The following is a 57,671-nucleotide window of genomic DNA, read 5'->3' on the forward strand; positions in this document are numbered from 1 at the left end:
ATTGTTGCAGAAAATACAACATTTGTTAACGACAGCGACTCATTTACATGTATTAGCCACTGTGTTGTTGTCAGAGAGAGGCTAGGAAACCGACTTTTGCGTCCATTTTCTTTACACCTGCTTTTTCCCCTAAAGTAGAAAACGTAGGTATATATATACATGGGCCAATGCCAAAGACACAAGGGTTATTGGAGCCCCCACTTTCAGAAATTCCAAATAACTGAAGCCTTTGCCCTCTTTGGCCGCGAGTCCGGCAACGATAACATTGGCGGAAGCGCCGATAATTGTGCCATTTCCTCCTAAACAAGCCCCTAAAGCAAGCGACCACCAAAGGATATTGATCGGCTCTGAATCAACGGCAAGTCCAAGCCCCTCAGCCATGTCTTTAATTAAGGGAATCATCGTAGCAACGAATGGAATATTATCGATGGTTGCTGATGCAAGACCTGAACCCCATAGAATCAATAATGAAGCGGTGGTGATGTTTCCTTCTGTCACATCTAGAGCTTTCATCGCTAGCGTTTTTATCAATCCAACCTCTTGTAATCCTCCGACTAAACTAAAAAGGCCAGCAAAGAAGAAAATCGTTACCCATTCAATGGAATCAAAAGCTTTTTCGACATCGTGTTCCTTAAGACCGAAAAGCATGAGCAAAATAGCACCGGTTATCGCGATAACGGCAGCATCAACATGAATAATAGCATGAAGCATAAATCCGATAATAGTCAGGGATAAAATAAATAAAGATTTTTTCATGAGCAGCTTATCCTTGATATAATCGCGCTCATTCAGCTCTAAGAGTTTAGATTGCAGAGCAGGATTAGGCCGCAGCTGTTTTCTATACATCATATACAACATGAAAAGGGCAACACCGAAAATAAGGATCGTAATAGGCGCTAGATTAACCAGGAAGGCATTAAAAGTTAAATGCGGATTAGCAGATCCAATCATGATGTTGGGAGGATCACCAATCAGTGTTGCAGTACCTCCTATATTGGACGCAATGATTTCAGACATCAAGAAAGGGACTGGATTAATTTCCAGTATCCGAGTAATCGCAATGGTGACAGGAACGACCAATAAGACGGTAGTCACGTTATCCAAAAGGGCTGAGCCAATAGCAGTTAAAACGGACAATACGAGTAAAATCCGCAGGGGATCTCCTTTAACGGCTTTCGCGGCGCGGATGGCAACGTACTGAAATACACCCGTTTGATTCGTTATTCCTACGAGAATCATCATGCCAATTAGAAGCGTGATGGTCTCCCATTCAATATACTGTTGAAACACTTTGTGCACATCTAAAATACCGGCAAATACCATGATCACAGCACCGAGTAAGGCGATGACCGCGCGATTGACTTTCTCAGAAATAATGAGCGTATAAGTCACGACAAAAATAAGTAAGGCAACCCAAGTTAGCATGTTTTCCTCCTAATATAGGGATCTTTGAGCTATGCTCAAAGTCTCTCCGCTTGTAAGCTTTAGCTTGACTGACTTTGTAATTAAAAATTATTGTGTCCATATTCGAGGAGAACCCAAAAAAACGCAAAAAGAAGCCTGCAGTGGCAGGCTCCTCCGGTGATCTCCATTTTCAATTATTTCTCATTATACGGACTGATTTCTGTTTTGTAAATACGAAGACTTGGACATATCCCCATTCCATAAGCATATACTTGTACAAAGTTTTGGCTAGTTAATAGGTACAAGTTCTTTTGCGTAGGGGGAAACCGATGAAGAAAAGAGTCAGATTTATCCTATTATGGAGCGCGATCATTAGTATACTAGGGGTGCCATTTGGACAAGTGGAGGCAGCGCCGCCTGGCATCCATACGAATGCTGTGGGTGCTTCCCTTATTGATGTGGAGTCAGGCCGTATCCTCTATAGTGAAAAAGGGGACACGCCTATGCGAATAGCCAGTTTGACCAAAATCATGACCGCAATCATTGCGATTGAACAAGGTAAATTGACGGATAAAGTCAAAGTTAGTAAAAATGCGTTCGGCAAAGAAGGTTCTTCCATTTATCTCAAACTTGGCGAAGAAATGCGGCTTCACGATATGCTGTTTGGTCTGATGATGCGCTCTGGAAATGATGCAGCCACCGCTATTGCTGAGCATATAGGAGGAAGTGTGGAAGGCTTCGTCTATTTGATGAATGAAAAGGCGAAGATGCTCGGTATGGAACATACGCATTTCACGAATCCATCGGGCCTCGATGAAGGAGATGGTCATCGCTCCAGTCCGAACGATATGGCTAAGCTGACAGCTTATGCGCTAAAAAATACGGTATTTCAAGACATTGTTTCCACGAAAATCAAGAAAGTACCGAATCCGAATGAAGCTTGGGATTATTCGTGGCTTAATAAAAATAAGATGCTGTCTCTCTTTGAAGGAGCTGACGGTGTGAAAACGGGCTATACGAAGCTTGCCAAGCGCTGTTTGGTCTCATCAGCAACTAGAGACGGCCAGCATCTCGCCGTTGTTACGCTCAATGATCCGGATGATTGGGGTGATCATGCTCGGTTACTTCAATATGGCTTTAAATATTATCCGTTACAAACGATTGTCAAAAAGGGCGATGCCGTGGAGGGCACTCCATGGGTCGTGGGGAGGACGTTCTCCTATCCATTAGCTGAAGGTGAAGCAGCCCAACTGACTCGGAAAGTTGCATTAGTCGATCCTGCTTCTATGGAATACCGGTTAGCAGAACGAGGGACGCTGCAATTTTCACTCAACCAGAAGTCCATTCAAACAGTACCCATCTATGATTCAACAAGTCCGTTACTGCAAACGACCAGTCAGTCTACTTTCTCTTTTAAAGAAGGTACTGCGTATCAAGAAACATGGCTTTCGCACTATGGATATATTTGCAGATTGTTAGTACAGAGCCTGTTCACAGTCTCGGAATCACAATGGGCGGATTAAACAAAACGTAATCTTACGATGCTAGTTTTGCTGAAGCAAAACTCTAAGTTATGCTTACGATGCCAGTTTTGCTAAAGCAAAACTCTTAGGAGGCCATTCGGTATGGTGAATTGGATTTGGCTGTTTTTCATTGTCGTTGGATTCGGCGTGGCGGCAATGAATGGGAATATTGAGACTGTCACACAGGCAGCTTTCGATGGTGCTAAGAGTGGTGTAACGGTCTGCTTTGGATTAATTAGTGTTCTGGTCTTTTGGATGGGAATGATGCGAATAGCCGAGGATGCTGGTCTTCTTAGCAAACTTGCGAGATTATTGCAGCCGGCGGTTCGTTTCTTATTCCCTAGTGTTCCTAAGAATCACCCGGCCATTGGCTACATTATGTCCAACATGAGTGCCAATATTCTTGGTCTCGGGAACGCGGCTACACCTATGGGAATTAAGGCGATGCAGGAGCTGCAAAAGTTGAATCCCGATAAAGACACAGCTAGCACCGCTATGTGTACGCTTTTAGCACTTAACACGTCAAGCATTACACTTATTCCGACGACGCTAATAGCTATTCGGATGAATTACAATTCTTTAAATCCTGCGGAAATCGTCGGCACCACGCTCATTGCTACTATCATTTCGACGGCCGCAGCTATCTTTGTGGATCGATGGTATCGAAGGTCACGCTCCCCCATCCCTCCTTTGAAAGGATGATTACGAATGTATGCCTTCGTTTCGCTCATTTCTTCATGGGCAATCCCAATCATGATCGTCTTCATTCCTTTATACGCGGCCTATCGAAAGGTTCCGGTTTATGAATCGTTTGTTGACGGAGCCAAAGAGGGCTTTGATACAGCTATCAAAATCATTCCCCATTTAGTCGGCATGATGGTAGCCATATCAGTCTTCCGTGCCTCCGGTGCGATGGATTTATTAATCGGCTGGATGCGTCCATTCTTTGAAAGCATCGGGGTTCCAACCGAAGTGCTGCCATTGGCGATTCTGCGTCCGATTACTGGAGCGGGTTCACTAGCTTTTACAACGGATCTTATCGAGCAGTTTGGCCCAGATTCCATGATTGGGCGGATTGCTTCGACGGTTCAAGGGAGTACAGATACGACTTTATATGTGATTACGGTATATTTCGGCGCTATCGGCATTCGGAAGGCAGGTTATGCGCTAAAAGTAGGACTTATTTCTGATTTGGTCGGCTTTGTAGCTTCCATCATCATTTGCTTTTTGGTATTCACTTAGAAGGATTGTTCTAATGCTTCTTGCGAACATCTAACAAGCTCAATATCTCTTCGCTCTTGAGATTTACATGGAACTCCGTTATCATTAGCTTGAGGTGAAAGCGGATCATGGAAAGACTGCAAAAAGTATTAGCCGAAGCGGGGATCGCATCCCGTCGGAAATGTGAGGAAATTATCCTAGCTGGACGTGTTCAAGTGAACGGTGAAGTCGTCACCACGCTTGGCGTGAAAGTAAACACAGAAGAAGATGAAGTTAGAGTTGATGGACGTGCTATTGGTCAACAAAAGAAGATCTACGTCATTTTGAATAAGCCCAAGGGCGTTATTACAAGTGCTACGGACCCAGAGGGACGTAAAGTAGTAACGGACTTCTTACCTGGGATTAGAGAACGCGTTTATCCGGTCGGACGATTGGATTATGATACGGAAGGGTTGCTCCTTCTGACAAATGATGGTGAATTTGCCCATTTACTCACGCATCCCAAACATCATGTTCCGAAAACCTATCAAGCCACTGTAAAAGGGGTACCGCACGGAACGTTATTAGACAAGCTAAAAACGGGTATACAGTTAGAGGATGGCATGACAGCTCCGGCTGAGGTTGAATATGCGGATGTGAATATGGAGAAGAATGAGTCCATCATTCAAATTACGATCTACGAGGGCAGGAATCGACAAGTCAGACGTATGTTCGAGGCCATCTCCTTTCCTGTGATCAAATTAAAGCGAATTAAATTCGGTCCAATCTTTTTAACTGGCTTGCCAAGAGCCAAGTATCGTCACTTGACGCCAAAAGAGGTTGAGGAGCTTAGGAACGAGGCTCTCAAGACACATAACGTTCAAAAAGGCCAATAAGAATTGGCCTTCTTTTCGTTATAATATAAGAATAAACCTATGTGAAAAAACTAACATTGTCAAAAAAAGCGAAGGTGATTATACGTGGGTCCAAATAAGAAATGGGTACAGATTGGGATTTTTGCGGTCGTGCTTATTATTGGCGTGTTTACTATTATTACCAATTTGTCGGCTTCTGACAGCAAGAAGTATCCGCAACAAGGCGACAAAGCGACGAATTTCTCATTAGTCGGATTAGATGGTAAAACGCATGAATTATCGGATTATAAAGGCAAACCGGTTTTGATTAATTTCTGGGGAACCTTTTGTCCGCCGTGCAAAGAAGAAATGCCTGCACTCCAAAAGCAATATGATAAATGGAGCAAAGAGGGCGTGGTTTTCTTAGAGGTCAACGTAGACAAGAATAAAGTAACGGTTCAAAGCTTCATGGATCAATATAAGTTGAATATGCCCGTGCTTCTGGATGCCAAAGAAGTCGTACGAAAGCAGTATGGCGTCATGGATTATCCGACAACCTTCTTTATTGGGACAGACGGCAAAGTGAGCATCAAAAAAATCGGCCAGATGAATGAGACTTTTATTGATGAATCGATCGCGAAGTTAGTTAACAAATCTTAAAATGAACGAATGCTTAAAGTTTCAGGAGGTCATCATGTTCTACAACACCAAATGCGATTGCGGGCATCAGAATCCCACAGGCACTACGCTTTGTGAATCTTGTGGTAATCCGCTGATTGACACGGAGGGCAGAGATATACTGGAAATGCGATACGACGGTATGGCCCGTCGCTCTCAGAAATCGAACCCTACTTTACTAGATAAAGTCTGGAATTTCTTTTCCTCGGTTAAAATAGCGGTATGGATCATTATTTGGACGGTCGTCGCATCTGCCGTAGGCACTATTTTCCCTCAAGAAAATACGTTCTTGGATATGGATCCAGCCCAGTATTATTCGCAAAACTATGGTACACTTGGGACCATTTATCACTTTCTGGGACTCTCCCATACGTTTAGTTCATGGTGGTTCATCACGCTGCTATTCATGATCGGAACATCCCTAGTCATTTGTAGTTTGGATCGGGTGCTGCCATTATATCGAGCGCTATCTAAACAGCAAATACGCAAGCACTTGAATTTTCTCTCGAGACAGAAAGTGACGCTTGTTGCTGATCTGTCGCCGGATACAGATGAGGAAGCTTGGACAAATAAGCTTGGTAATCTTTTGCGTAAAAAACATTACCGTGTACATACAGATGGAACTGCGCTTCTAGCTGAGAAATACCGTTTTAGCCGCTGGGGCCCTTATATCAATCATATTGGTCTCATTATTTTCCTGATCGGTGTGTTAATGAGAAGCATTCCAGGCTGGCATATGGATGAGTACATGGGTATTCTTGAAGGGGAAACCAAGCAAATCCCTCACACTTCCTATTTCATTAAAAATGAAAAGTTCACGTTAGAGCTGTACGACGAGAAAGATTTGCCAGAAAGTATTAAGGCTAAGGGACAAATTGTCCCGAAAACCTATGAAACTCAGGCAGTTTTGTATCATTGTTCTGCGAATTGTGACGATTCATCCAAAGAACCGGTACTTACCGAAGTACACAAAGAGAACATCATCGTGAATCATCCACTTGATTACAAAGGCCTTCAAGCTTATCAATTCGATTATAAGTCTACACCAATGCTCATCTCCGTGAAGCCCACACTTAGCAATCCCGCAACGGGTGAGTCTTATGGAAGCTTTGAATTGCCGATGAATAATCCTAAGGAAGAATATCAAGCAGGTCCTTACAAGCTGACGCTGAAAGGATATTTCCCCGAGTTTGGTCTTGAAAAGGGACAGCCCATCAGCAAGTCGAATGAGCCCAAAGCACCTGCATTTATATTTAGCATCACAGGTCCCGATCTGGCAGCAAATGGCGTACCATACCTATACTTCCCAAGACAAATAGATAAAGAAACGTTTTCCCAAGATACAATTAACGGCCCCATAAGCCAAAAACTGAAGCTAGCTGTCGGTTCCATGGAAGGTGTTCAATTTGCCAATTACACAACCTATCTGAACATTCGTGTAGACAAGGCTATGCCTTATATCTGGGTAGGATCTGCGATATTCATGATTGGTGTGATTATGGGCTTCTATTGGCAGCATCGCCGCATCTGGATTCGAATTGATAGCGGGAAGCTAACTCTTGGCGGGCATACGAATAAGAACTGGTTTGGACTTCGGAATGAAGTGGCAGCAGCACTTAAGAAGAACAATTTGGTAGTTTCACCGAAATCATTAGATATTGGAGGGGACCAGGGGTGAATGTGAACTCACTGAGCAGCACCTTTTTACTTATAGCTTTTTTCGTTTACCTCGTTGCATTTTTATTGTTTGTCCTCTCGATAACGGGTAGGAAATGGAGTAACCGGGACCCCGAACAACATACAAAGCGTTGGGGATTTGTTGCTTTCATAGCTTCATTAGTTGGATTTGCGTGTCACGTGACTTTCTTTTTTACCAGATGGGCGGAAGGTAATCATATCCCGACATCGAATATGTACGAATTCATGACCTTTCTAGGCATGATGATCATGTTTGCCTTCTTGATCGTGTATCTCATTTATCGCACACCTGTCCTTGGTGTATTCGCATTACCCATAGGCTTTATCATCATTGCTTATGCTTCTGTTTTCCCGAGTGAAGTACAACCCTTAATTCCGGCGTTGCAAAGTTACTGGCTTAAGATCCATGTAACAACCGCAGCTACGGGAGAAGCTTTCTTCGGAGTCGGCTTTGCCGGCGGACTGATGTATCTGCTTCGTGCTGTCGATTACAAAGGAACATCCAAAGCAGATAAGCGTGAGCAAAGAGGCGTGGAGCTTACGATCTTTTTTATTCTGATGTTAATCGCCTTCATTGCTTCCATCTTTACTTTTAATGGTTCTGGCTATAAAGCCGTTTTCTCCAAAGAAGTCATCACGATTAATCAAGGCCAACAAGAAACGAGCATACAAAAAGAAACTTATGTATTACCTCCAATTGTGAAGCCATATGATACGAAGCTCGAAGAAATGAAGCCTTTCTTGGGCATGTCGGAACCTTTATTCACAGCTCCATCTTGGATGGAAGGTGCAAGTGCAGGGCGTAAGTTGAATACGGTCATTTGGTCGATTCTTGGAGGACTTCTGCTCTATGGACTCGTACGTGTTGTTGCACGTAAGCCAATAGGAGCAGCGATTGGACCCATCGTCAAAGGAATGGACCCGGAGGATCTGGATGAAATCAGCTATCGTGCCATTGCGATCGGCTATCCGATTTTCACATTAGGCGCATTGATTTTTGCGATGATTTGGGCTCAAGAAGCATGGGGCCGTTTCTGGGGTTGGGATCCCAAAGAAGTTTGGGCCTTAATTACTTGGTTGTTCTATGCGGTATTCTTACATCTACGTCTTTCCAAGGGCTGGCAAGGTAAGAAATCAGCTTGGTTGACAGTTATTGGATTTATTGTTGTTATGTTTACATTAGTGGGTGTGAACCTTGTCATTGCAGGTCTTCACTCCTATGCAGGTGTATAAATCATTCGAACTTAATTAGATAAGGATGTGAAGCTCCATGGAAATGAAAGCTAGCATACTCGTTGTTGATGATGAGGAACGTATACGTCGATTACTCAGAATGTATTTGGAAAAAGAGGGCTATATCATTGAAGAAGCAGAAGACGGTGAGACCGCGCTGCGGATGGCCACAGAAACGGACTATGACTTAGTGCTGCTCGATGTGATGCTGCCAGGTATTGATGGGATTGAAGTTTGCGCAAGGCTTCGTCAAGTGAAGTCCACGCCTGTCATTATGCTGACAGCCAAAGGCGAAGAGACGAACCGAGTGAGTGGATTTGAAGTCGGTGCAGATGACTATGTCGTCAAACCTTTTTCACCGCGCGAAGTCATCTACCGAGTTAAAGCGATTCTGCGTCGTTCTTCGGCGACAGCATACTTGTCCAAGGATGCGAGTTCGAGTAACAATATTGTATTTCCTAACCTCATTATCGAACATGATGCGCATCGCGTAACCGCAGGAGGACAGGAAGTAGCTTTGACTCCGAAAGAATATGAGCTGCTGCACTATTTGGCCGTATCTCCGGATAAAGTGTTCTCTCGTGAGGAACTGCTTAAGGATGTTTGGAATTATGAATTTTTTGGAGACCTGCGTACCGTAGATACTCATGTAAAAAGACTCCGTGAAAAATTAAACAAAGTTTCCCCAGATGCTGCAGCAATGATCACGACCGTATGGGGAGTAGGCTATAAGCTAGAGGTGCCCAAATAACGTGTTTATTTTCAGAAGTGTCGTAGGTAAGCTCTGGTTAACGATTATTGGCCTAGTTGGGGTTGTACTGCTCATACTAGGTTTTTTTCTTGTCAATTACATGGAAAATTATTTCGCTCAAGCGAATGATCAGACGAAAAACTTGAAGAATGTGGCGGTTAAATTCTCGGAAGAAGCTTCGCAGCACATGTATGATGATCAGTTTTATCAATTGAGTAATGAACTGTTAAGCTTCCAAGATGCTAGAATGCTGGTGATCTTCACCGATATGAAGGAAAGGGTTATTCCTTCTATTCAAGGGAGCGAGTTAGCAAATTTCCACGTAACTGATTTTTATAAGGAAGCGGAGCTTCGTGAAGTATTCGCAGGTCAGACGAAATCGGACCAATTCAATAAATCCGGTACAGGGCGATTTAAGGCAGGGGCTGAGTACCTCGTTGTTGCCGTACCTTTAAGAAATCTTCAGGGCACCATCGTTGGTGCAACGCTGCTGTATCAATCTCTACAATCGTTAGAAGCGACTCAGTCCTATATGTTGAGATTGTTTATCTATGTATCCATTGTCGGCTTTCTTATGACGACTTTCTTCGCTTTCTTCTTGTTCTCTCGAATTACAAGACCGCTTCAGCAGTTGAAGAAAGCAGCTGATTTCATCACAATGGGGGAATATGGCACCCGTGTTCCTATCCAATCCAAGGATGAAATTGGCGAGCTTGCCAAAACATTTAATCATATGGGGGAGAAGATGCAGGAAAGCATCCGAGCCCTTAGTCAGGAAAAAGAGCATTTATCAAGTATTCTGCGAAGCATGACCGATGCGGTCATCACACTCGATGCGAATGGATCTGTTATGCTGACCAATCCGCAAGGTGAGAAAATTGTGCAAGAGTGGAGCACGATTGAGTGGTCAGAGGATGATGAGGAGACGAGGCGCTTCCGCAAGCCGGATACAGCGCTCGGAGATTGGGGATTAATGAGCTACAGCAATCCATACTCGAGTCCGATCCCTGTGCCGCTGATTCCGCTATTTGAAGCAGTCGTGGACGAATCGTCGGAAGCGGCTACGAAGCTTCACGTTCAAAACGGCGTGTGGTCCGTCGCGATGACACCGTTATACACGAGCGATCAAGTGCGCGGCGCCGTGGCCGTGCTCCGTGATGTCACGGAGGAGGAGCGTCTCGATAAGCTGCGCAAGGATTTCGTTGCCAACGTGTCGCACGAGCTGCGCACGCCGATCTCGATGCTGCAGGGCTACAGCGAAGCCCTGCTGGATGACATCCCCTCCACGCCGGAAGAGCGCGTGGAGCTGGTGCAGGTCATTCACGACGAGTCGCTCCGCATGGGGCGCCTCGTCCGTGACCTGCTCGATCTGGCGCGGATGGAAGCCGGCCATCTCGAGCTGGTCTTCAGGGAGGTCGAATTCGACTCCCTGGTGAGACGCATGCACCGCAAATTTGCGGTGCTGGCCAAAGAGCGCGGCATCACGCTAAGCGCTGCGCTGCCTGAGGAGCCCCTCATCCTTGGACGTGGGGATGAGGACAGGCTTGAGCAGGTGTTAACGAACCTGCTCGATAATGCTTTTCGGCATACGGCCTCTGGGGCACATATTGCCATTAAGGCAGAGACCGCCGTCTACAAGGATCGCCCGGCGATCCGCATTGAGGTCTCCGACGAGGGGCAGGGGATTCCTGCCGACGACCTGCCGTTCATATTTGAACGCTTCTACAAGGCGGATAAAGCCCGAACGCGCGGTTCATCGGGTGGTACAGGGCTTGGACTTGCCATCGTGAAAAATATCGTAGATGCCCATCACGGCAGTGTGACCGTTCAAAGTACATTAGGACAGGGAACTACCTTTACTTTGCTTTTACCATGTGAGCCTTAATAAGCTATAAATAACGAAATTCGACATAAGAAGAGGCGTTTGCTGAGAAAACTCACAGCAAACGCCTTTTAATTTGTAGAATATTCAGACAAAATCTTGTTGTTCGTGAAACACTTTGTTACCTAATCGCTATTAGGTTATACAGTAAGTGCACGAACATTCACGATTTCGGCTTGTGTTGTAAGATCAGCCAGTACTTCAGCAGGAGCTGATTTATCAATAGTTAGGACCATGATTGCTGATCCGCCAATGACTTTACGGCCTACTTGCATCGTTGCGATGTTCACATTGTTGCTTCCTAGAAGCGTACCGACACGGCCAATAATACCTGGTTTGTCGTTATGGGAAATCAACAACAGGTTACCTTCTGCTGCGAAATCAACCGGATATTGATCGATACGAACGATACGTTCTCCGTAGCCAGCAAGTAATGTACCTGCAAGTGTTTTCTCTTCTTGCTTCGTTTTTACAGTAACTGTAACAAGATTTGTAAAGCTGTTGGATGTGTTGGATGTTTGAACAACGATATTCACATCACGTGATTTAGCCAAGTGCATGGCATTCACGATATTAATAGATTCTAGTTGGTTCTCGAACACACCTTTTACGATGTAACGTGTTAATTGACTTGTATCTACATCAATCAAATCACCCGCATAGTTTACAACGATTTCATAAACAGCGCCTTGTGCGATTTGACCAAGAATGGAGCCGATTTTTTCACCGAGTCCAAAGTAAGGTTGAAGTTTATTTAATACATTAGCTGGTACTGGCGGTAAGTTAACTGCATTTTTGAATGGTTCGTTACGCAGGATATGAAGGACTTCTTCAGAAACGTCAATGGCCACGTTTTCTTGCGCTTCAATTGTAGAAGCACCAAGATGAGGGGTCACAATGATTTTAGGGTTGTTCAAGAATGGGTGATCCTTTTGTGGTGGCTCTACTTCGAATACGTCGAAAGCAGCTCCGGCTACAATTCCTTGATCAATCGCTTCAACCATCGCCATTTCATCAATAATACCGCCGCGTGCACAGTTGATAAGGCGCATACCTTTTTTCATAATTTCGAATTGCGGTTTGGAGATCAGGTGGCGTGTTTCTGGCGTTAGTGGCGTATGAACCGTGATAAAATCAGCTTTTGCAACAATTTCATTAACTGTTCCAAGCTTAACGCCAATTTTCTCAGCGCGTTCTTCCGTCAAGAATGGGTCATACCCGATGACTTCCATACCAAATACTTTGGCGCGTTTAGCGACTTCGCTGCCGATACGTCCCATCCCGAGAATACCGAGCGTTTTGTTGCGAAGCTCAACCCCGATAAATTTACGATCCCATTCGCCGCCAACTGTTTTCTTGTATGCTTGCGGGATCATACGTGCAGTTGACATCATCATGGCAAATGTAAGCTCACAAGTAGCAATCGTATTTCCATCCGGTGCGTTGATGACGATAATACCGCGTTTTGTTGCTGCCTCCAAATCAATATTATCTACACCAACACCTGCGCGGCCAATAACTTTAAGCTTCGTCCCGGCATTCATGATTTTCTCAGTAACTTTCGTTTGGCTGCGAACTAGCAGGGCATCATACTCGCCGATGATGGCAATGAGTTCATCTTCAGAAAGGCCAGATTGCTTCACTACTTCTACATCGGTTGCATCATAAAGCATTTGAATTCCCATGTCACTAATTGGATCGGATACTAGAACTTTGTACATAATTCGAACCCTCCTTAGAATATGAACATAAAAAAACTCCCAACCCCTCAGGTACAGACACGTATGTCTGTAGCCAAAGGGACGAGAGATTGCTTTCGTGGTACCACCCTAGTTCGCTGCCCATTCGCATGGGAAGCCTCAATTGGTCTTGCGACCTGGAACTGTAACGTGTTCCTATCCCGATTGCATCTACTTCATTCAATGCAATAACTCTGGAGTGCTCCGCAAAATGTTCGCTACCGATTCGCACCTACCATCGGTTCTCTGAAAGCTACTTTACTTGCTTGGCTCCGTCAACGCTGTGCTGTGATATAGAATTTTCATAAGATTAACATGCGTTTGAAATCGTGTCAATACATGTCGAATCAATTTCACATGAAAGTCATAATTGAAATTTGAACGACTGATTTTCCAAAGCTTTTCATTTATTTTAAAGCAAGGACGCTTAGAAAGCAATGCTATTTCGCTTGTATTTTAGCCTGATTTTCGCTATTGTACTCGTTAAACAGCAAATAAGGAAGGAAGTGCCGTCATCGACATAACGAGTATTCGTCCAAATAAATTCCTTGAAGCATTGGAGCAGCAAGAACTGAAAGATAGTATGATTATCGACGTAAGGGAACTTCATGAATGGGAGTTTTATCATCTGGAAGAAGCAAAGCTTATCCCGATGCAGCAAATCCCACATCGGATGGGTGAACTGCCAGATGATCGGGATATTTATCTCGTATGTGCACATGGTGTGCGCAGCTATCGCGTTGCTGAGTATTTGCTTGCGAACGGTTTTGATCGTGTCATTAATGTTGATGGAGGGATGGCAGCTGTCGCCATGCTTCGCGGTTTCCAATATGATTAAAATCAAAAGCCGAGCGCATCTGCGCCCGGCTTTTGATTCAATTCACATCTGAGAAAAATGGAAGCTGTGGAAGCAGCTCGTTGGCATACAACTTTGATTTCCCTTTGACAAAGTCTCCTGGCCGAACGGCATTTGTGCTTAACAATAGATCCATCGTTTGATTGACATCATTCACATTCATTTTCTTAGCTTGACCTGAGGCAATGAATTCATCAATACGTATCGTCAAATCCTGTGGGTAAAAAGGGGCAAATGCTTTATACTTAAGTAATTTTGCTGTTATGTAAAGATTTTTGACGTTAATGTTCATTGCACGCCATTGGTCCAAATTGGCATTATTATTTGTATCGAAATTCTCAATATCGTGATCGATCGTTCCGTTCCAAGCAACGATGGAATCAAAATAATTTTTCTGAGCCGTCAAAGCTTGTGTTTTCGCTTCTAGGAAGTAGGCATCCTTCTGAATGACATCGAGTAATTGTGGGCTAGTAAGTCCGTTGGCCTTGCTCTGATAATTTTTTAATGTATCAGCAAAAAGTTTTAAGCTTTTGAGATAGCCTTGGTGAGACTGAACAAGCAGCGGTGATGAAGCAGGCATGCTCTTTTTTTGCAACTCCATATATTTCTCGTCAGCAAGCTTGTACAACTCTTTAAGAACCGCAGAGGCATCGACTGTAGAGTTGCCTAATTCGATTTGACTCATCAACTCAAACCATTTATTCTGAAATTCCCTAAAGGGCAAAAAGATGGTATGGTAATAAGATACGAGTACTTGTTGGTCGTAGGCTCCAAATTCCTGAACGACAGCCTTGTCCGCGTGCAATATTTCATCGTATTTTTGATCTGATTTCTCCTGGCCGACTCTTAATCCATAGAAAAAGGCGCCAAGTATACAAACAAGCATAAAGATAAACATGAGGGCGAATAAATAATCAGTGCGGGTTAGACGTTTATCCATAATTAAAGCTCCTTATTCTCTCTTTTTCTTTTAACTTAGTATAGGGGAAATAGCTATAAAAGGGAATATGTGAGGAAAAGAGGCAGCTTCATTGAAAAAATTCGATTTTAAGAACATTCGCTTCGGGAAAGTTGATGTGAATGAATTAAATGACCGAACATTATTGCTTAATCTTTACATAACTCAACTGCTTACGCTTATTATCGGTATTATCATCTTGTTTTTTCAGAGCAATCATAAAATTCTTTCCATGTTCACTTTTCAAGGGGGCTGGAAGATTCTCATATGGGGAAGTTTATTTGCTCTACTTGTCCTAGGGATCGATATTTTGATTTCTAGGTGGGTGCCTAAGGAAGTATCAGATGATGGTGGAATTAATCAAATGTTATTCGGGAATCGACCTGTATGGCATATCGCTTTGATTTCTCTCATCGTTGCGATCTGTGAAGAAGTGCTGTTTCGAGGAGCGATTCAGCATGCATGGGGTCCTTATTGGACCAGTATTTTGTTTGCGGCGATCCATATTCGGTATTTGCAGCATTGGTTAATGACAGGAATGGTTTTCAGTATAAGTTATGGTCTTGGATGGATTTATCTTCAAACTGGGAGCCTGTGGACTCCGATCATCGCTCATTTTATCATTGATCTTGTAATGGGCTGCATACTTCGATACAGCAAGGAGGAAGAACAGGGCACATGAGTGTGAGGGAAAGATCACCTTTAGGGTCTGATCGGAGGCCATTAGAGGTACAGGAAGATGATACGTACTTACCGCCGCGTAATGCTGTGCATCCCTCTGATCGAGGGAAATGGACGCGTATATTCTATCTTATTTTACTGTGGTTATTCATTATTCTTGTGGTTAGTTTAACGGTTTGGGGCATTAAATATTATTCTTGAAAACTAACATATAACAATCTACCTAAGTTGTGTAAAAGAAGCGGAGAAGCTATGATAGATTCATAGTTTCTTTTATTTTTTCCACAGTTTCTTTTTAACAGGAGGATGCAGCGATTATGTTGGCGAAACACACGGCAAGATGGATTTTTAATGTAAAATTAATTGCTATTGTATTTGTTTTATTTTCAAGTATCTTTTGGTCAGCGAAACCGTCATATGCTTTGTCTTATGGAACTTTGTCTTACCCGCAAGGCGATGTTGGACTCTTACGTCCAGACATTGGAGTAACGCTTGAGCTTAGTGAAGGAAAAACGCCGGAAAGCTATCATTTTTATTTAAACGATAAGGAACTCAATGTTAGTTACGATCCCGTTTCCGTTAAATTTGTATATCGTCCTACGGCTGATTTATTGCCTGGGAACTATAATGCTCGTTTAGTGCTGTCTTTTAATGGCTATCAGCCTATTACAATTAATTGGACATTTACTGTTATTAAAGGGGCGGTTTCGTTAACGTCTGAAACGAGCAAAGAGCAGGAGGATGGGCTTCAGGCGATCAATGACTATCGGGCTAAATTGGGGCTGTCGAAGGTCAAATTCAGCGATGCTCTGAATACAGCAGCCCAGAAGCATGCACAGTATTTATCTCGAAATAAAATCGATCCTATTCGGACGTCTGTTTCTTTGCATGACGAGGATCCATCGCTGCCTGGGTATATCGGCAAATCATTAAGAGATCGAGTACAATTTATCGGTTATTCGCGTTCAAGCAGTGAGGATGTAGCTTACAATCGTGTTAGCTTAGTTGAAGCTATAGATAGTCTATTTGATGCCCCTTATCATCGTTCGCCTTTCATGGTGCCAGGACTCGTGGAAATCGGTGTGTTTAAAGATGGCGATTATCATGTTATTGAATTTGGTTTCTCAGACGGGATTGCTCCAGAACTAGTTGTTTCACCAGGAAATAATGATGTGTATGTGCCAACCGTATTTGATGGCCATGAGACTCCGGATCCAATTCGTCTGCATACTGGGTTTGAATATCCGGTTGGCTATCCGATCATGGCTTCCTTGAACGGTCCAGGAGTGAAGAAGGTAAGTTTGGATGAGGCGGAGTTAAAAGATGAGAGCGGTAAGGCTGTCTCTCTACTGAAGAATGAGCCGGGTAAAGATGATCATCTGGATACCGAAGTGATCATTATGCCTTCGAAACCACTGGAATTGGATATGACCTATAAAGCCAAAATCAAATTGACTGCAACTATGGAAGATGGAAGTACAAGACCTTATTCGAAAGAATGGACATTCCGCACAGAACCTCGGATTGGTGTTGGTGTACTTAAACTTCATAAGGATGCTGTTGCTTACACGCTGCAAATGGCTAATTTCGGGTTAAACCGCAGTCATCTGGTTTCATTTGGTTTAAATGAGGACAAGTATCTACTTGATTTAATTCCTTACCCAATGAAGCAAAAGCCATATATTCAAGAGGGGACCTCGTACCTTTACATTAGAGACTTGGCCGCGGCACTAGGTGCAACTGTTGAATGGGACGACAACCAGAAAGCTGCTATTTACAAAAAGAAAGACAAGACGATTATCTTCTATACGAACCGAAATGCGTATAGTTTGAATGGTGTTGAGTATACAACAGAATCTGCTGCTAAGCTTATTCATGAAACAACGATGATTCCGGTACGGCTGCTTTCTGAAACGCTTGGAGCGAAAGTGACCTATGAGGAAAGTACAAGAACAGTGAATATTAGTTATTAAACAACAAGAGCCCTGCAGCACCGACACATGACGTGTGGGAATTGCAAGGCTCTTTTTCTCATTTCATTTCTAGCTCAATGGCGTTCGGATCTACGAAAGAATATCCTTTTTCCTCAAGTTGGGTAAGAAGTGTGTTTAAGGCTTTCACTGTCCAGGGCAGCTCGTGCATCAAAATATTACTACCGGGATGCAATTGCTTCATCACATTTTCGATCACTTTACCGGAATCATTATTTTTATTCGTCATATCCCAGTCTAAAGAGCCATTGGACCATGTCATATAGAGCATCTTATTGTCTTTCACTTTGGTTTTCAAATAATCATTGCCCGAACCATAAGGAGGCCGGAAAAATACGGGCGCTTGCCCTGTTAATTCTTTTACGATCTTTTGTACATCATCCACTTGCTGGTCAATCTTTTCATTGGTCATGCTTTTCATGTTATCGTGGTCCCAGGCATGATTACCAATCAGATTACCGCTGTCATGAATGAGTTTGACAAGTTCGGGCTTTTGTTTGATACGATATCCATTCAAGAAGAAAATTGCCTTGGCATTATGTTTTTTTAGGATGTCGATTAATGCCTGATTCATGGCTTGTTCTTTAGGACCGTCATCAAAGGTTAAAAGAACAATCTTTTTATTTCCATTGGGATCGTTTGGTACAATATCATAGTTTTTGTTCATATGATATTCTTTTTTGACGGCTTCTGGAGCTAATGGTGCCGCTGTTGGTGTTGGAGTTGGCAGGGGTGTTGCTGAAGGTACAGGACTCGGTGTAATTGTGGCGACAGCTGCCGGTGTAGAGCTAGTTGTTGCGACTGGACTTGTCTGGTTCGCACTGCAGGCTGCTAATAAGATCATGACACTCATCATTAGTACACTGGCTTTTTTGTTCATTATCCTTCGTTCTCCTCAAATCTTTATACTTATAGGTCTCTACCTATAGTACCACATTTCGCTCATAACATATCTCCTTTGTTTTCCTCTTGCTTTTACGTATGCCCTCTTAGAAAGTCGCACAACCTATGAAGGATTCATACTAATTGACATGGAGGGAGACCAAATGAAAATAGGTACATTTTTGCTCGGCGGTATTGCCGGTGCGACGGCGGTTATATATTTGAATCGTAAAAGTAAATCAATGTTGTTTTCAGCATTCAGCTCGTCCAGTGAATCGATGGGTAAAGTTGTTGATAAAGCAAAGGACTCGTTGGTGAACAAATCATTTGGAAATTCGGCAGCCAAAAGTTTCTCGACTTCAAACTCGAATGGCCTGAATCAAGTTGAAAAAATTGTGAAAGAAGATCCTCATTTGAAAGCAACTGTCAATGAAATCATGCGTGAAAATAAAGAAAGTTCATCGACAATCCAATGAACATAAGTTTAAGCACAGTCCGGCATACCCAAGGTGCCAGCTGTGCTTTTCTTTTTATACATAACTTGCGCGTGCAATTGCACGCAATTAATGTTAACATGATAGGTGAAAACGAAAGCGAGATGCATGTCCATTTCGTTCTCAAAGGTTCACCTTTTTGTATTTTTATCATATTCTGTTTTAATAAGATGACCATGCTTTCGATGCAAGCTTTCCAGTCGGAAAGCTCAAAGGAGGATCCTATCATGAAAATAGAACGCTTAAGTCAGGATAAGATACGGATTTTCCTAACATTCGATGACTTAACTGAACGCGGTATTCAAAAGGACGACATGTGGAGAGAAATTCCCAAAGTACACGAATTATTTAGTGAAATGATGGATCAAGCCTATTCAGAGCTCGGATTTGACCCTTCCGGCCCGCTTGCTGTTGAGGTATTTGCACTCCCGGCACAAGGAATGGTTGTAATTGTGACCAGAGGGAAGCTTGATTTGTATGCAAACTCAGATGCATATGATGATCATGAAGCTGAAGAAGTGTATGAAATGGAAGTAACGCTTGAACAAAGCGATTTAGTCTCCTATGCTTTCCGTGATTTTGAAGACCTGGTGCGTGTATCCAAAGTAATTAATCCCCTTCTCATGGAAGGCGGTACCCTTTATTCCTACAAAGGGAAATATATTTTACAACTCGAGCCTGTTGACCTCGAAGAAACGAAATACCAAGCGTTAATTGCAGTCTTATCTGAATTTGGTGAAGCCGCTTCCGTTACCCAAGCTGTGCTTGAAGAGTATGGGAAGACCATCATTGCAGATGATGCCGTTAAGGTGCTCTGCCGTCATTTCAAATAAGGCCATCTTCCTTACTTTTTGATGTAGAATGAAACAAGCATTTTCAAAAACAATTGTTTTTGTGGATGCTTGTTTTGTTAGTAGATAAGAAAGTATAAGTTTTATACTTTTGCTTCGCATCTGCCTTGACAAAAGCGCTCGTCCCTGAAGGACGACGAAGTCGTTAATCCTTGGTTAATTGTGATCATTTATCAACGTAGCGAAGAGATAATGGGGGAGACCTAGATGACTAGCATAGATCTCAAACGACTGGCGCCTACTCTGGCTGCTGTTGATTTGGACGGGTTATTGGCCTATTACCAAAAACAGCTCCGCGAGGAGGCTTATTTCTATTTACAAAAAAGAGGCATAACGGAAGAAACGGTTATACAGTACCGTATCGGCTTTGAAATTGGCAAAATAGGATTCTATGTTAATCAGAATCAGCTAGGTGATTACTTCGAACATAGAGTTATTGTTCCAATCCGGAACTACGACGGCGAAGTTGTCGATCTTATAGGACGCTCGATAGACAATAGAGAACCGAAATATAAACCCTTGTATGGTTTAGATCAGTATCTATTTAATTATTCAGCACTTGAAGATTCAGATGAAGTTGTTCTTTGCAACGGGATTTTCGATGTCCTAACCTTAACCCAGGCCAAAATGCCAGCTGTTTGTGTACCTGATAACGGTATTTTTAAAGAACAGCATTTGTCATTATTTACCGGTAAACGGGTTTATATTTGCCTGGGGAATGATGAGACCGGAAGAAGGGATTCTGTACGTATAGAAGCCCTATTAAGGGAACAGGGCAATGAGACGTATATTATAAATTTACCCGAAACAATTCGGGATATTAACGATTTATTCATTAGAGCTCAGAATCCGGTTGAGACTTTTCTTGCATTAGTGAATCAAACCGTTGAGGAAACAAGGCTAGTCCCTGTAGCTCCAGATATTAAAAATAGCACCGTTTATTTAGAAGAATATATGAAACGGTTCCGCGGTCAAGTCGCTAGTATCCGCACTGGCTTTGCTAAGCTGGACCATTTACTTTTCGGCGGCTTCGGGAATGGCTTGTTTTTACTAGCAGGTTCAGGCTCCATTGGCAAGAGCATGCTGCTTAAACAAATCGCTGATGAACTTGCTTTGGAGCAGAATCCGGTCATTTTTGTGTCATGGGATATGACAAATTTCGAACTATGGGCACGCAGCATAGCAAGGATTATTGGCATAGCTCCACAGAAAGTGCTCGGGGGCAAAGTTGATCCTGAACAGGTAGCGGAAGCTAACAAGCAATATGTGAAAATCAGCAAAATGCTTTGGATGCTTGAATGTACGATGGATACAACGCTCGATCAAGTAGCCGCTTCCATTGAACGGATTGCGGCTGTTGTTGGCAAAGAGCCTGTAATTTTCATTGATCATTTGCAGCGTATTCCTGCAGCTAAAGGGGTAACGCCGCTAACTTGGGAGCAGCAGCAGGCTGCGATCGCCTATACGCTTAAACAATGGTCCAGAGAATGGAATTGTCCGATTATCGCAGCTACGGCTTTAGAGCTTGGCCAAGAGAACGTGCCTGACAACGTGCAAGCTTCAGCAGATGTGGTCATGATTATGCAGCCTAGTGAAGCAGAAGAGGATCAACCGCAGTCCTTATCGCTTGTATTGAAGAAGAATCGTAATGGCACAATAGGGAATATCCCACTCATTTTCCACAATGATCGTGCTTTGTTCACCGAATAAGACATAGAAAAGTCATTTGAAAATGACTATAATGTTTATATTATGTATGGATCTTAGTGGTTCTATATGTTATTGATCGAAAAGGGGGAGCTGCATTTGCAAATTCTGCCGATTATTATGGCAGCCATAGCACCAGGTCTCTCGTTGCTAACGTACTTTTATTTGAAGGACCGGTATGAAACTGAACCGATTCATTTAGTTATTCGAATGTTTTTGTTCGGAGTTCTGCTTGTATACCCTACAATGGTACTGCAGAATGCGTTGATTGAAGAGTTTGGAAAGGGTACGTTTTTCTCGGCCTTTTTTCTATCTGGTGGCATTGAAGAGTTTATGAAATGGTTTATCCTCTATCATTTGATTTTTAGGCATGAAGCCTTTGATGAACCTTATGATGGAATTGTGTATGCGGTGGCCGTTAGCTTAGGTTATGCGACTTTGGAAAATATCATTTATGCTTTCCTTAATGCCTCATCTTTCTCTGCTCTGATGATTCGCGCTCTACTGCCTGTTTCAGCGCATGCTTTGTTCGGTGTCATGATGGGTTACTACTTGGGTAAAGCTAAATTCATTCCGCATAAAGCGCGAAGGTATCTATGGATTTCCTTGCTGCTGCCTATTTTGTGGCATGGATTGTTTGATTATATTTTGCTTTTATTCAAAACGAACTGGATTTGGATCATGATTCCAGTCATGTCTTTTCTATGGATTCGCACAATTTGGCGGGTTGACCGTGCCAATGCTCATTCCCCACTTCGCATCGCGACAGCGGAAGAGAAGATTAAAGTGAGCTGAAATAGGTCATAATGGACAGTATAGATGGCGATTCCTGGCTGTAAGCCCGGAACTACCGGGAGGGTGTACATGTCCGCGACAAGAGTCAAAGTAAAGATCCGCTGCCGGTTATGCGGTGAAAAGTTTGTGCTGAAAGGCAAGAAAGAAAAAGGGAAAATTGAAACGGGATTCCGTCAATGCATTTGCAGCAATGAGCAAGACTTTGAAGTAGAGACCGAAGATTAGCAGGAGGCCATTCTTTTAAGAATCGGCCTCTTTTTGTTGTCAATCTTGTATAAACCTGTCTCCCCACGTAAAAACTAAGCGCAAGTTTGGGTACGAAAGGAGCAGTCGTGTGTATAAAAGATTAAGTATTGTCATGTTTCCATTCTTGTTGATTGCCTTGATTGGTGCTTCAGTGTGGGGATACTTGGAACACCAGGAGAAGAATACGATTTTGATCAAAGCAGAGAATCAGTATCAACGTGCGTTCCATGATCTTTCTTTCCATGTGGATAAGCTTCATACAGAGCTTGGTAATACGTTGGCAGTTAACGCAACCTCGGAGCCTTCTTACCGAAAGGGATTGGTGAATGTATGGCGGCTGACGAGCCAAGCGCAAAGTGATATTACGCAGCTCCCGCTAACCCTGCTGCCATTCAACAAAACGGAAGATTTCTTAGCTAATATGGCTAATTTCTCATACCGAATGTCCGTTCGCGACATGACAAAGCAGCCTCTAAATGAGCAAGAAATAAAAACATTGAATGCTCTTTACGATCATTCCTCGGAGATAACAAAGGAAATACGCGGTGTTCAGGATAAGGTATTGACCAAAAACTTGCGATGGATGGACGTCGAGGTCGCCCTTGCTTCTAAAAATGAACCACATGATAATGCGATCATTGATGGCTTTTCAACCGTTGACAAAAAAGTTGGAGCCTATGAAGAACTAAACTGGGGACCTGGGAATTTAAACATTTTTTCCAAAAATGATGTTAGGGTTTTGTCAGGGAATGACATGACGGCTGATCAAATTAAGCAAAAAGCCGCACAATTTCTGGGACTGAGTGATACAACCGCGATGAAAGTAGTTGAGAATGGTGGCAGTGCGCCAGAATTTCAAAGCTATAGTGTTGTGGTTCCAGGAGGAAGCGGCAGCGAAAATGATATTCAGATGGATTTCACAAAAAAGGGCGGTCATCTCATTTATTTTATGAAGCCGCGAACCGTAAAAGAATCCAAATTTGATCTTAGACATGCGCGAGATATTGCTAATGAGTTCTTAGATCAACATGAATATAAAGATATGAGCGCAGTGAGCTATGATCAATATCAAAATATCGCTAACATTATTTTTGCTAAGCGAGAAAAGGATGTTACGATTTATCCCCAGCAGGTTAGTGTTAAAGTAGCTTTGGATACGCTTGAAGTCATTGGCGTGCAGGCAACAGACTATATATATGGTCAAAAACAACGAACGGTTGGTCAGCCCAAAATGACTGCAGCCGAAGCACGTAAGCAGCTTAGCCCGAAAATGGAAGTGACTGGCGAGTCCTTGGCGATTATCAAAAATGAATTAGACGAAGAAGTGCTGTGCCATGAATTTATAGGAAAGATGAACAACAATATATATCGTGTTTATATGAATAGCGAGAATGGGATGGAAGAGAAAATTGAGACCATTCGCCCTGAACAGGCAGAAGCAGCAGCTGCCGCAAAGAAATAATCCTAGAGAAGAAGCGGGTTCAATCCTAGCTTCTTTTTTTTTGCTATCATAATTAATAGGTCATTGGTATAATTAAGGCATATTACGTCTCGGAGGTGCAGAAATTGCTTCCTAATGTCAACCAGATATTACATATGCATGTGAATAGCATCGACGATGAAGAGTCCAAAATTGAATACAAGTCGAGAATTGCTGACGTTACGGATAGTGTGATTGCTATTGAGGTCCCGCTAAATGAAAAGACAGGCCGACTCAAGAAGCTTTATCAAGGTGATGAATTAAACACCTTCTTTTTAGGTCAAGGCGGAGTGAAGCACTACTTCACTACTTCCGTTACTGGTTTCAGAGAAGACGTGATTCACTTAGTGGAACTTCGTAAACCAGAGCCTGAAGCCATTACGCAAGTTCAACGCAGAAGTTTTCTAAGGGTACTCGCGGAACTTGAAATTGCCGTTAAATTGTCAGATCAAATTCAATTCATTGGTGTGACAGACGATGTCGGCGGTGGCGGGATTTCATTTGTCTGTGAGGGTCATATTCCAATCGGAATGAATGCCATTATCTCATGTTGGGTTCTTGCTCCATTCAAGAATGGTAATATTGAGCATATTCCGTTTACTGGCGAGGTTGTCCGCGTTAAACAGCTCGAGTCTGGCAAACAATTGGCCATGATTAGATTTACGGATATAGCCGATCGTGAACGACAGAAACTTATTCGCTTTTGCTTCGAGAGACAAATGGATTTCCGTAAAAGATGATAATATAGGGATCTTTTGACGTAGTCAAAAGTCTCTCAGCATGTACGCATGAGATTTCACCTGCATGGGCATACTACCAAGCAATATGTCAATATGAGCAGGTGAGGCTTCTCATGTCAAGGGATCAGGACCATAAGTCATACGAGCAGCTGTTTATCCTCTTTTCTGCGAAAGTAGAAAAGGTGATTATTCGGACAACGCTCGTATTTTTCGTTGTACTTATTTGTGTTCAAGCGATGCTTCAAATTCCGTACATACGAAAGCATTTTACACGTGTTGAACCACTAGAGGGAAAGCCCTATATATGGCCTCAAAATGGGAAAGGAGAGCGCTCTTAGATACAACTAAACGTAATCTAATATGCGTCCAAGTTTTGCATATGCCTTTTTAATGTGCTATAATTTCAATTAATTAGCAGGCAGTGCCTGCTTTTTTGTTCGTAAGGTACTGTGAGGTATTGTTGGGAGGAACAGCAGCTTGGAAAAGTTCAATATTGCCATTGATGGTCCTGCTGGAGCCGGTAAAAGCACCATTGCGCGGCTAGTTGCTAGGGCACTTGGTTTCGTTTACGTGGATACAGGAGCCATGTATCGGGCAGTAACGTGGAAAGTACAACAAGAAGGGCTGTTACCTGATCAAGAACTAGAAGTGGCTGCCTTGGCGAATCGCATGCAGATTGAGCTCATTCCTCGCGAGGAGGGACAACAGGTTATCGTGGATGGCGTCGATGTGACCAAAGAAATCCGTACGACAGCCATAACGGATCATGTCTCCCAAATCGCTAGCTATGGAGCTATACGCCAGCTCCTGGTAACTCTTCAGAAGCAAATGGCCATAACCAAAGGCGTAGTCATGGATGGTCGCGACATTGGTACTCATGTTATGCCAGACGCGGAGCTCAAAGTATTTCTGACAGCTAGCGTTAAGGAAAGAGCAGAGCGCCGATTCAAAGAGATGCAAAACAGCGGGACTTGCACCCTTACGCTCTCTGAACTTGAACAGGACATTGCTCGACGCGATCAACTGGACCAGAACAGGGAGATTTCACCGCTTAAACGAGCTCATGATGCAGTTTTAATGGACAGTACTTCAATGACCATTGAGGAAGTTGTGGACGAAATCCTTGGGCTTTGCAAAGACAAAGTCGGAGGTGGCAAATAAGATGCTTTATCGCATCGGCAGGGCCTTATTTCGTTTTGTTTTTACTTTGTTTTTCCGTATGCGGGCTTTAGGAATGGAGAATGTTCCTACACATGGAGCGGTTGTGCTTTGCGGGAATCATACCAGTTTGTTGGATCCGCCTTTATTAGGCACTCCACTTAAGCGTATGGTTCATTTTATGGCGAAGGCCGAACTGTTTGATATCCCTGTGTTTGGTTCTATCATTTCTAGAGTAGGTGCTTTTCCTGTGAAACGCGGTGGCGTTAGCAGAGAATCGATCCGACTTGCGGTACAATTGCTTCGCGATGGTAACATGTTGGGTGTTTTCCCAGAAGGATCGCGGAACAACGCCGGAGGGATGGGCAAGAAGGGCGCAGCCAGTCTTGCACTTAAATCTGGAGCTGCCGTAGTTCCTGTGGCTATTATAGGCAATTATTCCTTATTCCGCCCCATGACAATTGTATATGGAAAACCGCTTGACCTAAGTGTTTATGCGGGTGCAAGCTCCGAAGATTTGGAGCAGGCAACGGAAGCTATTATGAAAGAAATTCGCCGATTACATACTGCTTATAGCAAAGGTTAACGAGGATGTATGGAATCGAAAGCTTGGAATTATACTATCTTTAAAGCGAATGGAAGTTATTGTTTTGTTTGAAACAGAGTAGAAGCTTACAATACTGCTTTGTGACTTATAAATTATTTATTGTTGTTTGTAATTAGAGGAGGGTAATCCCATGTCAGATGAAGTAAAAGTTGAAGATCAAACGCAAGAAGCACAAGAAACAGCCGTATCGCAAGCAGAAGCTGAGCACGCTCTTAACAACGTTGCTGTGCTGAAGAAAGGCGCTACCGTTAAAGGTAAAATTGTTAAGGTAGACGCAGATCAAGCCTTCGTGGATATCGGTTACAAATACGATGGTGTTATCCCAGTTCGTGAGCTTTCTTCCGATGCAGAAGCAACTTTGCTTGGACAAGAAGTTGAATTGAAAGTTGTTTCAATCAATGATGCGAAAGAAACATTGGTTCTTTCCAAACGTGTTGTTGACAACAGCAAAGTATGGGAGTCACTGCAAGGTCAGTTGGATAGCAAAGAAATCATTGAAGCTACTGTATCTGAAGTTGTAAAAGGTGGCCTTGTTGTGGATATCGGTATACGTGGATTCGTACCTGCTTCCATGGTTGAGCGTCAATTCGTTGAAGATTTCTCCTCTTACAAAGGCCGCACATTGCGTCTTCGCGTAAAAGAAATCGATCGCGAGAAAAACAAAGTGATCCTTTCTCAAAAAGACATTCTAGATGAAGAATTCGAAGCTAACAAAAAGAAAATCATCGAAGGCCTTCAAGTAGGTCAAGTACTGGAAGGTACTGTTCAACGCTTGACACAATTCGGAGCGTTTATTGATATCGGTGGTATCGACGGACTTGTACACATCTCCGAGCTAGCTTGGCACCATGTAGAACAAGCTTCTGATGTAGTCAAAGAAGGCGATAAAGTGAAGGTGCAAATCCTTAAGCTTGATCCTTCCAATGATAAAATCAGCTTAAGCATCAAAGCTACACAAGCAGGTCCATGGGCGAGTGTGGAGAATGATTTCAAAGCTGGTGATATCGTAACAGGTACAGTGAAACGTCTTGCAGCTTTCGGCGCTTTCGTTGAAGTGGCTCCTGGTGTTGAAGGTCTTGTGCATATTTCCCAGATTGCTCACCGTCACATCGGTACTCCGCATGAAGTATTGAAAGAAGGCCAAGAAGTTCAAGTGAAAATCTTGGAAATCAATACAGCTGAGAAGCGCGTTAGCTTAAGCATTAAAGATACAGAGGAAGCTCCTGAGGCTCCAGCTGGGGCAGCAGCTCCTTCTGCTGGTAAACCAGACAGAGAAAGACAACCAAGAGGCGATCGTGACCGCGGAAACAGTGCAAGTCACCAAAAAGAGATTGCTGGCAATGAGAACGTGTCCTTGAGCAATCAAGGTCTGTCCATGACACTTGGCGAGCGTTTTGGCGATAAACTTTCCAAATTCAAAAAGTAAATGATACGACGCTTAGGGGGACCATAAGAATGCGCATCTCACGCAAAATGGAGCATGTCCATTACGCGCTGGAGCTTGGCCAATCGCGGCAGCAAGGGCTGTCAGATATCAAGCTTGTGCATAACTGTCTACCTGAGACTTCGACGGATCATATAGCATTAACTACGGAAATCGGCGATCTCATTATGAGTTCGCCGATTTTAATTAATGCCATGACGGGCGGCGCTCAGGAGACGGAAAGCATTAATCGTGAATTGGCCATCTTGGCAAGGGAAAAGGGCATGGCTATGGCCGTTGGATCCCAGATGTCAGCAATTAAAAATAGCGAGGTTGCATCGAGCTATCAAGTTGTTCGCCGCGAAAATCCCAAAGGGATCGTATTCGCGAATTTGGGCAGCGAGGCGACCACTGAGCAAGCGGTCCGCGCTGTCGATATGATTGAAGCGAATGCGCTTCAAATTCATTTGAACGTCATGCAGGAGCTCATTATGCCGGAAGGGGATCGCAGCTTCGTGGGCATGCTCGGGCGCATTGAAGCCATAGTTCGGCATGTACAGGTACCCGTCATCGTGAAGGAAGTTGGCTTTGGAATCCTGAAGGATAACGCCAAACAATTGCAGAACATTGGCGTCCGCTTTTTGGATGTCGGCGGCTCTGGCGGCACGAATTTCGCCGCCATTGAGAATGCCAGACGTCCAGCGGCTTTGGAGTGGTTGAACGAATGGGGCACGCCAACCAGCATCGCCTTGTTAGAGGCACTCTCGGTTTATCCACGAGGCGGAGTTATTGCCTCTGGCGGCATTACGAACGCTTTGGAAGCAGCCAAAGCGTTGACACTTGGCGCATCAGCGGTTGGCATGGCAGGCGCATTCCTGAAGGTTTTGCGCAGTGAGGGTGTTGATGCGCTCCACCATTTTGCTGATGAGCTTCATCAAGGACTTACTCTTATTATGACTGCTCTAGGCGCTAATACGATTCAGGCATTAGAGAACTGCCCAGTTGTCATCATGGGCGAAACGGCAGAATGGTGTCGGACTAGAGGGGTTAATTTAACTTCATATGCAGAAAGAGCCAATCGGAGTAAATAATCGAAATATTGCCATACTATAGATCAGGCGGTGCTTCCCTCGTTAAGCTGGAGTGGAAGCCTGAAGATCCGTAGGCAGGTCGGTGGCATATGTCACCTGATCGCCTATGCATGGGTAGGGTGGTCCGATTATGAATGCCGGTTATTTGTCTCTCATTCTCCTTTGCATCACGCTGATCTTATTTGCCAGCGGATGGAAAGAACTGTACATCAGAAGTATATCGCACAAGGGCATGCTTCTTTTTTTTGTCTCCTGGATTGTCTTTTCCAGGTTTACCGTAACGATCCAGCATGTTCAAGTAGGGCTCGTTTATGTTTGGGTACTGCTCATTAGTCTAGGAATTCTTTATAGGACAAAAGGGTTCATACATAAGCTGCATTTAGTTTCCATCGGCCTTTTATTAGGTTCTCTTCATTTCTTGTTGCAGCAGCTGCTTGAGATGGACCCCATACTTATCGTTCGTAACTCGGATTGGGATACGGCTATATTGCTTGCTGTTATAGTTCTCGTATTACAGCGCAGTGCATGGGAGCAGATCGCGGCACTCTCGATTGGCTACTTACTAGGAGATATGTATCAGGCGGGAATTCATCCAGTAGATGGCTACCATCATGTCGGTAAGGCGACTTTTCAAGACCAATGGTGGTTATCTGTTTTTGCGGCAAGGACGATGACCATCATCCTTCAATCCGCTTATAACGGCTGCCGAAGTATCATTCGCAGCTGGATGGACCGAAGAGGGGGCTGGAAGAAGTAATGGATTGGTTCTATTCGCACCGTTATACGGTAGGTATCGTCGTGGGGGTTATTTTTGGCATTCTGGCACGTCTAAATATGCTGAGAACGGATTATAGGCAATATCCGACCTATCCTCATGGTAAGATTATACATATTTCCCTTGGTGTCATAGCAGCAGGACTTGGAGCCGTGGCAGTCCCTGCTTTGCTGGACAAAAATTATACGGCGGTCACTTTCTTATCACTAGCCGCCCAACAGTTTCGAGATGTGCGTAATATGGAAAGACAAAGTCTATCCAAGGTCGATGAATTAGAGTTAGTTCCAAGAGGAGCAGCATATATTGAAGGGATAGCGATGGTGTTTGAGGGAAGAAATTATCTGGTTATTTTCTCAGCATTTCTTGCTTCTTTATTCAGTATTTTGTTTGCTTGGTATTGGGGGATCGTTGCCGGGATTGTATCCATTTGGATAGCTAACTACTTTAAATCGGGTAACAATCTAGCGAAAATTGCAGACATTGAGCCTGCCGATATTCGGATGGATGGCCCGGATCTTTACGTCGGCTCGGTATATATAATGAACGTTGGACTCGCAGACAATCGTGACCTAATTCTTGAACACGGTCTTGGCTTCTTAATTAAACCCAAAAATCGCAATGCTCGCGTGACGTTAGCTCATTTAGGCCAACGACAAGCTATTCTTCATGATATTTCAACCTTATTCGGTGCTTACCGAGATGAAGGGGAGCCTTCTTTACGTCCAATGGCTAAGCTGGATTTGAATACTGGCACATTAGCCGTTCTGCTCCTTCTGCAGGAGAAAGATGCTGAGAAAACGTTTATTGCTCTTCATCGGGTACCCGTGTTGGAAAGTGCTGTTCGTATGCCGTCTGAAGCGGGGATAAACAAAAAGAAGGAGGCCTAGATCAGGATGTCGCAAATCCTAGCTATTGTAACCTTGACGAAGGAACGAATAGGTGGAGGGGCTCCAATCTTCGTTGTAGATAAGGAAGATGACCTCCAAAAGGTCTCTTTCTCTCTAGAAAAGATATTGGATGCTAATGCTCACGATCTGAAAAATGGCACGATGATTTTGGTCAAGCATACCTGAATCAGCTGGTGTGCCCGCATGATATCATGCGGAGTCTCAAATGAGATTAGCCAAGTCGTGTCTTTTTTGTTATGATGTAAGTTGCGTATTTTTCCATGGTTGATCATGGAATTCGAAGGAGTGAATGAGTAGTGGCTAGACCTGTACTTGCAATTGTTGGCCGACCCAATGTCGGCAAGTCCACCATTTTCAATCGGATCGTAGGCGATCGGCTTGCGATTGTGGAAGATAAACCGGGTGTTACACGTGATCGATTATACGGCGTAGGCGAATGGCTCAATACGTCATTCAGTGTCATTGATACAGGCGGTATTGAAATTGATGGTGAGGATGCCATCCTCAAATCTGTTCGTATTCAAGCTGAGCTTGCAATTGAAGAGGCGGATGTCATTGTTTTTATGGTGGATGCCAAAGCGGGAGTTACACCTTCGGATGAAGAAGTTGCCCAGTTGTTATTCCGCTCCAAAAAACCGATCGTACTTGCTGTTAACAAAGTAGATAACCTTGCGCGTCAAGATGATATTTATGAGTTCTATTCTTTAGGCTTCGGCGATCCAGTCGGAATTTCAGGCTCCCACGGTATCGGGATCGGTGATTTACTTGAAGTTGTTTGCAATTTGTTTCCTGATAAAAAAGACGATGAATACGGCGAAGAGGTCATTAAATTTGCTCTTATCGGTCGCCCGAATGTAGGGAAATCTTCGATGACGAATGCCATTCTTGGAGAAGAAAGGGTCATCGTAAGTGACGTGGCAGGAACGACGCGCGATGCTATCGATACGCCATTTGAACGGGATGGACAAAAGTTTGTTATTATCGATACGGCGGGAATGCGTAAACGGGGTAAAGTCTACGAGAATACGGAGAAATATAGCGTCATGCGTGCTATGAAGGCGATTGAGCGTGCTGATGTTGTACTCGTCGTTATCGATGGTCAAGAGGGCATTATCGATCAGGACAAGCATATTGCCGGTTATGCGCATGAAGCAGGAAAAGCGATCGTGATTGTCGTAAATAAATGGGACATCGTCGATAAAGATGATAAAACGATGCAGCATTTTACACAAACCATTCGTGATCACTTTTTGTTCTTAAGCTACGCTCCAATTGTATTTGTTTCAGCCAAAACAACTCAGCGCTTGCACAAGCTATTGCCTGTTATTGTTCAAGTTGCGGAGAATCATTCCCTGCGTGTACAAACACATCTTCTCAATGATGTTGTTTCGGATGCAGTAGCCTACAATCCGCCTCCTACGGATAAAGGTAAGCGCCTGCGTATTAACTATGTGACACAAGTCGCTGTTAAGCCTCCAGTCTTTGTGCTCTTCGTGAATGAGCCTGAGCTCATGCACTTTTCATATGAACGGTACTTGGATAACAAGATTCGTGCCGCTTTCGGTTTTGAAGGAACACCGATTCGTATCTTAAGCCGTAGGAAATCATCGGACAAAGAATAGGAGATGTTGTGCATTGCTTTCGATAATAACAATTGTAGCGGGTTATTTATTAGGCTCCATAAGCTTTAGTTATTTATTCGGAAAATGGTTCAAAGGCATTGATATCCGTAAGCATGGGAGTGGCAATGCGGGGGCGACAAATACGCTTCGTGTTCTGGGCAAGGGGCCTGCCATCTCAGTTCTCATGCTTGATGCCTTGAAGGGAGTTGCTGCCGTGTGGATTGGAACATGGGCAGCTCCTGGACCCGATGACATCTGGATACGTGTATTATGTGGACTCGCTGCCATCGTCGGGCATAATTGGCCGGTTTACTTCGGCTTCCGAGGTGGTAAAGGTATCGCAACCACAATCGGTGTAATGGCAACACTCTGCTTCATTCCAACGTTAATTGCTGGTTTAACAGCGATCGTCATCATTGCGGTCACCCGATTCGTATCGCTCGGTTCCCTTATTCTAACTGCACTCTTACCTTTCCTTATTTGGGGGATGGACCGACCTTTGCCTATTTTGTGGATTAGTATCTTGCTGTGTGCGTTTGCCTTTATGCGTCATCGTACGAATATCGTGAAGCTCATTCAAGGCAAAGAGAACAAGCTAGGTCAGAAAAGGGCGTAGCTATGCTAAAGCAAAACTAAGTAATGCTTACGAAGCCAGTTTTCTTACGAAAACTTAGTTAATGCTTACGAAGCCAGTTTTCTTACGAAAACTTAGTTAATGCTTACGATGCCAGTTTTGCTAAAGCAAAACTTTTAGGAGGGGTAACCTTGTCAAACAAAGTATCGGTCCTAGTAGCTGGAAGTTGGGGGACGGCACTTGCCTCGGTACTGGCGGATAATGGGAAACAAGTGCTTTTATGGTCTCGGAATGAGGACCAGGTTGTAGAAATCAATGAGAAGCACCGTAATAGCCGATTTCTCCAAGATGTGGAGCTATCTCCATTAATCGTTGCAACAAACTCGCTGCAAGAAGCGGTAGAGGAGGCGGATGCGATCATTATGGTCGTACCTTCATCCGGCATGCGCGAAGTAGCGTCAAGAATGCGCCCTTTTTTGAAAAAGGATGCATTAATCATTCATGCGACCAAAGGCTTTGAAATAGGGACGCTAAAGCGAATGACCGAAGTTCTTGCCGATGAGCTTCCTGACGTGGATTCCAAGCGGCTTGTCGTCCTTTCCGGTCCAAGTCATGCCGAGGAAGTTATTCGCAAATACCCGACCACTGTCGTTGTCGCGGCCCAAGACTTGGGAGCGGCTGAAGCTGCACAGGATTTGCTGATTAACTCTTACTTTCGAGTATATACGAATCCGGATGTTACAGGCGTAGAGGTCGGGGGAGCGCTAAAGAACATTATTGGTCTAGGCGCTGGTTTGACAGATGGTCTAGGCTTTGGTGATAACGCAAAGGCTGCTCTTGTAACGAGAGGACTGGCAGAGATTGCTCGCTTGGGTACCGCAATGGGAGCCAATCCGCTTACATTTGCCGGCTTAGCAGGGATTGGCGATCTGATCGCGACTTGTACGAGTGGGCATAGCAGGAATTGGCGTGCCGGCAATGAGTTAGCGAAGGGCATCCCCTTGGACGACGTGCTCAGAGAGATGGGAATGGTCGTAGAAGGCGTGAAAACAACGAAAGCTGCTTATGAGTTGTGCCGCAGATTTGACGTCACCATGCCGATTACGGCTGAGCTATACAATGTTCTCTTCGAAGGGAAATCGCCTCAGTTAGCAGCGCAAGATTTGATGGGACGCGTTAGAACCCATGAGATTGAAGAGGTAGCCAGCGGCTCAGCAACAAATGTGTTGAAGTAGCCTACACCACATCCTATCCGCATTCATACTATACCTTAGAAGATCCAGTCATCCATAGGTATAGGGAGGCGGCACATTTGTCGAATAAGGATATCTCGAAAGACGTATTAAATGTGGTGAAAAAGAAAACGGGTAAATCCGTTACATCAAAAGATATTGAGAAACTAGCCAGCGGTGTGAACCAATCTACCCTGCAAAGTGAAACTCAACTTCGCCAACTCATCAAACAAGTTTCTGGTTTAGTGAACGTGAAGGTATCTGAAGAGACCATCAATGATATCATTCAGGCGGTCAAAAGCAGTAAACTGGATACTAACAATATGCAGCAATTAATGAACATGATGATGGGTAAGAAATAAAAAGCATGAAGGGGAGATCGTTCCCCTTTATGCTTTTTTTCTCATCCTATGCTATACTTACTGGTGATCAATTTGAATGTTTCATACATAAGGAGTTAAGATTATGTCAAGTTTAGACAAAATGTGGGCATCATTCGTGGCGATCGGACTCATGGTTGTCGCGTCATTATTAATTTCTTACGCAAGAACTCGAACCACAGGAGCTCTTCGTGTTGTGTTATCCGTCATCGCTTTTTTCCTGTTTATTCCGATTTTACTTTACATGCTGCTATCTTTGTTTTAGCAATCTGGAGGCGAGATATCGATGTTAGAATTGAAAACGCGCAAAACGCAGAAAACGATAGAGTCGGTTACCGGATTAACGATTCTCGACCACGCGCTCAAAGAAGATTTGGATTGGGGATTTTCGTGTACACGGGGTACTTGTGCCAGATGCAGGTGTTATGTGGCTTCAGGCCGAGAACTGCTGTCATTGCCTTCAGATGAAGAAGAGAGCCGTTTGGAGCCAGAGGAGATCGAGCAGGGATACCGGTTAGCTTGCCAGTGCGTAGTGAAGCAATCCGGTGACATTTCCGTTACGCATAAACCTTATTTCTAAAATATCTGCCTGAAAGGTGTGGGCATCTTGGTCCTGCTGGAGCCGTTACTACCAACGATTACAACCATCCATACACAATTATTGCAAGTTCCAGACGTACGATGGCTCATCGGTGGAAGCTGCGGACTGCTTTTACAAAATGTAGAAATTGGAAGAAGTCCAAGAGATTTGGACATGTATGTAGATGACAACGATGTAAATGCTGTACATAATTCCTTATTAGATTATTCGGTGGATGCACCGATTTATAGTGAAACCCCCATCTATGCTTCAATCCTAAGTCATTATCTTATCGGTGGGAATGCTGTGGAAGTAGTTGGTGATTTCAGAGTTAATGCCCTGCATTCTTCTTACCAGGTGGAAGCTTCGTATCTTTGGGAAAATCATAGCCATTCTGTCACGATTGACGAACAGGAAGTTAAATTGATGCCGTTAGCTCATGAACTCCTCTTTAATTTACTTCGTAATCGTCCTGATCGCTACGAGGCTATTGCGAAAACCATGAAAGCTTATCCAGAGCTGCATATGCAGGCGCTAAGCGATTTAATGCAAAGAAACAGCTGGGGAAGCGAGTTTGAGCGGAAACTTGAGCGGTTGATAGATTCAAACAAATAGCAGGAAGATAGCCTATCAGAAGGTGGACACGATGAGTGCATCAGAAGTACATTTTTGGCCCGATGACAAAAAAATAAGCGTTCGACCGGGAATGACCTTGCTGGATGCAGGGCGCAAAGCTAAAGTTCACATACGTACCCGTTGTGATGGCAAGGCGGCTTGCCTTATGTGTAAGGTCAAGGTTAGTGATCCTAACGGCCTTGCACCTATGAATGTGAATGAGCGGCTAAAGCTAGGCACTCAGGCTGATGAGGGCTTTCGGCTTGCTTGTCAAGCCCGTGTAATTGGCTCTGTACAGGTAACGGTGCCAGAAGATCCTCTTAAGGCAGCCATACGTGCTCAACTAGCGAGGCAGGCTGAAGAAGACGATTTATTTTAGAAAAAAGGTAGGATGATTATGTCGTGAAAATAGCTCGAAACCTTTTACACGGTAGATGGTTAGTTATCACTCTTTGTTTAGTTCTGCTTCTCAGTGGTTGTGCTTATCCTAAGGAAATGCGTAAAGAGAATCAAATGAATCCGGCTGAGTTTATTACGGTTGTTCAGCAGGCTATTGATCTCTACCACGAGAAGAGCGGCGTTCTTCCGATTAAGAATAGTGAGATGACAACACCTCTTTATGAGAAATATGTGATCGATTTTGGCAAATTGAAAAAAACGAACTTGTTGAGTACGGTTCCGGCAAATGCGTTCGAAAGCGGCGGCATATTTATCTACGTGCTGGTCGATGTGGAAACAAAGCCATTGGTTAAGTTGATGGATATATCTGCTTATCAAAGTGTGGAAGACGTTCAGAAGAAAATCAATGACTATAAAGTGAAGCATGATGGTAACCTGCCCCCGGGCATTGCTATTAATGAAGCTTTTGACTATGTTGATTTTGATAAGCTTGGCATGAAATCTCCCGAGATCAAGTCCGTTTACAATCGCCAAAATTTCATATCTTATTTGGTGAACAAGCAAACAGGTGATGTAGCGATTGATTATGCAATGGACATTATGCAGCTGATCCAAAGCAATTCGTTAGGAAGCTCTTTGAAGTCTGATCAGGATTTGCGAGAGATTCTCGTGAATAAATCGTATTTCGTGCCTATACGCAGCTACCCGTATTTATGGCAAAATAATCAGCCTATGCCACAGAATAGACAATAGACGCTACCTCTTACAGAAATCTGTAAGAGGTTTTTTTATATTTTCAGAATAACCTCTACAAGTCAATCATATATTTTTTCAATGTGTGAGACTTTGATCTAGTATCAAGGTCCCCTAAATATGGTTCTATAAGGAAAGCCGTATGTGCTTCATAAAATATGAGCGGCAAAAAAAGATTATACGCATCTATCATATTTCTATCGAAAGTACATATATTTCTTACTAGTCCAAATGAATGTACGAGTAGTCAATTGTTACCGTCACAAAGTCAGTTGACGACCAAACTGTAGGAGGGATTCTCTTGGAGAAAGTGGATATCTTTAAGGACATTGCAGAACGAACGGGAGGGGACATTTACCTGGGGGTTGTCGGAGCGGTCCGGACAGGAAAATCAACCTTTATAAAGCGTTTTGTGGAATCTGTAGTGCTTCCTAACATTCAAAGTGAAGCGGATAGGATCCGGGCTACCGATGAACTCCCGCAGAGCGCTGCTGGCCGCACGATTATGACAACGGAGCCGAAATTCGTACCGAATACGGCGGTCCAGATTTCGGTGGCCGAAGGGTTGAATGTGAATGTTCGCCTTGTTGATTGTGTTGGTTACGCAGTCGATGGCGCCAAAGGCTATGAAGACGAGAACGGACCGCGGATGATTAATACACCTTGGTTCGATGAACCGATTCCATTCCAGGAAGCAGCTGAAATCGGAACACGCAAGGTCATTCAGGAGCATTCGACACTCGGTGTTGTTGTTACTACCGATGGTACGATTTCTGATATTCCGAGGTCTTCGTACGTGTTGGCAGAAGAAAGAGTCATTAATGAGCTGAAAGAAGTTGGCAAACCATTCATTGTCATCATTAACTCACAGAAACCGAATAGTGAGCCTGCGCTCGAGCTGCGCAGCGAGCTGCAAAGCCGCTATGACGTCCCTGTTGTGACAATGAGTGTTGCAAGCGCAGGCGAAGAGGAAATGGTCTCTGTGCTGCGCGAAGTGCTTTACGAGTTCCCTGTTCATGAAGTGAACGTGAACTTACCAAGCTGGGTGATGGTTCTGGACGAGAATCATTGGCTGCGGACCCAATTCGAAGCTTCCGTACGTGATACGGTTCAAGATATTAGACGTCTGCGCGACGTTGATCGTGTCGTCAGTCAATTCGGCGATTATGAGTTCATTGATAAAGCCGCTTTGGCCGGACTTAATATGGGGCAGGGTGTAGCGGAGATTGACTTATTTGCGCCTGATGAGCTATACGACCGCATACTGGTCGAAGTTGTCGGGGTAGAAATTCGCGGCAAGGATCATCTGCTTCAGCTAATGCAGGATTTCACGCATGCGAAACGAGAATATGATCAATTCGCCGAAGCTCTTGAAATGGTGAAAACAACAGGCTACGGCATAGCGCCTCCAACGCTCGCTGAGATGGCTTTGGATGAGCCGGAGTTAATCCGTCAAGGATCAAGGTTCGGTGTCCGTTTACGGGCTACAGCGCCGTCTATTCATATGATTCGTGTGGATGTAGAGTCGGAGTTCTCGCCAATTATCGGTACAGAGAAGCAAAGTGAGGAACTTGTCCGCTATCTCATGCAGGATTTCGAAGATAATCCGCTTAAAATTTGGGAGTCCGATATATTCGGAAGATCGCTTCATTCGATTGTTCGTGAGGGGATTCAAGGGAAACTTGCCCAGATGCCGGACAATGCTCGTTATAAACTGCAAGAGACACTTGGCCGAATTATTAACGAAGGATCTGGCGGTTTAATTGCTATAATTTTATGAAAATGCAGACAAAAAAACACTCAAAAGAGTGTTTTTTGTCGTTAAATAGCATAATTACCCACATAAATTGGAAAACGATACTTGAAATTGCTGTCGGAGTGTATTACTATAAATTTATTCGTCTGCTTTCGAAGTTCATTTTTACTAAGAAAATCAACGATTTTTCATTGGATAATGTATATTTTCTGAAGAAACGGTGAAAACAGGAAGTAACGGAAGTGAGAAATCTTGGGGGGAGGTGAATGGCATGAATAAATCTGAATTGATTAACAAGGTTGCTGAAACCTCTGAGCTTTCCAAGAAAGATGCAACTAAAGCAGTTGATGCTGTTTTTGATGCAATTTCCGAAGCGCTGCAAGGCGGGGATAAAGTACAACTAGTTGGATTCGGTAACTTTGAAGTTCGTGAACGTTCTGCTCGTAAAGGACGCAATCCACAGACTGGTGATGAAATCGAAATTCCAGCAAGCAAAATTCCAGCTTTCAAACCTGGTAAAGCACTTAAGGATGGCATTCAATAATCGCGTTTTACATACTATTGAACGTTATATAACAACAAAGCCGTGACCGCTTAACAGCTGTCGCGGCTTTATTTATTGGTATTGGAAAATGCCTTTACAATTCCAAAATCTCCTACTATAATTACAAAAGTGAATAAGTAAACCTGAGCTATAAACGGGGTATGGCGCAGCCTGGTAGCGCGCACCCTTGGGGTGGGTGAGGTCGCACGTTCGAATCGTGTTACTCCGATTATGAAAAAGACATCGAAAGTCCGATGTCTTTTTCTCATGAAGAGACTTGTTCCAAAACAGATAGTACTTCTTAGAAGATGTAGGGGGAACGGTCTTGAATAAGTTGAAACTGAACGCGCTCGTGAATTCGCAAGACTGGACGATGTTTGGCATTATCGCTTCTATTTACTTGGTTTGGCGCATCGGTACGGTTGGGAATTGGAGTAAGGAATGTTGGATCCTGCTGTTAATTTGTTTGCTAGGTATCCGCAAAGACCAAGTTGACGTGGATTGGAAACGATTCTTCCTTTTTGGTATTCCTTTACTAGGTGTATTTTATTACTTCTATGGGACTGGAAATGGTTTCTGGTGGAGAATCGCCAATTGGATGTTTGAGAATAACCGCCATCCATGGCATTGGGATGCGTATATGAACGCAATTCCGTTGAATACGGGCGGATGGGCGAGATGGATTGCATCCCCTTTTCTAGATAAAGCTATGGTTTGGATTTATAACTACGGCTTTGTCTTATCTTTGTGGATCTGCATTGTGCGGAGCTTCTGGACACGCAGTATTAAAAAAATGCTTTCTTATGCTTTATCCGGCCACATGCTGCAATTCCCGCTGATTTTGCCCTTTTACAATGTAATTTTGTTGCATGAAGTCTGGTATGTGAATAAGCAGCCTGATTTACTACACCGCGTTTTTACAGATGAAAACTCTTTACTTGTCGCTACGATGAACTGTTTCCCTAGTATGCATACATCCATCTCTTTTGCGATGCTTCTTCTCGCCCTGCGAGAAAAGGACCGTATATTCAAAACGATGATGGTCACATACTGCGCGGCAATCATTTTCTCAACTTTGTACTTACAAATTCATTGGCTGATCGATGTATTCGCGGGTATGTTATTTGCATATGGCACGGTCAAGCTATCTGATTTACTCATTCGGATAGGATCCAAGAACATGCTGCCAACGACATTTAAGAAATTTTACCAAAAGGGAACGAAAGCTGCCTCCAATGAGATAACTGTTTAAGGTTGGTTGACTTCCCGATGCTTTTTTTGGCATCATGAAGGTTAGGATTGTAGTTTAGGGCAGGAACGGAGGATGAAAATGGAACAATCGAATAAATCGAATAATCCGAATACGAACGGTAATGAATATTTCGTTATTAAAGCCAAGGATAATGGTGTACATGTTATTGGTTTAACGCGTGGTCAAGATACTCGCTTTCATCATACAGAGAAGTTGGACAAGGGCGAAGTCATGATTGCTCAGTTCACGGAGCATACATCCGCGGTAAAGGTAAGAGGCAAGGCGATTATTATGACCAAGTACGGTACGATTGACACAGAAGAATAATTTATAATTGTTAAAGCAGGCATAGCCTGCTTTTTTTCTTTGTAGAATGGTGTATAGGGCTTGGAGCAATCGAATGTGTAGTTATTTCGTTTTGTGCTCTCAAAGTGTAGGAGGTGCTTGTTCATGAAATGGTCGATGCGTATTGTGATGACTTTAGGTCTATCTATTATTATGGTCGTCTGTCTATCTTTGCTTCCAAAGATGGATCGTTCCACAGGGTTAGGCTCGCCTTATAATTGGTCAAGCAATCGCGCAGGAGAGCTCACAAATAATAATATGGTAGATTTACTGGTTCAAGTCCCACTTCAGCTGCGCATTCGCAAGGTCGAGCTGAGCAACTCCCGCATGTCCCTTGATTTGAGCTTACCGAAAAACGCAGATTCAGCAGCTGTTTATCGAGATTTGTACACAATTGCACAAACCATGATCACGAAAACGAAAAATGTAAATCAAATATGGGTTCGCGTCATCGATTATTCGGGCGTTACAGATTCATCGGCTACACAGCTTGTGCTGGCGATGGTTGCAGAGCGTGAATATGGGAAAGATATGGAGAAGAATGCGAATGAACTCAGCCTTATTCAACTTGAACAGCAATTACAAAACCGTTTTCGTATCACATACACCTCTAAATGGCAGCAAAGATATCCCTTATAATTAAATGTGCGTCTATTTACGTGTTATGATATAATGACTTGAATTGAGCATATTTGAACATAAATGATTTGGCACACGGTTACGGAGGCTTTTGCATGAATTCTTATCGGATCCCAGAGATCGCTAAGCAATACACAGAGTATGATATGATTCAAAATCACACAGACTTGCCCGATTTTCCGGAGCTTCGCACACGTCTGTTGTTTGCATTCTTGAACGGAAACAGTAAGTATAGTTCTTCAAGCGAGTTGTATACGCTAGCTACGTCGCTTGTTCAACTAGCGCTCGATACCCACGATTTGGTTACAGCTTCTAATGAGGTCAAAGAGAAAAAAGCAGCAAGATCAAGGCAGCTAAAAGTTCTTGCAGGGGATTATTTCAGTTCCCGCTTTTACAATCTCCTAGCTCAGGCAGGCCAGATCGAGATGATTAAGCAGTTGTCGAATGCAATCTGTGAAGTCAATCGACTCAAGATGAATATCTACATGAAAATGAAGCAATTGAAATTGACGGCAGAAGATTACATCCACCTAACTGTGGAAATTAAATCTCAGCTCTTTTTGTCTTTCTCTGAATTTATGACTGAGGTGTATGATCAAGCATGGCCTGATATTCTGAGAAGCTATGCAAAGTGTGAGGTCATATTTGAAGAAATTTTCCGCATTGAATCTGCTGCGAATTTCAGGGACAGCTGGGGATTCTGGCACATTCTGCAGCATGGTACGAAAGAAGAACGGAAGCAGCTCAACACGGAAGAATCCGATCAAGCCAGACTTCGAACACTCATTCATAAATATAATATTACTTCTCAGCTTTATCAGATGCTGGAATCCCACACCAAGCAATTACAGTCCAAAGTACAGCAACTTGAATCGGATAAACTAATAAGTGAACTGTTTCACATTGGGGAGCCGTTTCTTCGATTCTCAGCGAAGCAGCCCAAAGTGCTAGAAGAAATTTGAGGTGACATCCAAGATGAATATGACAAAAACAAATACCAAAACGAATACAACCAAAACCAAAGAGGAATTCGTTCACTCTGTCTTTGAAAGTATTGCACCCAAATATGATCTTATGAACAGTATCCTAAGCTTCCGTAGGCATAAAGCATGGCGTAAATTTACAATGAAGAAGATGAACGTGCAGCCTGGGGAAACAGCTATTGACCTGTGCTGCGGCACATGTGACTGGACGATCAGTCTTGCTCAGGCAAGTGGAAGCGGTAAGATGGTTGGGCTGGACTTTAGCCAAAACATGCTGGATTACGGTGCAGAGAAAATCAAGCAGCTTCACTTGGATCAGCAGATTGAGCTGATTCAAGGCAATGCGATGAGTCTTCCGTTTGACGACAATACGTTTGATTATGCAACGATAGGATTCGCTCTTCGTAATGTTCCCGATTTGGAGCAGGTCATCCGTGAAATGCAGCGTGTCGTTAAGCCAGGAGGGCTAGTTGTGTCTTTAGAGCTCTCTAAGCCAACTTGGCAGCCATTCAAGTCCATTTATTATTTTTATTTTCAACGTGTCCTGCCTTTTTTGGGCAAGCTAATTGTAAAGAAGTACGAGCAGTACAAGTGGTTGCCTGAATCACTGATCCATTTTCCGGATCATAAACAGTTAGCCGCTATTTTTACGAACCAAGGATTGGAACATGTACAGGCGCACCCATTAACAGGCGGAGTTGCAGCTTTACATATAGGTACCAAGGGGAAAACGAAATCAGGAGTGTAGTCAGCATATGTTTACTAAATTGAAAATATTTTTGGAAATGATTAAATTTGAGCACAGTGTGTTTGCATTGCCTTTTGCTTTCATGGGAGCCATTCTAGGCTCAGTCGTATTAAATGGACATTTGCCTAGCTGGGCCCAGATCGGTTGGATAACGCTAGCTATGGTTGGAGCGAGAACGGCAGCGATGGCCTTGAATCGTGTAATTGATAAAGCCATTGATAAAAGAAATCCAAGGACAGAGAATAGAGCCATACCTGCGGGGCTTATCTCTATTCAACAGGTTATTATTTATATTATTATTTCGTTTGCAATGCTTTTCTGGGCAACCTCTAAATTAAGCTCTTTATCCATGAAACTGCTGCCAATTGCAGTGTTTTTTCTTGTCTTTTACTCCTACACCAAAAGATTTACATGGACTTGCCACTTTGTATTAGGTTTGACATTAGGGCTAGCTCCACTCGGTGGCTGGGTTGCTGTAACCGGTCAATTTACATGGTCTTCTATTATTTTTTATTTGACAGTAGTTTGTTGGAGCGCTGGTTTCGATCTGATTTATGCCTGTCAAGATGCAGAGTTTGATCGGAATGAAGGTCTTCATTCCTTGCCAAGCCGATTCGGGATCAAGGCTGCCTTGAATACCGCTCGTGTCCTGCATGTTCTTACGGCCGTTGGTTTGGTCACATTGTTTTTCATTACTCATTTGAGTTGGTTCTATTTAATTGGACTGGTTATCGCTTATTTTATTTTGTATAAAGAACATCGACTTGTCTCACCGCAAGACTTGTCCAAATTGAACACTGCGTTTTTCACAATGAACGGTGTACTGAGCTTAGTGATGTTTGCCTTCACCTTACTTGATGTGCTAATGAGTCAGCATTCATGAGCGGCAATTGGGTAGTAGGAATTACTGGAGCTAGTGGTGCTATCTATGGGGTGCGGCTCAGCCAAGTACTGCTGGATCAAGGTTTAAGTGTACATCTAATCATTACGGATGCAGGCTGGAGAGTGCTGCATGATGAATTGGATTGGAACGCAAGCAAACGTCAAGAGATGCTGCAGGAACATTTTGGCGGGCGCGCAGGTTCCTTTAACTATCATCCAATTACTGATATTGGGGCAACCGTGGCCAGTGGTTCTTTTCGGACCAAGGGCATGGTTGTTATTCCTTGCTCAATGGGAACTTTATCCGGGATTGCACATGGTTCATCCGATAATTTATTGGAGCGAACAGCCGATGTCATGCTCAAAGAAGGAAGAAAATTAATCCTGGTTCCAAGGGAAACGCCATTGCACGCCATACATTTGGAGAACATGTTAACCTTGTCGAGAATGGGCGTACGCATGCTTCCGGCTATGCCAGCCTTTTATAATCGTCCGCGCTCACTCGATGAGATGGTTGATTTTTTGGTGGGTAAAGTGCTGGACAGCATGGACATTGAACATTCCTTGTACCGAAGATGGGGAGATAACAATGAGCAACCTAGACCCTAAAATTCGAATTGGCCGGATTAATTATACAAATGTCTGGCCGATCTACTATTATTTTCCCGAACTAATGAACAGCTCAGAGGTCGACATTATTGAACAAGTCCCAACCTCACTGAATCGAGAAATGGCTGCTGGGAACATTGATATGGGGCCCATTTCTTCCTTTGCTTACGGAGAATCCTTTGAAAATTACGTGCTTTATCCAGATCTTTCCGTTAGCGCCTATGGAGAAGTGAATTCCATTCTGCTGTTCCATGAAAAGCCGTTACGCGAAATAGCGAATGGTCATATTGTGCTGCCAACAACCTCAGCTACATCGGTGAATTTACTCAAAATCATTCTCCAGAAATTCTATAATGGGAATCCGACTTATGAATATGCGAAACCCAATTTAGAAGTGATGATGGAAAAAGCAGACGGGGCTTTATTGATCGGAGACGATGCAATTAAAGAGAGTTGGCGCAATAAAACGTATATGATTACGGATCTTGGGCAAGAATGGGCCAAATGGACCGGACAATGGATGTCATTCGCCGTATGGGCGATTCGTAAAGAGACAACCCAGAAGTATCCGGAATTAGTTGCAGCGGCGTTTGAGGCCTTCATGGCAAGTAAAGCCAAGGCACACAAAAATCCGGAAGAGATGATACTCGAGGCACAGAGTTCAGTAGGCGGGACATCTCAATATTGGCATCATTATTTTCATACGCTATGTTATGATTTTGGATCGGAGCAATGGGAAGGTCTAGCAATGTATTATAAGTACTGCTATGAGCTTGGTTTCCTGCCAAAGCCGGTAAGCATTGGGTTATGGTCAGAGAAAAAAAACGCACGGGTGACGGAATGAAAAATTTAATGGAAATCTATACAAGAAAGAAAAAGGATATAGCTGCAATTGAAAAAGAGCTCGAAGAAAGCGTGTATACAGATCATGCAATGCTTCGTGAAACTTCAATGCACCTACTGAAAGCGGGAGGGAAGCGGATTCGCCCCGTCTTTGTTCTGCTTTCAGGTGAGTTTGGGAGCTATCAGCTGCAAACGATGAAGCACGTCGCAGTACCGCTAGAGCTCATTCATATGGCATCGCTTGTTCATGATGATGTGATTGACGATGCAAACACAAGACGCGGACAACTGACGGTCCGATCCAAGTGGGATAATCGGATTGCTATGTTCACAGGCGATTATATTTTTGCCAAAGCTTTAGGAGTCATTACTCAAATTCATAAGCCGGCAGTCCATCAAATTATGTCCAAAGCAATCGTGGAGATGTCGATTGGGGAAATGGAACAAATTCGTTTCTTTTTCCGCTCAGAACAAACAATACGAGATTACTTATTACGGATTAGACGTAAAACAGCATTGTTAATTGCCATTTCATGCCAATTAGGAGCGATGGCAGCGGATGCACCCGACTGGATAAGCAGCAAACTGTATGCTTTTGGCTATAACGTAGGTATGGTGTTTCAAATACGCGATGATATTTTGGATTTAATCGGTACGGAAAAGCAAATAGGGAAACCGCCGGGCAGCGATGTCAAACAAGGAAACGTTACGCTACCTGTCCTGTTCGCGATGCAGGATCCAACCTTGAAACCGCTCATTTTGTCGGAACTAGACCGTATACATAAGTTGGATGGACAAACCGATGTCAGTCGATTCTTGGATATGATCCGCAGCAGTGAAGGAATAAATAAAGCAGAGTTACTTTCTCAGAAGTATATGGATAAGGCATTAGCTGCTCTGGACAAGCTGCCAAATATACAAGCCAAGAAAGATCTTATTGAAATTGCACATTTTATCGGAAATCGTTCTTATTAATGTATTGTTCTTCGATTTGAGAAAAGCTGACAAAAAGTGTAAACTAGTGGAGAATACATAGATTGACCAAAGGTAAGTTTATGCAAAAGTTTTCTTACGGAAACTATAAGGAGGAAGTCCTCACATGGAAAAAACATTCTTGATGGTTAAACCGGATGGCGTTCAACGCAGCCTTGTAGGCGAAATCGTAAAGCGCTTTGAACAGAAGGGTTTTCAATTAATCGGCAGTAAACTAACTGTTATTTCGAGAGAGCAGGCCGAACTTCACTATGCAGAGCATAAAGGTAAGGATTTTTTCGAAAGACTTGTGACGTTTATTACGTCCGGACCTGTATTTGCGATGGTGTGGCAAGGGGAACAAGTCATAGCTTTATCTCGCACGATGATTGGGAAAACGAATTCTCTTGAAGCCGCTCCAGGAACAATACGTGGTGACTTTGCCGTACATACGCATTTAAATCTCATTCATGGTTCGGATTCACCCGAAAGCGCTGAGAGGGAAATTAGCAATTTCTTTAAATCGGACGAGCTTTTTGAATACAATAAAGTCATTCAACAATGGATCTAGTTCAATAAAATCAAAGAACCTGACATCTTAATGGATGCGGGTTCTTTTTTTGTCGTATTATAAAGGATTTTGGCATTTGCTTACAGAATGTATATCAACAGAAATTGACCTAGGTGGGTGGACAGCATGGAAGATCAAGATTTTTTGTTATTTATTAAAAAAGTAAAAGAGCACACGTCCATTGATCTTGCTCTCTATAAAGAAGCGCAAATGAAAAGACGTCTGACAACTTTACGGATGAAACGCGGTTATAATACGTTTGTCGCTTTTTTTGATGCGATGATGAAGGATAAAGAGCTATTCTATGAATTTTTGGATCGTATGACGATTAATGTTTCTGAGTTTTGGAGGAATCCGAATCGTTGGGAGCTCGTTGAGCAGAAATTTGTACCCGAGATGTTGAAGAAGAACAGACGCTTAAAAGTATGGAGTGCAGCTTGTTCGACAGGGGAAGAGCCTTATACGCTAGCGATGATTCTTGCAGAACAAGGAGCGCTTCATGAAGCTCATTTACATGCGACGGATATCGACGATGGAGCCTTGGAAAAAGCACGCAAAGCGATCTATCTTGATCGTTCATTGCGAGATGTGCCTGAAAAGTATGCGAAGAAATATTTCAGACAAGAACAAATGATGTATCATATTACGGACGAGCTGAAAAAATCCATTAAATTTCAAAAGCAAAACCTGCTTGTCGATACATTTGATACGGGGTATGATCTCATCGTTTGCCGTAATGTGATCATTTACTTCACGGAAGAAGCAAAGCATGTCTTGTACCAGAAATTTTCTAAAGCGCTGAAACCAGGTGGATTACTGTTCGTTGGTTCTACAGAGCAAATTTTCTCCCCAGGGCAATATGATCTAGAACCGGCGGATACTTTCTTTTATCGCAAGAAGGGTGTATAAGTTCTTCCATTAATTCCAATACTAAGATGTACGATGCAAGTTATTGCTAAGGCAATACGCTTAGGAGGCAATTATGGACAAACGCAAAGTGATTACCGCTTATCGCAGGGGAATGATCTCCATTCAGGAATGTGCGCAGATTTTGGGAGTCGACACGTCACAAATCGTGGGTCTCATGAATGATCCACAGCTCTCCGAACTCCCAAGAGTCGTCCAAAAGCAGCCTATGCACGGGTAATCTTTGCTCATGACTAGATGTAGACACGCTCTCGCTAAGGGGATTCTCCCTTACGTGCGAAGCGTGTTTTTGCGTTTGTGCTGTTGCCAAACCTGAGTACCTATACTATAATGACAAAAGATAATCGCGCGTCAAAGCGCTAAAGTGTTTAATAAAAAGCAACAACTCAAAAGTGTATGCTTACGAAGCTTGTGATGCTTCGCAAAACTCATAGGGGGTAACAGATTGTGAGATATTTAACAGCAGGTGAAACGCATGGCCCGCAGCTGACTGCGATTATTGAAGGGTTTCCAAGTAATGTAACTCTAAACTTTGAAGATTTGAACTTCCAATTACATAGACGTCAAAAAGGCTATGGCCGCGGTCGTCGGATGCAGATTGAGAAAGATACAGCGACCATTGCAGGCGGAGTACGCCATGGTAAAACTACAGGAGCTCCAATCGCGCTAGTTGTTGTAAATAACGACTGGAAGCATTGGACTACGGTAATGGGGATTGAGCCCGTAGAAGAGGATAATGAAGGCAAGCGCCGTGTAAACCGTCCTCGTCCGGGACATGCGGATTTAAACGGCGGACTCAAATATAATCAAAAAGATTTGCGCAACATTCTTGAGCGTTCAAGTGCTCGTGAAACGACGATGCGTGTAGCAACAGGAGCTGTAGCACGCCAATTGTTGGCTGAGTTCGGCATTAAAGTAGCAGGACAAGTCATCCGTATCGGTGATGTAGAAGTAGAGCGTCAAGAGCTTCCAGTCGATGATCTTATTCGCATCACAGAAGAATCTCCGGTACGCGTGGTTGATAAAGAGGCTGAAGCGAAAATGATCGCCGCGATTGACGCAGCCAAGGAAGATGGCGATACACTTGGCGGGATCGTTGAAGTTATTATTGAAGGCGTTCCTGTAGGACTTGGCAGCCATGTACAATGGGATCGTAAGCTGGATGGTAAAATCGCCCAAGCGGTTCTTTCCATTCAAGCCTTCAAAGGTGTTGAATTCGGAATCGGCTTCGAGGCTGCAGAGCGTAGAGGCTCCAATGTTCATGATGAAATTTTATACACACAAGAAGATGGCTTTAGTCGCAGAACGAATCGCGCAGGCGGATTCGAGGGCGGAATGACAACGGGTGAGCAAATCATCGTTCGCGGTGTCATGAAACCCATCTCAACTCTTTACAAGCCGCTGCAAAGCGTAGATATTGATACGAAGGAAGTATTCACGGCTCAAGTGGAACGTTCTGATACTTGTGCGGTTCCAGCTGCAGGAGTAATTATGGAGAATGTAATTGCTTGGGAAGTAGCAAATGCTTTCTTGGACAAATTTGGAGGCGACTCCATCGAGGAAATTCGTGCGAACTTAACCAATTTCTTAGCCCAAGTGGAGAGCTACTAATATGAGAGAGCTCACCGTAGATCTTGGAGAACGGTCTTATCCTATTTATATCGGCCAAGGCATTCTTAACGATATCACGGCTCTGTTTGACCGGGCGAAGCTTAGCCGCAAGTCGCCAATACTCGTAGTCACCGATGACGCGGTGGCTGCGCTGCACCTGGAGCGCGTCATGACGCTGCTCCGCGAGGGCGGCTTCGCCGCCACGGCCTGCGTCGTGCCCGCAGGCGAAACCTCCAAATCCCTCGCGCAGCTCGAGGGAATTGTCACCGCCGCCCTCCAGGCGGGCCTCGATCGCAGTTCTGCGATCGTCGCCCTTGGAGGAGGCGTGGTCGGCGACCTCGCCGGCTTCGCTGCGGCGAGCTTTATGCGCGGGATCCGCTTCGTGCAGATCCCGACAACGATCCTTGCCCACGACAGTTCCGTCGGCGGCAAGGTCGCGGTCAACCATCCGATGGCGAAGAACATCATCGGGGCGTTCCATCAGCCCGAGCTCGTTCTCTTCGACATCGACTTGCTTCTAACCTTGCCGCCCCGCCAGGTGAAGGCGGGCCTCTCCGAAGTGATCAAGCATGGCTTGATCTGGGATGCTGCCTTTACGCAATGGTGTGATGACAATGCGGAGAAGCTGCTTGCCTTAGATCCGGAAGCGCTCAGTTATGCGCTTTACATAGGTTGTAAAGTCAAGTCTATCGTTGTATCCCAAGATGAGCGCGAGAATGATTTGCGTGCTATCTTGAATCTCGGCCATACGATTGGCCACGCTTTGGAAGCAGTCGCCGGCTATGGCGAGCTGCTGCATGGTGAAGCAATTGCAATCGGCATGGTGGGGGCTGCTAAGTTAGCTCAGCAGTTCGGTTATGCCGAGGACATCCTTACTGTGACGAAGGGGCTATTCGAGAAATACGGATTACCCGTCAGTATTCCGTCTCATTTGGATACGGATAGCATTATGAGCGCGATGATGCATGATAAGAAATTCAAAGAAGGCACAATGGTCTTCATTATCCCGACGGAAATCGGCAAAGTAGAAATCCGTAAGGATGTAACGGTAGAACAAGTCAGACAAATTGTTGAGCTTTTAAAAGGGGAGAGTTAGCCGATGTTCTTAAGGGGAATTCGTGGAGCGACGACGGTTGAACACAATGAGGCTCAGGAGATTTTAACCGCTACTGGTGAACTGCTTGCAGCAATTGTAGAGGCCAATGATTTTCGTCCTGAAGATATTTGTTCCGTTTTCATTACAGTAACAGAGGATATTACGGCTACATTCCCAGCTCGGGCGATCCGCACGATGATCGGTTGGGAACTAGTCCCATTAATGTGTTCACTGGAAGTTCCTGTTGAGAACTCACTGCCCAAATGTATCCGATTAATGGTGCAGGTGAACACAACCAAGAGCCAAGCTGAGATCAACCATATTTATTTGAAGGAAGCTAAGGCGCTGCGTCCTGATATTGTTAAATTGACAAATGAAGCAACACGGTAGTATAGTGTGAGTAGATGAGTTTAGGTAAGTAGAGAAGCATTTAGTCGAGTAGAGCTTAGCCCAGTTGAGTTGAGAAAAGGTAACATAGGTTTGTATGAAGAGAAGAGCGACTCTATTCGAGGGCGTCTGTTTGTTCATACGCAGCCATGGCTTCTTTTATCATATTCTTCTTGAACTTCTACTGAAACTAAAGTCAACCTCTACTTCGGTAGAGGTTTTTTTGTATTCGAATAGAGTTTTGTGCACCGCTAATATCGACGAGTCGCACAAGCTGAGAGGGGATGTTTCCATGTATACACCTGAAATTCAAGAAGTTATTCGTTTGGCTAAAGATTATAATCTCATTCCTGTCGTGCGTCATTTATTAGCAGATACTGAAACCCCGATACGTGTATTTCAACATCTTTACCAAGAACCGCGCGCATTCCTCTTAGAAAGTGTTGAGGGCGGCGTGAAATGGGCCCGATATTCCTTTATCGGCAGCGATCCCTTCTTGATGATTAAAGCGAAGCATGGGAAAACCATGGTTGAAACACAAACCGAGAATAAGGTTTCAGACGAGAAACCAATCGATGTGTTGAAAGCCTATCTGAGATCCTACTCCAGTCCTCAGCTTGCGGACTTGCCGCGTTTTACAGGCGGTGCTGTCGGATTCTTCGGATACGATTTGCTTCAATACTATGAGAATCTCCCCGCTCATCAAATTGATGATTTACAAATGAATGACATTCAATTCATGTTCTGCGACCAAGTCATTGTTTTCGATCATTTCAAACAGCAGATCAAAGTAATTGCCAATGTGCATGTACAACCTTTTGCAACAGATGCTGACATTGTAAAAGCGTATCATGCGACTTGTGAGAAAATCGATGCCACAATCGAGAAGATCAAGCGTCCGCTTGGCTCCGAGACGATGACTCACAATCCGATTGTGACTGAACCGGATCTTGGCGATATTCGATCCAACATCACGAAAGAAAAGTATATTGCCAATGTGAATAAAGCGAAGGAATACATTAGAGCCGGTGATATTTTCCAAGTCGTGTTGTCGCAGCGTTTTGAAATGGAAACGACTGTTTCGCCTCTGCAAGTGTATCGAGTACTGCGTACGATGAATCCTTCTCCTTATATGTATGTGCTCAAAATGGATGATGAAGTCATTGTGGGTACATCGCCAGAGCTGTTGGTTCGCGTTGAAGAAGAAAAGGTAGAGACGCGTCCAATTGCAGGTACAAGACCTAGAGGGAAGACGCCAGAAGAAGATCTTGCTCTGGAAAAAGAATTGCTCGCAGATGAGAAAGAACGCGCTGAACACTTGATGCTGGTTGACTTAGGTCGTAATGACATCGGGCGTGTATCGGAATTCGGAACTGTGAAGTGCGATACTTTCATGGACATTGAACGGTATTCACACGTCATGCATATCGTCTCAAACGTTTCTGGTAAAATTGCAAAAGACAAAGATTTCTTCGATGCTTTTCTTTCCTGTATGCCCGCAGGTACGGTGTCTGGAGCGCCGAAGCTGAGAGCTATGGAGATTATTGCTGAGTTGGAACCAGAATCTCGCGGTGCTTATGCCGGAGCGATTGGTTACCTAGGCTTTTCGGGGAATTTGGACACTTGTATTACGATCCGTACGATTATTTTCAAAAATGGCAAAGCCTATGTGCAAGCCGGAGCCGGTATTGTATGGGATTCTGTTCCTGAAAGTGAATACCAAGAGACGGTTAATAAAGCGACGGCTTTGCTTAAATCAATTCGGATGGCAGAGGCCATGTTCAGCCCTGAGCCTAGACCAGTTAGCGATATTAACAAAGATTATTTTGTTAACTCTTAAGGGAGAGAAGGAGAGGAGACTCTAGTCATGAGGGGACTTATTCATATACAGCAAGCGCTTGGGAAAGTCATTAGCGGTACTCATTTGTCACGTGAGGAAGCGCGCGGCATCATGTCAGAAATTATGGATGGTGCTGCGACTCAGGCTCAAATCGGCAGTCTGCTTACAGCACTTCGAATCAAGGGAGAGACGCTGGAGGAGATTACGGGCTTCGCAGAAGCGATGCGCAGCAAAGCCGTTCAGGTCGACGTACTGCAGAATGATCTGCTAGATACATGCGGAACAGGCGGAGATGGCGCAGAGACGTTCAATATCTCCACAACGGCAGCGATCGTCGCATCTGCTGGTGGGATTCGCGTAGCGAAGCATGGCAATCGGGCGATGTCGAGCAAAAGCGGGAGCGCAGATGTCCTTGAAGCTCTTGGCGTGAAGATTACGTTAAGCGGTGAACAAGCGGCTAAATGCTTAGACAAAACAGGCATCTGCTTCATGTTTGCCCAAGCGTACCATCAATCCATGAAGCATGTCGCTGCACCGCGGCGCGAGCTAGGCTTCAGAACCGTATTCAACCTGCTCGGCCCGTTAACCAATCCAGCGGGCGCTGACCGTCAAGTGCTTGGTGTATTCGACAGCACGAAGACCGAACTGATTGCGCAAGCGCTGCAAGCTCTTGGACTGAAACGTGCTTTGGTTGTCGCAAGCGAGGACGGTTTGGATGAATTCAGCATTTCGGCACCTACGAAAGTAACGGAACTAAAGGCGAACACCATTAGCACTTATATGATTACTCCGGATGATCTTGGATTACGCGCTCATAGCATCAAAGATGTAGCGGGTGGAGATGCAATCTTAAACGCAGAAATCATTCGTCATATTTTTGCTGGTGAGAAGGGACCTTATCGCGATATCGTACTTGCAAACGCAGCAGCCTGCTTCTATGTAACTGGGCAAGTCGGAACCCTTCAACAGGGTGTGAAATTAGCGGCTGATGTCATTGATTCCGGTCGTGCAGAACATAAATTGAACGAATTAATCCAATATACAGGAGAACTATGCCATGTTTCTTGATAAAATTGTTGCCACCAAGCGGGCAGAGGTTGAAGCGATGAGTAGCTTTTCGATCAAGGATGCTGAGAAATTAATCTCGGACCTGCCACCTTGTTTAGGCTTTGAACAAGCGTTAACTACACGGAAAAACCGTGCTATGGGTTTGATTGCCGAGGTAAAGAAGGCTTCCCCGTCCAAAGGGTTGATTCGCAATGATTTTGAACCGGTTATGTTAGCGGAAGCCTATGAAAAGGCCGGCGCCGATTGTATCTCCGTTCTGACGGATGTGGACTATTTCCAAGGCAGTAACGAGTACTTGAAAGCAGTTCGTAAGGCGGTGAACGTGCCATTGCTTCGTAAGGATTTCACAATTGATCCGAAGCAAATTTATGAAGCGCGTTTGATTGGCGCTGATGCTATCTTGCTGATTGCTGCCATTTTAACGACTGATCAAATGAAGCAGTATCTGAAGCTAGCTAGTGATCTTGGTCTAGATGCACTCGTTGAGGTCCATGATCGTGAAGAGCTGGAACGTGCATTGGAACTGAATACACAATTGATTGGCATCAACAATCGAAATTTGAAAACATTTGTTACCGACTTAGGCACAACTGAGGAACTGATTCAATTCATTCCGGCAGGGAAAACTGTCGTCAGTGAAAGCGGCATTTCTACTGTCAAAGATATGGCTTATTTACAGCAAGTTGGTGCTCAAGCCGTTTTAATCGGCGAGCATTTCATGCGACAACCTATTGTTGAGCAGGCCGTTCATGATCTGATGGGTACGAGGGTTCAAAGGGCGAAGTAGTTGAAGGAGAAAGAGGCGAATTTGATGGCTGTGGGGACGGTTCCAACGGTAAAAATTTGTGGACTTCAAAGCGTTGAAGTGTTAAAATCAATCGTGCATTTGCCGATAGCACATATCGGTTTTGTTTTTGCACCGAGCAAGCGGCAGGTAACGGCAGAGAAGGCTGGAGAACTGATTTCTTTTTTGAAATCAGAACAGGCAAATGGGGTATCTGTCCCCTTAACTGTAGGGGTATTCGTTAATCCGAGCAAGGAGGAGTTAACGGACATTCTGGAGGTGGCTCCCCTTGATGTCGTACAGTTACATAGTCAGGAAGCACCTGATTTTTGCCGATGGGTTCGTGATCAGTTTCAAGTGAAAGTGTTCAAATCCGTTTCGATTTCCAAAACAGAAAACAAAATCCCCGATCTAGAGGATGTAGCCGCGCAGCTTGACCCTTATATTGGGACTGTTGATGCTGTTTTACTGGATACATTCGACCCTGTTTATGGGGGAGGATCAGGTAAAACTTTTGCTTGGGACTGCATTCCTGTTTATCAGGAGTGGGCACGTTCAGCGGGAGTGTCGCTGCTTGTTGCAGGCGGACTTGGGCCAGATAATGTAGATCAACTAGTAACCGCCTATTACCCCGATGGCGTAGATGTTTCCAGCGGCGTTGAGACCGATGGCGTAAAAGATATAGCCAAAATTACAGCATTTGTGGAAAGGGTGACTCGAAAGTGACGCAAGTACCTGACCAGAACGGCAGATTCGGCAAGTTCGGCGGCCGTTATGTACCTGAGACGTTGATGAATGCTCTTATTGAGCTTGAAGAAGCTTATGAACAATATAAAGATGATCCTGAATTTATTGCTGAGGTGCGCTACCTACAAAAACAATATTCAGGCCGGCCAACACCGCTTTATTATGCAGAGCGACTTTCTGAGCTTCTGGGCGGAGCCAAAATTTATTTGAAGCGTGAGGATTTGAACCATACGGGTGCTCACAAAATTAATAACACCATTGGACAAGCGGTTCTCGCAAAACGAATGGGGAAGAAGAAGATTATTGCGGAAACTGGAGCTGGGCAGCACGGTGTAGCATCTGCAACAGTAGCTGCGCTAATGGGATTTGAATGTAAAGTATTCATGGGCGAGGAAGACACGAAGCGTCAACAGTTAAATGTTTTCCGTATGAAATTGCTTGGCTCTGATGTCATACCTGTAACGTCTGGTACACGTACGTTGAAAGATGCTTGTAATGAAACGCTGCGTTACTGGGTTAGCAACGTTCAGGATACTTATTATATTCTAGGGTCCGTTACAGGACCGCATCCTTACCCAATGATGGTGCGGGATTTCCAACGTGTCATTGGAGATGAGTCACGAGAGCAGATTCTTGAAACGGAAGGCAGATTGCCAGATGCAGTAATTGCTTGCGTAGGCGGAGGCAGTAATGCCATGGGTATTTTCTATCCGTTTGTCCAAGATGAATCCGTGAAGCTCATTGGCGTGGAAGCGGCTGGCCGCGGTATTCATACGGAGGAGCATGCAGCTACAATGACCAAGGGGACTCCAGGTGTTTTCCAAGGTTCACTTAGCTATTTGCTGCAGGATGAGTATGGTCAAGTTCTACCGGCTCATTCCATTTCAGCAGGCTTAGATTACCCTGGAATTGGACCGGAGCATTCCTACCTCAAAGATATTGAGAGAGCACAATATTATCCGATCACGGATCAGGAAGCACTAGACGCGCTTCAGCTGCTTAGCCGCACGGAAGGAATCATTCCTGCCTTAGAGAGTGCTCATGCCATTGCTCAAACGGTTAAGATAGCGCCTACCATGTCCAAGGATGAAATTATAGTCGTAAATCTTTCTGGTCGTGGCGATAAAGATGTTGAATCCATTATGAGCTATCTCGACATGGGGAGGGAATAAGCGATGAACCGTATTGACAGTCGATTTGCCGAGCTCAAAGAGCGCGGAGAAACAGCGATGATTCCTTTCCTGACCATCGGAGATCCTTCCCTTGAAGCATCCCTTGAGCTTATTCTGGAAATGGAACGCGCAGGTGCCGACTTGATTGAGCTAGGTGTTCCTTATTCCGATCCTTTAGCTGACGGTCCTGTGATTCAACGTTCCTCTGAACGTGCTTTAAAGCGTAAAATTTCGATCTTTGATGTGATGGACGTTGCTCGTCAAGCGAGAAGCAGAGGTTCTAAGCTGCCTTTCATTCTCTTTACGTATTATAATCCAGTTTTACAAATTGGACTGGAGCGCATTTTCAAAGCGATGCAGGAGAATGAAATCAGCGGCATTATTATTCCTGATCTTCCGCTTGAAGAAGATAGTGAGACAAGAGCGATTGCTGAAGCTAATGGGATTCATCTTATCCCGTTGGTTGCGCCAACATCCAATGAGCGCGTTAAACGAATTGCAGCTGGAGCCCGCGGATTCGTCTACTGTGTATCCTCATTAGGTGTAACAGGTGAGCGCGCCGAATTCTTCGGAGGCATTGAGGATTTTCTTGCAACTGTACGGGAAGCTGCCAGTGTTCCGATTGTCGTCGGCTTCGGTATTTCGAATCGCGAGCAAGTTCAGCGCTTTGAGAAGCTTTGTGATGGAGTCGTAGTAGGAAGTGCCATAGTACGAACGATTGAGAGCGTACTGCCTCATTTAGAGGTTGATGCTGCAAACCCGGAAGGACTCTTGCAAATTCGTAACTTTGTGGGACAATTAAAACGTTCGGACAACTAATTGACGAGGTGACAATCATGAAACCGAAACAAACGATTGTACATTTACCTGTCTATCAACCAGGTAAACCTATTGAAGAAGTGAAACGCGAGCTAGGTTTGACAGAAGTGATTAAGCTGGCATCTAACGAAAACCCTTTCGGCTCCTCGCCAAAAGTAAAAGCTGCGATTGAAGCGGAATTATCCAACATCAGCTTGTATCCAGATGGGGGAGCTGTGCAATTGACAGAAGCAGTTGCTGAATCCCTTGGCGTAGCAACGAATCAGCTTATTTTTGGCGCAGGCTCTGATGAAGTTATTCTGATGCTGGCGCGGGC

At 44.1% G+C, this 57,671-nt stretch carries 64 protein-coding genes, 1 tRNA gene and 1 other annotated feature (1 of these 66 cut by a window edge); of the genes, 61 read left to right on the top strand and 4 right to left on the bottom strand.

The window, feature by feature from the left end; translation table 11 throughout:
- Positions 1-129: 129 nt before the first annotated feature.
- Positions 130-1,425 carry an ArsB/NhaD family transporter gene (locus tag ASG93_RS29520; RefSeq protein ID WP_056837996.1) on the bottom strand — a complete coding sequence of 432 codons (1,296 nt, stop codon included), beginning with the start codon at positions 1,423-1,425 and terminating at the stop codon, positions 130-132.
- Positions 1,426-1,733: 308 nt separating this feature from the next.
- Here ASG93_RS29520 and ASG93_RS29525 point away from each other — a divergent pair, with 308 nt between their 5' ends.
- The 9 genes from ASG93_RS29525 to ASG93_RS29565 all read left to right on the top strand — a co-directional run bounded on the left by ASG93_RS29525 (position 1,734) and on the right by ASG93_RS29565 (position 11,226).
- A complete protein-coding gene (locus tag ASG93_RS29525) occupies positions 1,734-2,927 on the top strand; it encodes a D-alanyl-D-alanine carboxypeptidase family protein (RefSeq protein ID WP_056837998.1) in 1,194 nt (397 codons plus the stop codon).
- 102 nt (positions 2,928-3,029) lie between these two features.
- A complete protein-coding gene (locus tag ASG93_RS29530; RefSeq protein WP_056838000.1) occupies positions 3,030-3,629 on the top strand; it encodes a nucleoside recognition domain-containing protein in 600 nt (199 codons plus the stop codon).
- 6 nt (positions 3,630-3,635) lie between these two features.
- The gene (locus ASG93_RS29535; RefSeq protein ID WP_056838002.1) at positions 3,636-4,169 is read left to right on the top strand and encodes a spore maturation protein; all 534 of its coding nucleotides are present in this window, start codon (positions 3,636-3,638) and stop codon (positions 4,167-4,169) included.
- A 107-nt stretch (positions 4,170-4,276) separates the two neighbouring features.
- On the top strand, positions 4,277-5,023 hold the full coding sequence (locus ASG93_RS29540; RefSeq protein WP_056838004.1) for a pseudouridine synthase: 747 nt from the start codon (positions 4,277-4,279) through the stop codon (positions 5,021-5,023).
- A gap of 84 nt (positions 5,024-5,107) precedes the next feature.
- Positions 5,108-5,641, top strand: coding sequence for a redoxin domain-containing protein (locus ASG93_RS29545; RefSeq protein WP_056838006.1), 534 nt, complete (start codon positions 5,108-5,110; stop codon positions 5,639-5,641).
- Between the two features lie 34 nt (positions 5,642-5,675).
- Positions 5,676-7,337, top strand: a complete 1,662-nt coding sequence (locus ASG93_RS29550; RefSeq protein ID WP_056838008.1) for a cytochrome c biogenesis protein ResB — start codon at positions 5,676-5,678, stop codon at positions 7,335-7,337.
- Positions 7,334-8,590 (top strand): cytochrome c biogenesis protein CcsA, encoded by a 1,257-nt coding sequence (ccsA, locus tag ASG93_RS29555; RefSeq protein ID WP_056838009.1) that lies wholly within the window; start codon positions 7,334-7,336, stop codon positions 8,588-8,590. The genes ASG93_RS29550 and ccsA overlap by 4 nt, the downstream gene beginning before the upstream one ends.
- Before the next feature lie 37 nt (positions 8,591-8,627).
- Positions 8,628-9,341, top strand: a complete 714-nt coding sequence (locus tag ASG93_RS29560; RefSeq protein WP_029192975.1) for a response regulator transcription factor — start codon at positions 8,628-8,630, stop codon at positions 9,339-9,341.
- A 1-nt stretch (position 9,342) separates the two neighbouring features.
- Entirely contained in the window at positions 9,343-11,226 is a 1,884-nt protein-coding gene (locus ASG93_RS29565) for an ATP-binding protein (protein WP_056838011.1), read from the top strand.
- Positions 11,227-11,363: 137 nt separating this feature from the next.
- Here the strand turns inward: ASG93_RS29565 and serA are convergent, their stop codons facing one another.
- Positions 11,364-12,944, bottom strand: coding sequence for a phosphoglycerate dehydrogenase (serA, locus tag ASG93_RS29570; protein ID WP_056838013.1), 1,581 nt, complete (start codon positions 12,942-12,944; stop codon positions 11,364-11,366).
- A 74-nt stretch (positions 12,945-13,018) separates the two neighbouring features.
- Positions 13,019-13,250: a binding site (T-box leader), on the bottom strand.
- 268 nt (positions 13,251-13,518) lie between these two features.
- Here serA and ASG93_RS29575 point away from each other — a divergent pair.
- Entirely contained in the window at positions 13,519-13,800 is a 282-nt protein-coding gene (locus tag ASG93_RS29575; protein ID WP_268796069.1) for a rhodanese-like domain-containing protein, read from the top strand.
- A gap of 37 nt (positions 13,801-13,837) precedes the next feature.
- Here the strand turns inward: ASG93_RS29575 and ASG93_RS29580 are convergent, their stop codons facing one another.
- Positions 13,838-14,758 (bottom strand): hypothetical protein, encoded by a 921-nt coding sequence (locus ASG93_RS29580; RefSeq protein WP_056838017.1) that lies wholly within the window; start codon positions 14,756-14,758, stop codon positions 13,838-13,840.
- A gap of 91 nt (positions 14,759-14,849) precedes the next feature.
- Here ASG93_RS29580 and ASG93_RS29585 point away from each other — a divergent pair, with 91 nt between their 5' ends.
- From ASG93_RS29585 to ASG93_RS29595, 3 genes are all read left to right on the top strand, one after another.
- Complete coding sequence (locus ASG93_RS29585; protein ID WP_056838019.1) at positions 14,850-15,458, top strand: CPBP family intramembrane glutamic endopeptidase; 609 nt, start codon at positions 14,850-14,852, stop codon at positions 15,456-15,458.
- Positions 15,455-15,658 (top strand): hypothetical protein, encoded by a 204-nt coding sequence (locus ASG93_RS29590; protein ID WP_056838021.1) that lies wholly within the window; start codon positions 15,455-15,457, stop codon positions 15,656-15,658. Before ASG93_RS29585 ends, ASG93_RS29590 begins: the two co-directional genes overlap by 4 nt.
- A 116-nt stretch (positions 15,659-15,774) precedes the next feature.
- On the top strand, positions 15,775-17,430 hold the full coding sequence (locus tag ASG93_RS29595; protein ID WP_056838023.1) for a stalk domain-containing protein: 1,656 nt from the start codon (positions 15,775-15,777) through the stop codon (positions 17,428-17,430).
- A gap of 58 nt (positions 17,431-17,488) precedes the next feature.
- Here ASG93_RS29595 and ASG93_RS29600 read toward each other — a convergent pair whose 3' ends face one another.
- On the bottom strand, positions 17,489-18,328 hold the full coding sequence (locus ASG93_RS29600; RefSeq protein WP_056838025.1) for a polysaccharide deacetylase family protein: 840 nt from the start codon (positions 18,326-18,328) through the stop codon (positions 17,489-17,491).
- A 166-nt stretch (positions 18,329-18,494) separates the two neighbouring features.
- Between ASG93_RS29600 and ASG93_RS29605 the strand changes: the two genes are divergently transcribed.
- From ASG93_RS29605 to hisC, 48 genes are all read left to right on the top strand, one after another.
- A complete protein-coding gene (locus tag ASG93_RS29605) occupies positions 18,495-18,806 on the top strand; it encodes a hypothetical protein (RefSeq protein ID WP_056838027.1) in 312 nt (103 codons plus the stop codon).
- 245 nt (positions 18,807-19,051) lie between these two features.
- Entirely contained in the window at positions 19,052-19,657 is a 606-nt protein-coding gene (locus ASG93_RS29610; protein ID WP_029192986.1) for a genetic competence negative regulator, read from the top strand.
- Positions 19,658-19,882: 225 nt separating this feature from the next.
- A complete protein-coding gene (locus ASG93_RS29615) occupies positions 19,883-21,385 on the top strand; it encodes a DnaB-like helicase C-terminal domain-containing protein (RefSeq protein ID WP_056838029.1) in 1,503 nt (500 codons plus the stop codon).
- 96 nt (positions 21,386-21,481) lie between these two features.
- Positions 21,482-22,177 (top strand): glutamic-type intramembrane protease PrsW, encoded by a 696-nt coding sequence (gene prsW / locus ASG93_RS29620; protein WP_056838217.1) that lies wholly within the window; start codon positions 21,482-21,484, stop codon positions 22,175-22,177.
- Positions 22,178-22,246: 69 nt separating this feature from the next.
- Entirely contained in the window at positions 22,247-22,402 is a 156-nt protein-coding gene (locus tag ASG93_RS36025; RefSeq protein WP_200984546.1) for a hypothetical protein, read from the top strand.
- Positions 22,403-22,511: 109 nt separating this feature from the next.
- The gene (ypeB, locus tag ASG93_RS29625) at positions 22,512-23,885 is read left to right on the top strand and encodes a germination protein YpeB (protein ID WP_056838031.1); all 1,374 of its coding nucleotides are present in this window, start codon (positions 22,512-22,514) and stop codon (positions 23,883-23,885) included.
- Positions 23,886-23,989: 104 nt separating this feature from the next.
- Positions 23,990-24,643 (top strand): flagellar brake protein, encoded by a 654-nt coding sequence (locus ASG93_RS29630; RefSeq protein ID WP_082615179.1) that lies wholly within the window; start codon positions 23,990-23,992, stop codon positions 24,641-24,643.
- A 477-nt stretch (positions 24,644-25,120) separates the two neighbouring features.
- Complete coding sequence (cmk, locus tag ASG93_RS29640; RefSeq protein WP_056838035.1) at positions 25,121-25,804, top strand: (d)CMP kinase; 684 nt, start codon at positions 25,121-25,123, stop codon at positions 25,802-25,804.
- Between the two features lies 1 nt (position 25,805).
- The gene (locus tag ASG93_RS29645; protein WP_056838037.1) at positions 25,806-26,387 is read left to right on the top strand and encodes a lysophospholipid acyltransferase family protein; all 582 of its coding nucleotides are present in this window, start codon (positions 25,806-25,808) and stop codon (positions 26,385-26,387) included.
- A 151-nt stretch (positions 26,388-26,538) separates the two neighbouring features.
- Entirely contained in the window at positions 26,539-27,834 is a 1,296-nt protein-coding gene (gene rpsA / locus ASG93_RS29650) for a 30S ribosomal protein S1 (RefSeq protein WP_056838039.1), read from the top strand.
- Between the two features lie 29 nt (positions 27,835-27,863).
- Positions 27,864-28,922: a type 2 isopentenyl-diphosphate Delta-isomerase gene (fni, locus tag ASG93_RS29655; RefSeq protein WP_056838041.1), complete on the top strand. Its 1,059-nt coding sequence runs from the start codon at positions 27,864-27,866 to the stop codon at positions 28,920-28,922.
- A 130-nt stretch (positions 28,923-29,052) separates the two neighbouring features.
- Positions 29,053-29,679 carry a hypothetical protein gene (locus ASG93_RS29660; RefSeq protein WP_056838042.1) on the top strand — a complete coding sequence of 209 codons (627 nt, stop codon included), beginning with the start codon at positions 29,053-29,055 and terminating at the stop codon, positions 29,677-29,679.
- Positions 29,679-30,584 (top strand): YIEGIA family protein, encoded by a 906-nt coding sequence (locus ASG93_RS29665; protein ID WP_056838044.1) that lies wholly within the window; start codon positions 29,679-29,681, stop codon positions 30,582-30,584. The genes ASG93_RS29660 and ASG93_RS29665 overlap by 1 nt, the downstream gene beginning before the upstream one ends.
- 6 nt (positions 30,585-30,590) lie before the next feature.
- Complete coding sequence (locus ASG93_RS29670; protein WP_029192998.1) at positions 30,591-30,770, top strand: capping complex subunit for YIEGIA; 180 nt, start codon at positions 30,591-30,593, stop codon at positions 30,768-30,770.
- A gap of 131 nt (positions 30,771-30,901) precedes the next feature.
- Positions 30,902-32,227, top strand: a complete 1,326-nt coding sequence (der, locus tag ASG93_RS29675; RefSeq protein WP_029192999.1) for a ribosome biogenesis GTPase Der — start codon at positions 30,902-30,904, stop codon at positions 32,225-32,227.
- A gap of 13 nt (positions 32,228-32,240) precedes the next feature.
- Positions 32,241-32,843: a glycerol-3-phosphate 1-O-acyltransferase PlsY gene (plsY, locus tag ASG93_RS29680; RefSeq protein WP_056838046.1), complete on the top strand. Its 603-nt coding sequence runs from the start codon at positions 32,241-32,243 to the stop codon at positions 32,841-32,843.
- Positions 32,844-32,992: 149 nt separating this feature from the next.
- Positions 32,993-34,036 (top strand): NAD(P)H-dependent glycerol-3-phosphate dehydrogenase, encoded by a 1,044-nt coding sequence (locus ASG93_RS29685; protein WP_056838050.1) that lies wholly within the window; start codon positions 32,993-32,995, stop codon positions 34,034-34,036.
- Between the two features lie 77 nt (positions 34,037-34,113).
- The gene (locus ASG93_RS29690; RefSeq protein ID WP_056838051.1) at positions 34,114-34,395 is read left to right on the top strand and encodes a stage VI sporulation protein F; all 282 of its coding nucleotides are present in this window, start codon (positions 34,114-34,116) and stop codon (positions 34,393-34,395) included.
- 103 nt (positions 34,396-34,498) lie between these two features.
- Positions 34,499-34,678, top strand: coding sequence for a DUF2768 family protein (locus ASG93_RS29695; protein WP_056838054.1), 180 nt, complete (start codon positions 34,499-34,501; stop codon positions 34,676-34,678).
- A gap of 21 nt (positions 34,679-34,699) precedes the next feature.
- On the top strand, positions 34,700-34,993 hold the full coding sequence (locus tag ASG93_RS29700; protein ID WP_056838056.1) for a 2Fe-2S iron-sulfur cluster-binding protein: 294 nt from the start codon (positions 34,700-34,702) through the stop codon (positions 34,991-34,993).
- A gap of 27 nt (positions 34,994-35,020) precedes the next feature.
- On the top strand, positions 35,021-35,608 hold the full coding sequence (locus tag ASG93_RS29705) for a hypothetical protein (RefSeq protein ID WP_056838058.1): 588 nt from the start codon (positions 35,021-35,023) through the stop codon (positions 35,606-35,608).
- Positions 35,609-35,639: 31 nt separating this feature from the next.
- Positions 35,640-35,987, top strand: coding sequence for a 2Fe-2S iron-sulfur cluster-binding protein (locus tag ASG93_RS29710; protein WP_056838060.1), 348 nt, complete (start codon positions 35,640-35,642; stop codon positions 35,985-35,987).
- Between the two features lie 23 nt (positions 35,988-36,010).
- Positions 36,011-36,760: a hypothetical protein gene (locus ASG93_RS29715; RefSeq protein WP_056838061.1), complete on the top strand. Its 750-nt coding sequence runs from the start codon at positions 36,011-36,013 to the stop codon at positions 36,758-36,760.
- 301 nt (positions 36,761-37,061) lie between these two features.
- Complete coding sequence (spoIVA, locus tag ASG93_RS29720) at positions 37,062-38,540, top strand: stage IV sporulation protein A (protein WP_029193007.1); 1,479 nt, start codon at positions 37,062-37,064, stop codon at positions 38,538-38,540.
- 247 nt (positions 38,541-38,787) lie between these two features.
- The gene (locus tag ASG93_RS29725; protein WP_029193008.1) at positions 38,788-39,060 is read left to right on the top strand and encodes an HU family DNA-binding protein; all 273 of its coding nucleotides are present in this window, start codon (positions 38,788-38,790) and stop codon (positions 39,058-39,060) included.
- Between the two features lie 155 nt (positions 39,061-39,215).
- Positions 39,216-39,289: transfer RNA gene (locus tag ASG93_RS29730), tRNA-Pro, on the top strand.
- A gap of 96 nt (positions 39,290-39,385) precedes the next feature.
- Positions 39,386-40,312: a phosphatase PAP2 family protein gene (locus ASG93_RS29735; RefSeq protein WP_056838063.1), complete on the top strand. Its 927-nt coding sequence runs from the start codon at positions 39,386-39,388 to the stop codon at positions 40,310-40,312.
- A 78-nt stretch (positions 40,313-40,390) separates the two neighbouring features.
- Entirely contained in the window at positions 40,391-40,639 is a 249-nt protein-coding gene (gene mtrB / locus ASG93_RS29740) for a trp RNA-binding attenuation protein MtrB (protein ID WP_056838064.1), read from the top strand.
- A gap of 123 nt (positions 40,640-40,762) precedes the next feature.
- The gene (locus ASG93_RS29745) at positions 40,763-41,296 is read left to right on the top strand and encodes a hypothetical protein (protein WP_056838066.1); all 534 of its coding nucleotides are present in this window, start codon (positions 40,763-40,765) and stop codon (positions 41,294-41,296) included.
- Positions 41,297-41,391: 95 nt separating this feature from the next.
- A complete protein-coding gene (locus ASG93_RS29750) occupies positions 41,392-42,258 on the top strand; it encodes a heptaprenyl diphosphate synthase component 1 (RefSeq protein WP_056838068.1) in 867 nt (288 codons plus the stop codon).
- 19 nt (positions 42,259-42,277) lie between these two features.
- Positions 42,278-43,027, top strand: coding sequence for a demethylmenaquinone methyltransferase (locus ASG93_RS29755; protein ID WP_056838221.1), 750 nt, complete (start codon positions 42,278-42,280; stop codon positions 43,025-43,027).
- A 7-nt stretch (positions 43,028-43,034) separates the two neighbouring features.
- Positions 43,035-43,910, top strand: a complete 876-nt coding sequence (locus tag ASG93_RS29760; RefSeq protein WP_056838071.1) for a UbiA-like polyprenyltransferase — start codon at positions 43,035-43,037, stop codon at positions 43,908-43,910.
- On the top strand, positions 43,907-44,518 hold the full coding sequence (locus tag ASG93_RS29765) for a UbiX family flavin prenyltransferase (RefSeq protein WP_056838073.1): 612 nt from the start codon (positions 43,907-43,909) through the stop codon (positions 44,516-44,518). The genes ASG93_RS29760 and ASG93_RS29765 overlap by 4 nt, the downstream gene beginning before the upstream one ends.
- Positions 44,499-45,362 (top strand): menaquinone biosynthetic enzyme MqnA/MqnD family protein, encoded by an 864-nt coding sequence (locus ASG93_RS29770; protein WP_056838074.1) that lies wholly within the window; start codon positions 44,499-44,501, stop codon positions 45,360-45,362. Before ASG93_RS29765 ends, ASG93_RS29770 begins: the two co-directional genes overlap by 20 nt.
- Positions 45,359-46,336 (top strand): polyprenyl synthetase family protein, encoded by a 978-nt coding sequence (locus tag ASG93_RS29775; RefSeq protein WP_056838077.1) that lies wholly within the window; start codon positions 45,359-45,361, stop codon positions 46,334-46,336. Before ASG93_RS29770 ends, ASG93_RS29775 begins: the two co-directional genes overlap by 4 nt.
- Positions 46,337-46,460: 124 nt before the next feature.
- Positions 46,461-46,904, top strand: coding sequence for a nucleoside-diphosphate kinase (gene ndk, locus ASG93_RS29780; protein ID WP_056838079.1), 444 nt, complete (start codon positions 46,461-46,463; stop codon positions 46,902-46,904).
- 126 nt (positions 46,905-47,030) lie between these two features.
- Complete coding sequence (locus tag ASG93_RS29785) at positions 47,031-47,813, top strand: CheR family methyltransferase (RefSeq protein WP_056838081.1); 783 nt, start codon at positions 47,031-47,033, stop codon at positions 47,811-47,813.
- 73 nt (positions 47,814-47,886) lie between these two features.
- Complete coding sequence (locus tag ASG93_RS36030) at positions 47,887-48,051, top strand: hypothetical protein (protein WP_164484213.1); 165 nt, start codon at positions 47,887-47,889, stop codon at positions 48,049-48,051.
- Between the two features lie 227 nt (positions 48,052-48,278).
- On the top strand, positions 48,279-49,442 hold the full coding sequence (gene aroC, locus ASG93_RS29790) for a chorismate synthase (RefSeq protein ID WP_056838083.1): 1,164 nt from the start codon (positions 48,279-48,281) through the stop codon (positions 49,440-49,442).
- Between the two features lies 1 nt (position 49,443).
- Positions 49,444-50,538 (top strand): 3-dehydroquinate synthase, encoded by a 1,095-nt coding sequence (gene aroB, locus ASG93_RS29795; protein ID WP_056838085.1) that lies wholly within the window; start codon positions 49,444-49,446, stop codon positions 50,536-50,538.
- 3 nt (positions 50,539-50,541) lie between these two features.
- Positions 50,542-50,928, top strand: a complete 387-nt coding sequence (gene aroH, locus ASG93_RS29800; RefSeq protein ID WP_047674202.1) for a chorismate mutase — start codon at positions 50,542-50,544, stop codon at positions 50,926-50,928.
- Between the two features lie 289 nt (positions 50,929-51,217).
- Positions 51,218-52,765: an anthranilate synthase component I gene (gene trpE, locus ASG93_RS29805; RefSeq protein WP_056838087.1), complete on the top strand. Its 1,548-nt coding sequence runs from the start codon at positions 51,218-51,220 to the stop codon at positions 52,763-52,765.
- A gap of 27 nt (positions 52,766-52,792) precedes the next feature.
- A complete protein-coding gene (trpD, locus tag ASG93_RS29810) occupies positions 52,793-53,833 on the top strand; it encodes an anthranilate phosphoribosyltransferase (RefSeq protein WP_056838089.1) in 1,041 nt (346 codons plus the stop codon).
- Complete coding sequence (gene trpC / locus ASG93_RS29815; RefSeq protein WP_056838091.1) at positions 53,823-54,620, top strand: indole-3-glycerol phosphate synthase TrpC; 798 nt, start codon at positions 53,823-53,825, stop codon at positions 54,618-54,620. The genes trpD and trpC overlap by 11 nt, the downstream gene beginning before the upstream one ends.
- 24 nt (positions 54,621-54,644) lie before the next feature.
- Positions 54,645-55,343, top strand: a complete 699-nt coding sequence (locus tag ASG93_RS29820; protein ID WP_056838094.1) for a phosphoribosylanthranilate isomerase — start codon at positions 54,645-54,647, stop codon at positions 55,341-55,343.
- The gene (gene trpB, locus ASG93_RS29825) at positions 55,340-56,536 is read left to right on the top strand and encodes a tryptophan synthase subunit beta (protein ID WP_056838097.1); all 1,197 of its coding nucleotides are present in this window, start codon (positions 55,340-55,342) and stop codon (positions 56,534-56,536) included. The genes ASG93_RS29820 and trpB overlap by 4 nt, the downstream gene beginning before the upstream one ends.
- 3 nt (positions 56,537-56,539) lie before the next feature.
- On the top strand, positions 56,540-57,355 hold the full coding sequence (trpA, locus tag ASG93_RS29830) for a tryptophan synthase subunit alpha (RefSeq protein ID WP_056838099.1): 816 nt from the start codon (positions 56,540-56,542) through the stop codon (positions 57,353-57,355).
- Between the two features lie 17 nt (positions 57,356-57,372).
- Positions 57,373-57,671: the beginning of a histidinol-phosphate transaminase gene (gene hisC / locus ASG93_RS29835; RefSeq protein WP_056838101.1), read on the top strand. Its footprint extends 802 nt past the window's final position; the window shows 299 of its 1,101 coding nt (coding positions 1-299); the start codon lies at positions 57,373-57,375; the stop codon falls past the right edge of the window.

The sequence above is a fragment of the Paenibacillus sp. Soil787 genome (genome assembly GCF_001429545.1).
Classification (GTDB): Bacteria; Bacillota; Bacilli; order Paenibacillales; family NBRC-103111; genus Paenibacillus_E.

Bases quoted from the DNA above. Each gene is read 5' to 3' on its own strand.
- ASG93_RS29560 (WP_029192975.1), top strand. From the start codon at position 8,628: ATGGAAATGAAAGCTAGCATACTCGTTGTTGATGATGAGGAACGTATA.
- serA (WP_056838013.1), bottom strand. From the start codon at position 12,944: ATGTACAAAGTTCTAGTATCCGATCCAATTAGTGACATGGGAATTCAA.
- ASG93_RS29590 (WP_056838021.1), top strand. From the start codon at position 15,455: ATGAGTGTGAGGGAAAGATCACCTTTAGGGTCTGATCGGAGGCCATTA.
- ndk (WP_056838079.1), top strand. From the start codon at position 46,461: ATGGAAAAAACATTCTTGATGGTTAAACCGGATGGCGTTCAACGCAGC.
- ASG93_RS29665 (WP_056838044.1), top strand. From the start codon at position 29,679: ATGGATTGGTTCTATTCGCACCGTTATACGGTAGGTATCGTCGTGGGG.
- ASG93_RS29525 (WP_056837998.1), top strand. From the start codon at position 1,734: ATGAAGAAAAGAGTCAGATTTATCCTATTATGGAGCGCGATCATTAGT.
- ASG93_RS29775 (WP_056838077.1), top strand. From the start codon at position 45,359: ATGAAAAATTTAATGGAAATCTATACAAGAAAGAAAAAGGATATAGCT.
- ASG93_RS29595 (WP_056838023.1), top strand. From the start codon at position 15,775: ATGTTGGCGAAACACACGGCAAGATGGATTTTTAATGTAAAATTAATT.
- ASG93_RS29610 (WP_029192986.1), top strand. From the start codon at position 19,052: ATGAAAATAGAACGCTTAAGTCAGGATAAGATACGGATTTTCCTAACA.
- ASG93_RS29530 (WP_056838000.1), top strand. From the start codon at position 3,030: ATGGTGAATTGGATTTGGCTGTTTTTCATTGTCGTTGGATTCGGCGTG.
- fni (WP_056838041.1), top strand. From the start codon at position 27,864: ATGCGCATCTCACGCAAAATGGAGCATGTCCATTACGCGCTGGAGCTT.
- ASG93_RS29760 (WP_056838071.1), top strand. From the start codon at position 43,035: ATGTTTACTAAATTGAAAATATTTTTGGAAATGATTAAATTTGAGCAC.
- ASG93_RS29605 (WP_056838027.1), top strand. From the start codon at position 18,495: ATGAAAATAGGTACATTTTTGCTCGGCGGTATTGCCGGTGCGACGGCG.
- ASG93_RS29750 (WP_056838068.1), top strand. From the start codon at position 41,392: ATGAATTCTTATCGGATCCCAGAGATCGCTAAGCAATACACAGAGTAT.
- ASG93_RS29745 (WP_056838066.1), top strand. From the start codon at position 40,763: ATGAAATGGTCGATGCGTATTGTGATGACTTTAGGTCTATCTATTATT.
- ASG93_RS29520 (WP_056837996.1), bottom strand. From the start codon at position 1,425: ATGCTAACTTGGGTTGCCTTACTTATTTTTGTCGTGACTTATACGCTC.
- ASG93_RS29820 (WP_056838094.1), top strand. From the start codon at position 54,645: ATGGCTGTGGGGACGGTTCCAACGGTAAAAATTTGTGGACTTCAAAGC.
- ASG93_RS29615 (WP_056838029.1), top strand. From the start codon at position 19,883: ATGACTAGCATAGATCTCAAACGACTGGCGCCTACTCTGGCTGCTGTT.
- ASG93_RS29645 (WP_056838037.1), top strand. From the start codon at position 25,806: ATGCTTTATCGCATCGGCAGGGCCTTATTTCGTTTTGTTTTTACTTTG.
- trpD (WP_056838089.1), top strand. From the start codon at position 52,793: ATGAGGGGACTTATTCATATACAGCAAGCGCTTGGGAAAGTCATTAGC.
- ASG93_RS36025 (WP_200984546.1), top strand. From the start codon at position 22,247: ATGTCCGCGACAAGAGTCAAAGTAAAGATCCGCTGCCGGTTATGCGGT.
- ASG93_RS29700 (WP_056838056.1), top strand. From the start codon at position 34,700: ATGTTAGAATTGAAAACGCGCAAAACGCAGAAAACGATAGAGTCGGTT.
- ASG93_RS29540 (WP_056838004.1), top strand. From the start codon at position 4,277: ATGGAAAGACTGCAAAAAGTATTAGCCGAAGCGGGGATCGCATCCCGT.
- ASG93_RS29535 (WP_056838002.1), top strand. From the start codon at position 3,636: ATGTATGCCTTCGTTTCGCTCATTTCTTCATGGGCAATCCCAATCATG.
- trpE (WP_056838087.1), top strand. From the start codon at position 51,218: ATGTATACACCTGAAATTCAAGAAGTTATTCGTTTGGCTAAAGATTAT.
- ASG93_RS29765 (WP_056838073.1), top strand. From the start codon at position 43,907: ATGAGCGGCAATTGGGTAGTAGGAATTACTGGAGCTAGTGGTGCTATC.
- ASG93_RS29600 (WP_056838025.1), bottom strand. From the start codon at position 18,328: ATGAACAAAAAAGCCAGTGTACTAATGATGAGTGTCATGATCTTATTA.
- aroB (WP_056838085.1), top strand. From the start codon at position 49,444: ATGAGAGAGCTCACCGTAGATCTTGGAGAACGGTCTTATCCTATTTAT.
- aroH (WP_047674202.1), top strand. From the start codon at position 50,542: ATGTTCTTAAGGGGAATTCGTGGAGCGACGACGGTTGAACACAATGAG.
- ASG93_RS29755 (WP_056838221.1), top strand. From the start codon at position 42,278: ATGACAAAAACAAATACCAAAACGAATACAACCAAAACCAAAGAGGAA.
- ASG93_RS36030 (WP_164484213.1), top strand. From the start codon at position 47,887: ATGGACAAACGCAAAGTGATTACCGCTTATCGCAGGGGAATGATCTCC.
- ASG93_RS29710 (WP_056838060.1), top strand. From the start codon at position 35,640: ATGAGTGCATCAGAAGTACATTTTTGGCCCGATGACAAAAAAATAAGC.
- ASG93_RS29695 (WP_056838054.1), top strand. From the start codon at position 34,499: ATGTCAAGTTTAGACAAAATGTGGGCATCATTCGTGGCGATCGGACTC.
- ASG93_RS29725 (WP_029193008.1), top strand. From the start codon at position 38,788: ATGAATAAATCTGAATTGATTAACAAGGTTGCTGAAACCTCTGAGCTT.
- mtrB (WP_056838064.1), top strand. From the start codon at position 40,391: ATGGAACAATCGAATAAATCGAATAATCCGAATACGAACGGTAATGAA.
- ASG93_RS29770 (WP_056838074.1), top strand. From the start codon at position 44,499: ATGAGCAACCTAGACCCTAAAATTCGAATTGGCCGGATTAATTATACA.
- ASG93_RS29660 (WP_056838042.1), top strand. From the start codon at position 29,053: ATGAATGCCGGTTATTTGTCTCTCATTCTCCTTTGCATCACGCTGATC.
- ASG93_RS29580 (WP_056838017.1), bottom strand. From the start codon at position 14,758: ATGGATAAACGTCTAACCCGCACTGATTATTTATTCGCCCTCATGTTT.
- ASG93_RS29550 (WP_056838008.1), top strand. From the start codon at position 5,676: ATGTTCTACAACACCAAATGCGATTGCGGGCATCAGAATCCCACAGGC.
- trpC (WP_056838091.1), top strand. From the start codon at position 53,823: ATGTTTCTTGATAAAATTGTTGCCACCAAGCGGGCAGAGGTTGAAGCG.
- trpA (WP_056838099.1), top strand. From the start codon at position 56,540: ATGAACCGTATTGACAGTCGATTTGCCGAGCTCAAAGAGCGCGGAGAA.
- ASG93_RS29670 (WP_029192998.1), top strand. From the start codon at position 30,591: ATGTCGCAAATCCTAGCTATTGTAACCTTGACGAAGGAACGAATAGGT.
- rpsA (WP_056838039.1), top strand. From the start codon at position 26,539: ATGTCAGATGAAGTAAAAGTTGAAGATCAAACGCAAGAAGCACAAGAA.
- ASG93_RS29785 (WP_056838081.1), top strand. From the start codon at position 47,031: ATGGAAGATCAAGATTTTTTGTTATTTATTAAAAAAGTAAAAGAGCAC.